Annotated in this window: 60 protein-coding genes, 1 tRNA gene and 1 pseudogene (1 of these 62 only partly in view); 38 read left to right on the top strand and 24 right to left on the bottom strand. The window is 67.7% G+C overall.

Translation table 11 applies throughout. The features are described 5' to 3' along the window. The 4 genes in view from GVN21_RS10520 to GVN21_RS10505 are tightly spaced (at most 39 nt apart) and all read right to left on the bottom strand, a layout consistent with a single transcriptional unit that may run on beyond the window. On the bottom strand, positions 1-8 hold the 5' portion of the coding sequence (locus GVN21_RS10520) for a DNA-deoxyinosine glycosylase (protein WP_166574743.1). 496 nt of this gene lie to the left of the window's left edge; only the first 8 of its 504 coding nucleotides appear in the window; it begins with the start codon at positions 6-8; its stop codon lies off the left edge, out of view. Continuing rightward, entirely contained in the window at positions 5-1,315 is a 1,311-nt protein-coding gene (gene purB, locus GVN21_RS10515) for an adenylosuccinate lyase (RefSeq protein ID WP_166574691.1), read from the bottom strand. Before purB ends, GVN21_RS10520 begins: the two co-directional genes overlap by 4 nt. 35 nt (positions 1,316-1,350) lie before the next feature. Next, entirely contained in the window at positions 1,351-2,733 is a 1,383-nt protein-coding gene (locus GVN21_RS10510; RefSeq protein ID WP_166574690.1) for an MFS transporter, read from the bottom strand. Positions 2,734-2,772: 39 nt separating this feature from the next. Then, on the bottom strand, positions 2,773-4,233 hold the full coding sequence (locus GVN21_RS10505; protein WP_166574689.1) for an MFS transporter: 1,461 nt from the start codon (positions 4,231-4,233) through the stop codon (positions 2,773-2,775). A gap of 99 nt (positions 4,234-4,332) precedes the next feature. Here GVN21_RS10505 and GVN21_RS10500 point away from each other — a divergent pair, with 99 nt between their 5' ends. Further along, the gene (locus GVN21_RS10500; protein WP_166574688.1) at positions 4,333-4,950 is read left to right on the top strand and encodes a glutathione S-transferase family protein; all 618 of its coding nucleotides are present in this window, start codon (positions 4,333-4,335) and stop codon (positions 4,948-4,950) included. A 26-nt stretch (positions 4,951-4,976) separates the two neighbouring features. Beyond that, positions 4,977-6,095: a zinc-binding dehydrogenase gene (locus GVN21_RS10495; protein ID WP_166574687.1), complete on the top strand. Its 1,119-nt coding sequence runs from the start codon at positions 4,977-4,979 to the stop codon at positions 6,093-6,095. A 1-nt stretch (position 6,096) separates the two neighbouring features. Here the strand turns inward: GVN21_RS10495 and GVN21_RS10490 are convergent, their stop codons facing one another. The 6 genes from GVN21_RS10490 to GVN21_RS10465 all read right to left on the bottom strand — a co-directional run bounded on the left by GVN21_RS10490 (position 6,097) and on the right by GVN21_RS10465 (position 11,147). Beyond that, on the bottom strand, positions 6,097-6,462 hold the full coding sequence (locus GVN21_RS10490; protein WP_166574635.1) for a hypothetical protein: 366 nt from the start codon (positions 6,460-6,462) through the stop codon (positions 6,097-6,099). Positions 6,463-6,530: 68 nt separating this feature from the next. After that, positions 6,531-7,259 carry a DNA repair protein RadC gene (gene radC / locus GVN21_RS10485; RefSeq protein ID WP_166574686.1) on the bottom strand — a complete coding sequence of 243 codons (729 nt, stop codon included), beginning with the start codon at positions 7,257-7,259 and terminating at the stop codon, positions 6,531-6,533. 42 nt (positions 7,260-7,301) lie between these two features. After that, entirely contained in the window at positions 7,302-8,006 is a 705-nt protein-coding gene (locus GVN21_RS10480) for a class I SAM-dependent methyltransferase (protein ID WP_240902860.1), read from the bottom strand. An 8-nt stretch (positions 8,007-8,014) separates the two neighbouring features. Continuing rightward, positions 8,015-8,836: a type I methionyl aminopeptidase gene (gene map / locus GVN21_RS10475; RefSeq protein WP_166574685.1), complete on the bottom strand. Its 822-nt coding sequence runs from the start codon at positions 8,834-8,836 to the stop codon at positions 8,015-8,017. 71 nt (positions 8,837-8,907) lie between these two features. After that, positions 8,908-9,432, bottom strand: a complete 525-nt coding sequence (locus GVN21_RS10470; RefSeq protein ID WP_166574684.1) for an RDD family protein — start codon at positions 9,430-9,432, stop codon at positions 8,908-8,910. A 110-nt stretch (positions 9,433-9,542) separates the two neighbouring features. Beyond that, positions 9,543-11,147 carry a lytic transglycosylase domain-containing protein gene (locus GVN21_RS10465; RefSeq protein WP_346764247.1) on the bottom strand — a complete coding sequence of 535 codons (1,605 nt, stop codon included), beginning with the start codon at positions 11,145-11,147 and terminating at the stop codon, positions 9,543-9,545. 199 nt (positions 11,148-11,346) lie between these two features. Here GVN21_RS10465 and GVN21_RS10460 point away from each other — a divergent pair, with 199 nt between their 5' ends. The 3 genes from GVN21_RS10460 to GVN21_RS10450 are packed head-to-tail and all read left to right on the top strand — an operon-like array spanning position 11,347 to position 12,834. Beyond that, positions 11,347-11,814 carry a MarR family transcriptional regulator gene (locus tag GVN21_RS10460; protein ID WP_166574682.1) on the top strand — a complete coding sequence of 156 codons (468 nt, stop codon included), beginning with the start codon at positions 11,347-11,349 and terminating at the stop codon, positions 11,812-11,814. 16 nt (positions 11,815-11,830) lie between these two features. Then, a complete protein-coding gene (locus GVN21_RS10455; RefSeq protein WP_166574681.1) occupies positions 11,831-12,478 on the top strand; it encodes a glutathione S-transferase family protein in 648 nt (215 codons plus the stop codon). 20 nt (positions 12,479-12,498) lie between these two features. Further along, positions 12,499-12,834, top strand: a complete 336-nt coding sequence (locus GVN21_RS10450; RefSeq protein ID WP_166574680.1) for a hypothetical protein — start codon at positions 12,499-12,501, stop codon at positions 12,832-12,834. Here the strand turns inward: GVN21_RS10450 and GVN21_RS10445 are convergent. Then, positions 12,831-13,361: a DUF2087 domain-containing protein gene (locus GVN21_RS10445; protein WP_166574679.1), complete on the bottom strand. Its 531-nt coding sequence runs from the start codon at positions 13,359-13,361 to the stop codon at positions 12,831-12,833. The two genes, GVN21_RS10450 and GVN21_RS10445, sit on opposite strands and share 4 nt — an antisense overlap. Positions 13,362-13,581: 220 nt before the next feature. Here GVN21_RS10445 and GVN21_RS10440 point away from each other — a divergent pair, with 220 nt between their 5' ends. From GVN21_RS10440 to GVN21_RS10430, 3 genes are read left to right on the top strand one after another with little or no spacing between them, the layout of a single operon-like run. Then, positions 13,582-13,920 carry a helix-turn-helix transcriptional regulator gene (locus GVN21_RS10440; RefSeq protein WP_166574678.1) on the top strand — a complete coding sequence of 113 codons (339 nt, stop codon included), beginning with the start codon at positions 13,582-13,584 and terminating at the stop codon, positions 13,918-13,920. Further along, on the top strand, positions 13,917-14,351 hold the full coding sequence (locus tag GVN21_RS10435; protein ID WP_166574677.1) for an SRPBCC domain-containing protein: 435 nt from the start codon (positions 13,917-13,919) through the stop codon (positions 14,349-14,351). Before GVN21_RS10440 ends, GVN21_RS10435 begins: the two co-directional genes overlap by 4 nt. Beyond that, on the top strand, positions 14,348-14,986 hold the full coding sequence (locus GVN21_RS10430) for a glutathione S-transferase family protein (protein WP_166574676.1): 639 nt from the start codon (positions 14,348-14,350) through the stop codon (positions 14,984-14,986). Before GVN21_RS10435 ends, GVN21_RS10430 begins: the two co-directional genes overlap by 4 nt. Here GVN21_RS10430 and sfsA read toward each other — a convergent pair. After that, the gene (gene sfsA / locus GVN21_RS10425; RefSeq protein ID WP_166574675.1) at positions 14,983-15,684 is read right to left on the bottom strand and encodes a DNA/RNA nuclease SfsA; all 702 of its coding nucleotides are present in this window, start codon (positions 15,682-15,684) and stop codon (positions 14,983-14,985) included. The two genes, GVN21_RS10430 and sfsA, sit on opposite strands and share 4 nt — an antisense overlap. Positions 15,685-15,733: 49 nt before the next feature. Between sfsA and GVN21_RS10420 the strand changes: the two genes are divergently transcribed. The 6 genes from GVN21_RS10420 (at position 15,734) to GVN21_RS10395 (ending at position 18,095) form a co-directional block, all read left to right on the top strand. Next, positions 15,734-16,501: a competence/damage-inducible protein A gene (locus tag GVN21_RS10420; RefSeq protein WP_166574674.1), complete on the top strand. Its 768-nt coding sequence runs from the start codon at positions 15,734-15,736 to the stop codon at positions 16,499-16,501. Between the two features lie 47 nt (positions 16,502-16,548). Continuing rightward, positions 16,549-16,842 carry a hypothetical protein gene (locus tag GVN21_RS10415; RefSeq protein ID WP_166574673.1) on the top strand — a complete coding sequence of 98 codons (294 nt, stop codon included), beginning with the start codon at positions 16,549-16,551 and terminating at the stop codon, positions 16,840-16,842. A gap of 63 nt (positions 16,843-16,905) precedes the next feature. Beyond that, positions 16,906-17,223, top strand: coding sequence for a hypothetical protein (locus GVN21_RS10410; protein ID WP_166574672.1), 318 nt, complete (start codon positions 16,906-16,908; stop codon positions 17,221-17,223). A gap of 77 nt (positions 17,224-17,300) precedes the next feature. After that, positions 17,301-17,600 carry a hypothetical protein gene (locus GVN21_RS10405; RefSeq protein WP_166574671.1) on the top strand — a complete coding sequence of 100 codons (300 nt, stop codon included), beginning with the start codon at positions 17,301-17,303 and terminating at the stop codon, positions 17,598-17,600. A gap of 49 nt (positions 17,601-17,649) precedes the next feature. Further along, positions 17,650-17,733, top strand: a tRNA-Leu gene (locus tag GVN21_RS10400). Between the two features lie 80 nt (positions 17,734-17,813). After that, positions 17,814-18,095: a hypothetical protein gene (locus tag GVN21_RS10395; RefSeq protein WP_166574670.1), complete on the top strand. Its 282-nt coding sequence runs from the start codon at positions 17,814-17,816 to the stop codon at positions 18,093-18,095. Positions 18,096-18,098: 3 nt separating this feature from the next. Here GVN21_RS10395 and GVN21_RS10390 read toward each other — a convergent pair whose 3' ends face one another. From GVN21_RS10390 to GVN21_RS10380, 3 genes are all read right to left on the bottom strand, one after another. Then, positions 18,099-19,280, bottom strand: a complete 1,182-nt coding sequence (locus GVN21_RS10390) for a cupin domain-containing protein (RefSeq protein WP_166574669.1) — start codon at positions 19,278-19,280, stop codon at positions 18,099-18,101. 85 nt (positions 19,281-19,365) lie between these two features. Beyond that, positions 19,366-20,058, bottom strand: coding sequence for a TorF family putative porin (locus GVN21_RS10385; RefSeq protein ID WP_166574668.1), 693 nt, complete (start codon positions 20,056-20,058; stop codon positions 19,366-19,368). Between the two features lie 274 nt (positions 20,059-20,332). Beyond that, positions 20,333-21,154 carry an SDR family oxidoreductase gene (locus GVN21_RS10380; RefSeq protein ID WP_166574667.1) on the bottom strand — a complete coding sequence of 274 codons (822 nt, stop codon included), beginning with the start codon at positions 21,152-21,154 and terminating at the stop codon, positions 20,333-20,335. Between the two features lie 67 nt (positions 21,155-21,221). On the opposite strand from GVN21_RS10380, the gene queF reads away from it, so the two are divergent. From queF to GVN21_RS21360, 6 genes and pseudogenes are all read left to right on the top strand, one after another. Beyond that, complete coding sequence (gene queF, locus GVN21_RS10375; RefSeq protein WP_166574666.1) at positions 21,222-21,677, top strand: preQ(1) synthase; 456 nt, start codon at positions 21,222-21,224, stop codon at positions 21,675-21,677. 11 nt (positions 21,678-21,688) lie between these two features. After that, complete coding sequence (locus tag GVN21_RS10370; protein WP_166574741.1) at positions 21,689-22,999, top strand: MFS transporter; 1,311 nt, start codon at positions 21,689-21,691, stop codon at positions 22,997-22,999. A gap of 113 nt (positions 23,000-23,112) precedes the next feature. Further along, positions 23,113-24,771, top strand: a complete 1,659-nt coding sequence (locus GVN21_RS10365) for a S8 family peptidase (protein WP_166574665.1) — start codon at positions 23,113-23,115, stop codon at positions 24,769-24,771. A 13-nt stretch (positions 24,772-24,784) separates the two neighbouring features. Further along, a complete protein-coding gene (locus GVN21_RS10360) occupies positions 24,785-26,077 on the top strand; it encodes a hypothetical protein (protein WP_166574664.1) in 1,293 nt (430 codons plus the stop codon). Then, positions 26,074-26,838, top strand: a pseudogene (locus tag GVN21_RS21365) (SIR2 family protein); the annotation flags it as partial. The gene GVN21_RS10360 and the pseudogene GVN21_RS21365, both read left to right, overlap by 4 nt. Before the next feature lie 24 nt (positions 26,839-26,862). Next, entirely contained in the window at positions 26,863-27,372 is a 510-nt protein-coding gene (locus tag GVN21_RS21360; RefSeq protein WP_346764246.1) for a pYEATS domain-containing protein, read from the top strand. Between the two features lie 26 nt (positions 27,373-27,398). On the opposite strand, the gene GVN21_RS10345 is transcribed toward GVN21_RS21360, so the two are convergent. The 3 genes from GVN21_RS10345 to GVN21_RS10335 form a co-directional block, all read right to left on the bottom strand. Beyond that, positions 27,399-28,160 (bottom strand): hypothetical protein, encoded by a 762-nt coding sequence (locus GVN21_RS10345; RefSeq protein ID WP_166574661.1) that lies wholly within the window; start codon positions 28,158-28,160, stop codon positions 27,399-27,401. Between the two features lie 84 nt (positions 28,161-28,244). Further along, positions 28,245-28,865 carry a nitroreductase gene (locus GVN21_RS10340; RefSeq protein WP_346764244.1) on the bottom strand — a complete coding sequence of 207 codons (621 nt, stop codon included), beginning with the start codon at positions 28,863-28,865 and terminating at the stop codon, positions 28,245-28,247. Between the two features lie 4 nt (positions 28,866-28,869). Then, positions 28,870-29,484 carry a hypothetical protein gene (locus tag GVN21_RS10335; RefSeq protein WP_166574659.1) on the bottom strand — a complete coding sequence of 205 codons (615 nt, stop codon included), beginning with the start codon at positions 29,482-29,484 and terminating at the stop codon, positions 28,870-28,872. A gap of 191 nt (positions 29,485-29,675) precedes the next feature. Between GVN21_RS10335 and cysE the strand changes: the two genes are divergently transcribed. The 4 genes from cysE (at position 29,676) to GVN21_RS10315 (ending at position 32,961) form a co-directional block, all read left to right on the top strand. Continuing rightward, positions 29,676-30,506: a serine O-acetyltransferase gene (gene cysE, locus GVN21_RS10330; RefSeq protein ID WP_166574658.1), complete on the top strand. Its 831-nt coding sequence runs from the start codon at positions 29,676-29,678 to the stop codon at positions 30,504-30,506. Positions 30,507-30,584: 78 nt separating this feature from the next. Beyond that, positions 30,585-30,788, top strand: a complete 204-nt coding sequence (locus GVN21_RS10325) for a DUF3126 family protein (RefSeq protein ID WP_166574657.1) — start codon at positions 30,585-30,587, stop codon at positions 30,786-30,788. 5 nt (positions 30,789-30,793) lie between these two features. Continuing rightward, the gene (locus GVN21_RS10320; protein WP_205690024.1) at positions 30,794-31,249 is read left to right on the top strand and encodes a DCC1-like thiol-disulfide oxidoreductase family protein; all 456 of its coding nucleotides are present in this window, start codon (positions 30,794-30,796) and stop codon (positions 31,247-31,249) included. A 5-nt stretch (positions 31,250-31,254) separates the two neighbouring features. Beyond that, positions 31,255-32,961: an SDR family oxidoreductase gene (locus GVN21_RS10315; RefSeq protein WP_166574656.1), complete on the top strand. Its 1,707-nt coding sequence runs from the start codon at positions 31,255-31,257 to the stop codon at positions 32,959-32,961. Here GVN21_RS10315 and GVN21_RS10310 read toward each other — a convergent pair. Both GVN21_RS10310 and GVN21_RS10305 read right to left on the bottom strand, forming a co-directional pair. Beyond that, positions 32,938-34,092 (bottom strand): amidohydrolase family protein, encoded by a 1,155-nt coding sequence (locus tag GVN21_RS10310; protein WP_166574655.1) that lies wholly within the window; start codon positions 34,090-34,092, stop codon positions 32,938-32,940. The two genes, GVN21_RS10315 and GVN21_RS10310, sit on opposite strands and share 24 nt — an antisense overlap. A 121-nt stretch (positions 34,093-34,213) precedes the next feature. Beyond that, positions 34,214-34,981, bottom strand: a complete 768-nt coding sequence (locus GVN21_RS10305; protein WP_166574654.1) for a PhoH family protein — start codon at positions 34,979-34,981, stop codon at positions 34,214-34,216. Between the two features lie 312 nt (positions 34,982-35,293). Between GVN21_RS10305 and GVN21_RS10300 the strand changes: the two genes are divergently transcribed. The 6 genes from GVN21_RS10300 (at position 35,294) to GVN21_RS10275 (ending at position 43,528) form a co-directional block, all read left to right on the top strand. After that, positions 35,294-35,824: a gamma carbonic anhydrase family protein gene (locus tag GVN21_RS10300; protein WP_166574653.1), complete on the top strand. Its 531-nt coding sequence runs from the start codon at positions 35,294-35,296 to the stop codon at positions 35,822-35,824. A gap of 48 nt (positions 35,825-35,872) precedes the next feature. Beyond that, positions 35,873-36,655, top strand: coding sequence for an enoyl-CoA hydratase-related protein (locus tag GVN21_RS10295; protein WP_166574652.1), 783 nt, complete (start codon positions 35,873-35,875; stop codon positions 36,653-36,655). A 263-nt stretch (positions 36,656-36,918) separates the two neighbouring features. Then, a complete protein-coding gene (locus GVN21_RS10290) occupies positions 36,919-37,812 on the top strand; it encodes an Hsp33 family molecular chaperone (protein ID WP_166574651.1) in 894 nt (297 codons plus the stop codon). Positions 37,813-37,932: 120 nt separating this feature from the next. Beyond that, entirely contained in the window at positions 37,933-41,523 is a 3,591-nt protein-coding gene (locus GVN21_RS10285) for an autotransporter outer membrane beta-barrel domain-containing protein (RefSeq protein WP_166574650.1), read from the top strand. Between the two features lie 56 nt (positions 41,524-41,579). Beyond that, a complete protein-coding gene (locus GVN21_RS10280) occupies positions 41,580-42,182 on the top strand; it encodes a GNAT family N-acetyltransferase (RefSeq protein ID WP_166574649.1) in 603 nt (200 codons plus the stop codon). Between the two features lie 110 nt (positions 42,183-42,292). Next, positions 42,293-43,528 (top strand): TonB family protein, encoded by a 1,236-nt coding sequence (locus tag GVN21_RS10275; RefSeq protein WP_166574648.1) that lies wholly within the window; start codon positions 42,293-42,295, stop codon positions 43,526-43,528. Positions 43,529-43,531: 3 nt separating this feature from the next. Here the strand turns inward: GVN21_RS10275 and apaG are convergent, their stop codons facing one another. Further along, complete coding sequence (gene apaG / locus GVN21_RS10270) at positions 43,532-43,963, bottom strand: Co2+/Mg2+ efflux protein ApaG (RefSeq protein WP_166574647.1); 432 nt, start codon at positions 43,961-43,963, stop codon at positions 43,532-43,534. Then, positions 43,960-45,144, bottom strand: a complete 1,185-nt coding sequence (metZ, locus tag GVN21_RS10265) for an O-succinylhomoserine sulfhydrylase (protein ID WP_166574646.1) — start codon at positions 45,142-45,144, stop codon at positions 43,960-43,962. The genes apaG and metZ overlap by 4 nt, the downstream gene beginning before the upstream one ends. A gap of 207 nt (positions 45,145-45,351) precedes the next feature. Here metZ and GVN21_RS10260 point away from each other — a divergent pair, with 207 nt between their 5' ends. The 8 genes from GVN21_RS10260 (at position 45,352) to GVN21_RS10225 (ending at position 50,279) form a co-directional block, all read left to right on the top strand. Next, positions 45,352-45,567, top strand: coding sequence for a hypothetical protein (locus GVN21_RS10260; protein WP_166574645.1), 216 nt, complete (start codon positions 45,352-45,354; stop codon positions 45,565-45,567). Positions 45,568-45,624: 57 nt separating this feature from the next. Then, on the top strand, positions 45,625-46,644 hold the full coding sequence (locus GVN21_RS10255; RefSeq protein WP_166574644.1) for a 2'-deoxycytidine 5'-triphosphate deaminase: 1,020 nt from the start codon (positions 45,625-45,627) through the stop codon (positions 46,642-46,644). Positions 46,645-46,736: 92 nt separating this feature from the next. Further along, positions 46,737-47,186, top strand: a complete 450-nt coding sequence (locus GVN21_RS10250; RefSeq protein ID WP_166574643.1) for a hypothetical protein — start codon at positions 46,737-46,739, stop codon at positions 47,184-47,186. 11 nt (positions 47,187-47,197) lie between these two features. Further along, the gene (locus GVN21_RS10245; RefSeq protein WP_166574642.1) at positions 47,198-47,605 is read left to right on the top strand and encodes a hypothetical protein; all 408 of its coding nucleotides are present in this window, start codon (positions 47,198-47,200) and stop codon (positions 47,603-47,605) included. Beyond that, a complete protein-coding gene (locus tag GVN21_RS10240) occupies positions 47,602-47,799 on the top strand; it encodes a helix-turn-helix transcriptional regulator (protein ID WP_166574641.1) in 198 nt (65 codons plus the stop codon). Before GVN21_RS10245 ends, GVN21_RS10240 begins: the two co-directional genes overlap by 4 nt. Continuing rightward, on the top strand, positions 47,799-48,479 hold the full coding sequence (locus tag GVN21_RS10235; RefSeq protein WP_166574640.1) for a hypothetical protein: 681 nt from the start codon (positions 47,799-47,801) through the stop codon (positions 48,477-48,479). The genes GVN21_RS10240 and GVN21_RS10235 overlap by 1 nt, the downstream gene beginning before the upstream one ends. A 37-nt stretch (positions 48,480-48,516) precedes the next feature. Then, positions 48,517-49,371, top strand: a complete 855-nt coding sequence (locus GVN21_RS10230) for an alpha/beta hydrolase (protein WP_166574639.1) — start codon at positions 48,517-48,519, stop codon at positions 49,369-49,371. Positions 49,372-49,406: 35 nt separating this feature from the next. After that, positions 49,407-50,279, top strand: a complete 873-nt coding sequence (locus GVN21_RS10225) for a TraB/GumN family protein (protein WP_166574638.1) — start codon at positions 49,407-49,409, stop codon at positions 50,277-50,279. Between the two features lie 214 nt (positions 50,280-50,493). On the opposite strand, the gene GVN21_RS10220 is transcribed toward GVN21_RS10225, so the two are convergent. After that, the gene (locus GVN21_RS10220) at positions 50,494-52,332 is read right to left on the bottom strand and encodes a LuxR C-terminal-related transcriptional regulator (RefSeq protein ID WP_166574637.1); all 1,839 of its coding nucleotides are present in this window, start codon (positions 52,330-52,332) and stop codon (positions 50,494-50,496) included. Between the two features lie 66 nt (positions 52,333-52,398). Then, complete coding sequence (locus GVN21_RS10215; protein WP_166574636.1) at positions 52,399-52,998, bottom strand: HD domain-containing protein; 600 nt, start codon at positions 52,996-52,998, stop codon at positions 52,399-52,401. Positions 52,999-53,076: the final 78 nt, after the last annotated feature.

The following is a 53,076-nucleotide window of genomic DNA, read 5'->3' as shown; positions in this document are numbered from 1 at the left end:
TTCCTCAGGCGTCGGCTCCGAACACCCGGGCGAAGATCGTATCGACGTGCTTGAAGTGGTAGCCGTTGTCGAACAGGGCCTCGAGCTCGGCGTCACTCATGTTGGCCGAGACGAAGGGGTCGGCCTTCAGGAAGTCGATGAACCGGCCCTCGCCGCGCCAGACCTTCATGGCGTTGGACTGCACGGCCGCATAGGCCTCTTCCCGCGACACATCCTTCTGGGTCAGGGCAAGCATGACCCGCTGGCTGTGGACTAGGCCGCCCAGGCGGTCGAGGTTCTTCAGCATGTTCTCGGGATAGATGACCAGTCGCTCAATCACCCCGGCCAGGCGGCGCAGGGCGAAGTCGAGGTGGATGGCGGCGTCCGGGCCGATGCCGCGCTCGACCGAAGAGTGGCTGATGTCGCGCTCGTGCCAGAGGGCGACGTTCTCCAGGGCCGGCACTACGGCCGAGCGAACCAGGCGAGCGAGGCCGGTCAGGTTCTCGGTCAGGATCGGGTTGCGCTTGTGGGGCATCGCCGAGCTGCCCTTCTGGCCGGGATCGAAGGGCTCTTCGGCTTCCAGCACCTCGGTGCGCTGCAGGTGGCGGATCTCGACGGCGAGGCGCTCGATGCTGCTGGCCACCACGGCCAGGGCGGCGAACCAGGCGGCATGGCGGTCGCGAGGGATGACCTGAGTCGAGACAGGCTCGACGGCCAGGCCCATCTGGGCGGCGACATGTTCTTCCACGCGCGGATCGACGTTGGCGAAGGTGCCGACCGCGCCGCTGATGGCGCAGGTGGCGATCTCCTCACGAGCGGTCTCCAGGCGTTTGCGGGCCCGTTGGAACTCGGCGTAGTGGCCGGCCAGCTTGAGGCCGAAGGTGGTCGGCTCGGCGTGGATGCCGTGGCTGCGGCCCGTGCAGGGGGTGAGCCTGTGTTCCAGCGCCCGGCGCTTGAGGGCGGCCAGAACCAGGTCGACGTCCTCCAGTAGCAGGTCGGTGGCGCGGGCCATCTGCACGGCCAGGCAGGTGTCCAGCACGTCGCTGCTGGTCATCCCCTGGTGCAGGAAGCGGGCTTCCGGCCCGACGATCTCGGCCACATGAGTCAGGAAGGCGATGACATCGTGCTTGGTGGTGCGCTCGATCTCGTCGATCCGGTCGCTATCCCAGACGGCGTCGCGGCCGCCGTCCCAGATCGCCTTGGCGGCTTGGGCCGGGATCACGCCCAGCTCCGCCATCTTGTCGGCGGCGTGGGCCTCGATCTCGAACCAGATCTGATAGCGGGTCTGCGGCGACCAGATGGCCGCCGCCTCGGGACGGGAATAGCGCGGGATCATGGGCGCCTAGTGGCTCCCATGCCCCGCGCTGTCAACTATCCCACCCAGTCCTTGCGCAGGGTCTTCCACGCGAACAGGAAGTGGACGGCCGCCCAGAGGTAGCCGAACAGGCCAATGAAGATCGACCAGCGCAGGCCGAACTCCGAGCCGACGGCGCAGGCGGCCTTGTTGGCGTCCAGGATGGTCTTGCCACAGTCGGCGACGGTCAAGCCCGCCGCCTGCAGGTTCATGCCGGCCAGAACGTCGCTCAAGGCGCCGATGGCCGGCGGGCCCAGGCCGTAGCCGAGCAGGTTGACGATGAACAGCAGCACCGCCGTGGCTGTTGCGCGAACGCGCGGCGCCACGATGCCCTGCACCGAGGCGTACATGCAGCCCAGGTAGAAGTAATGGGTCACCGCCCCGACGATCATGAACGGCACGCCGATCCACAGGTTCGGCGCCGCATAGCCGACGAGGTAGAAGGGCGTGGCGATGAAGAAGCCCAGGGCCGGCAGCCAGGCCAGGGCGTTGGGGTGGCGCTTGATCATCCGGTCGGCCAGCCAGCCGGCGAAGAAGGTGCCGAAGGCGGCGGCGATGCCGAGCACCACACCGGACAGCTGCGAGGCCTCCAGGCGGCTCAGCTCGTGCGTCCGGATCAGGTAGGAGTTCAGGTACTGACCAACACCGTAGCCGACGAAGGAGGCGACGGCCGAGCCGAGAGCGACGTGCCAGAAGGTCGGCTTCTTGGCGAGGATCTTGAACGCGGAGATGAAGCCGGGCGCCTCGACCTTGGCCGCGCCGACGCCGCCGCGCTCAGGCTCCTTGATCGTCAACTTGATGACGATCGCCAGCAAAAGTCCGGGCAGCCCGAGCACCAGGAAGGCTTCGCGCCAGCCGAAGTACTCCAGCATCAGGCCGCCGCCGATCGCCGCCAGCATCGAGCCCACTGGCACGCCGAGGGCGTAGATCGAGATGGCCGTGGCCCGACGATCCGCGGGGAAGTAGTCGCTGATCACCGACTGGGCAGGCGGGGTGCAGCCGGCCTCGCCGACGCTCACCCCGACCCGGGCCGCGAACAGGGTGGCGTAGGAAACCGCTACACCACACAGGGCGGTCATTCCGCTCCAGAGCGCCAGGCAGATGGCCAGAATGGTCATCCGGTTGTGCTTCTCGGCCAGGCGGGCGATCGGGATGCCGAGGAAGGTGTAGAGCACCGCGAAGGCAGGCCCGCCCAGAAGGCCCAGCTGCAGGTCGGTCAGGCCAAACTCCAGCTTGATGTCCTCCTGCAGGATGGCCACCACCACCCGGTCGATGAAGTTGAAGGTGTAGACGGTTAGCAGCGCCATCAGCACGTAGGCGCGATATCCCGGCGTGCCTTGGCCCGGATAGGGCGCCGGCGTCTCCGCCGCAGGTGCGGCGCCCTCGACAACTTCGGTCATTCTCGTTCCTTCCCTGGCGCGCCCCCGCGCCGTTTTGATCTAGCTGACCATCTCTTCGCGGATCGTCTTGCGAGCCAACCAGAAGAGGGCAAAGGCGAGCACGTTGAAGGCCATCGACACGATAAGGGCCCAGCGGAGTCCCTCGGCCTCGGCGACGCCGCAAGCGGCCGCATTAATGTCCAGCATGGCCTTGCCGCAGTCGGCGGCCACGAGGCCGGACTGCTGCAGGATGCCGCCGGCCCAGAGATCGCTGAGGATACCGACGAACAGCGGCCCAAGACCCAGCCCGACCAGGTTGATGATGAACAGCAGCACCGCCGCGCAGGTCGCCCGCATCTGCGGCTGCACGATGCTCTGGGCGGTGGCGTAGACCGGGCCGTACCAGAGCGAACCGATGATGGCCGGCAGAGCCAGAAGGAGCAGCGCCCCTGTGGCGCTGGGGATCGAGACCGCGGTGATGTAGATCGGGATAGTGATCAGCGAGGCGATGGCCGGGACGACCACATAGGCCCGCAGGTCCCTGGCGCCCAGCTTGTCGGCGATGACTCCGCCCAGCCAGACCCCCAGCACGCCCGCCGTCCCGCTGACCACGCTGAGCGCGACGCCCACCGTGCCGATCGGGCCGATGGAGAAGCCGGTAAGGCCGGTGATCCAGGCCGACAGCTCGGCGATCTGGTCCGCGTGACTGCGGAAGAAGAAGCTGGCGGTGAACGGCGCATGGCCGTAGCCGATGAAGGCCTTGATGGCGGCGGCGAAAGCGATCAGCCAGAAGGTCTTCTTGGAGACCAGAACCCGCATCGCCTCGCGCAGCGGCACGCTAGCCGTGGCCTTCGCGGCCATGATGGCGGACAGCTTCTTTCGCGGCTCGGGCAAGGTGAAGATGGTCAGCACGGCGAAGAACAGGCCCGGCGCGCCCGCCACCAGGAAAGCGGCCCGCCAGCCGTAGGCGTCGGCGATCAGCCCGCCCATGGCCATGCCGATCAGGCTGCCGAGGGGGGTGCCGATCGAGTAGAAGGCGATGGCCGAGGCCCGCTTCTCCCTGGGAACATAGTCCGTAATCAAGGAGTGGGCGGGCGGGGTGCAGCCGGCTTCGCCGACGCCGACGCCGATCCGGGCCAGCACAAGCTGCCAGAAGTTCTGGGCCAAGCCGCAGAGCATGGTGAAGCCGCTCCATACCGCCAGCGCGGTCCCGATGATGATCGGGCGATTGGACTTCTCCGCCTTGCGGGCAATGGGGATGCCGAGGACCGTATAGAACAGCGCGAAGGCCAGGCCGGTCATCATGCCCAGCTGCCAGTCTGCGAGGTGCAGGTCCTTCTTGATTGGCTCGGCCAGGATGTTGACGATCTGCCGATCCAGGAAGTTCAGCGTGTAGATGATCATCAGGGTCCAAAGCGCGTAGCGCCGGAACCCTTTGCTGAGTGGCTCAATGCCTGGACCGTCGTCGGCGCGATCGATCAATTTGGACTCAAGCGGCGCCGGGCCGGCGGCGTCGGTCATGGGCGATTTCCTCAAACGCTTGTTCTAAACCATTGGGGCCACTAGAGCCCGGATAAGGGACGGCGCCAATACCCGTCCTTCGAACGATGGGATGCAACGATGGAACTGGTGATCGGAACCAAGCGGTGGTCGACCTGGTCGATGCGGCCCTGGCTGGCGCTGAAGCGCACCGGCGCGCCGTTCGTCGAGACCCTGGTCCAGCTGCGGGAGGTGGAGACCTCGACGGTCGAGATTCGCCGGCATTCGCCGTCCGGCCTAGTCCCGGCCCTGAAGGACGCCGGTGTGGTGATCGGGGATTCTCTGGCGATCTGCGAGTACCTGGCCGAGCGATTCCCCGAGGCGGGCCTGTGGCCGGCTGACCCGGTCGACCGGGCGCTGGCCCGGGCGGCGGCGGCGGAGATGCACAGCGGATTCGGCGCGTTGCGCCGCGAGTGCCCGATGGACCTCGGCCAGCGGATCGAACTGACCCTGTCGGAGGATGCCGAGAAGGATGTCCGGCGAATCGTCGCGCTGTGGCTGGAATTGCTGGACCGCTCGGGCGGCCCCTTTCTGCTCGGCGGCTGGGGCAACGTCGACGCCTTCTTCACCCCGGTGGCGACGCGCTTCGAAACCTATGGCGTGGATTTGAAAAACTACGGGGACGACGGGCGCGGCGAGGCCTACTGGAAGGGCCTCTTGCAGAAGCCGGAATACCTGGCTTGGCTCGCCGAAGCCTGACGCAACCTCAAACAGGAGAGACCATCATGACCACGGGCCTTGAACTGCGCTCGAAGATTACCTCGAGCGGCAAGCTCGAACTGTCGTTGGAAGAGGTAGCGATTCCCGAGCCGGCGGCCGGGCAGGTCCTCATCCGCGTTGAGGGCTCGCCGATCAATCCGTCGGACCTCGGCCTGCTGACCGGGCCGGCGGATCTGTCCACCCTGGTCGCCGGCGGAACCGCCGACCGCCCGACTCTGACCGCCAACGTCGCGCCCGAGCGGCTGCCGATGGTGGCTGCCCGCTTCGACCAGTCGATGGCCGTGGGCAATGAGGGCGCCGGCACGGTGATCGCGGCCGGGGCTGGGGCCGAGTCCCTGCTGGGCAAGAAGGTCGCCACCCTGGGCGGCTCGATGTACGCCACCCACAAGCTCTCGCCGGCCGGCGCCTGCCTGCCGCTGCCCGATGACGCCACGGCGGCCGACGGCGCCTCCTGCTTCGTCAACCCACTGACGGCGCTGTCCTTCCCCGAGACTATGCGGGCCGAGGGCCACAAGGCCATGGTGCACACGGCGGCGGCCTCGAACCTCGGCCAGATGCTGGTGAAGATCTGCCAGGCCGACGGTATCCCGCTGGTCAACATCGTGCGCAGCGCCGAGCAGGTGAAGCTGCTCAAGGAGCTGGGCGCCAAGTACGTACTCGACAGCACGACTGCCACCTTCAAGGCCGACCTTGTGGACGCCCTCGCCGAGACCGGCGCCACCATCGGCTTCGACGCCATCGGCGGCGGGCCGCTGGCCGGCGACATCCTGGCCTGTATGGAGGTGGCCCTGAACCGCACCGCCGGCGCGTACAGCCGCTATGGCAGCAGCACGCACAAGCAGGTCTACATCTACGGCGCATTGGACCTGCGCCCGACCGAGATCGGGCGCAATGTCGGCCTGTCGTGGGGCACGGGCGGCTATCTGTTGACCTACTTCATGCAGAAGGCTGGTCCCGAGGTCATGAACCGCCTCCGCGCCCGCGTCGCCGCCGAGCTGAAGACCACCTTCGCCAGCCACTACACGGCCGAGATCTCCCTGGCTGAGGCCCTGAACCCCGACACCCTCAAGGCCTACAGCCGACGGGCGACGGGCGAGAAGTACCTGATCAACCCGGCCAAATAGTTCAGAGGCCGGCCCCGACCCGGAAGGCCTGGATCGCCTCGATGCGCTCCAGGTTGACCGGGTCGGCCGCGTACTTCTTCCGCAGGCCGGGCAGGCGCGCCTTGGCGCCATCGCAGTGCTTGCGGAACGCCGCCTCGATCTGACGCCGACGATCGGCGTCATAAGGCTCCTCGCCGGCGAAATGGATGCAGGTTTCGATGTCTTCCTGGAACCGCGTCACGTCGGCCGGGTAGACGCGAGGCTGCCCGGTCTTTGGATCGATCACCGGGCAGACCTGCAGGCTGGCGTCGCAGGGCATCGGCGCCGTGTCGGCGGCGCTTTCCGGGCTTGAGGACAGCAGGACGGCGGCAAGCAGGGCGAGGAACATCGACGATCGGCTCCGGTGATAAGGGGCGGCGCGCATGATGACCCGGTCGGGGTGGCTTGGCGAGCCGGCTACATCAATCCCAGCGCCTTGAAGCTGGCCACGCCCTCGCGTCCGACGACCAGATGGTCATGCACCTCGATCCTCAGGGCCCGGCCCGCCTCGACGATCTGGCGGGTCATGTCGATGTCAGCGCGGCTGGGAGTGGGATCGCCGCTGGGGTGATTGTGGACGAGGATGATATTGCTGGCCGACAGCTCCAGCGCCCGGCGCATCACTTCCCGCGGATAGACCGGGGCATGGTCGACGGTGCCGTGGTTCTGGACCTCGTCAGCGATCAGCTGGTTCTTCTTGTCGAGGAACAGCACTCGGAACTGCTCGCGCGGCTCATGGGCCAGGGCCAGTTTCACATAGGCCAGCAGCGCGCTCCAGGAGGAGATGACGGTGCGCTTGACCACCGGCTCCCGCCCGGCCCGCAAGGTCGCCTCATGGAGGGCGCAGAGGTCGAGGGCCACCGCCTTGCCCACTCCCTTGACCGTGCAGAGCGCCTCCGGCCCCGCGGCCATCACCGCGCTCAACGAGCCGAAGCGTTCGATCAGCCGCTTGGCCAACGGCTTGACGTCGCCTTGGGGAATGGAGCGGAACAGGAAAAGTTCGAGCAGCTCATAGTCGGGCAGGGCGCCAAGGCCGCCCTTAAGCGCCCGATCCCGCAAGCGCTCGCGATGGCCGACGTGGTGCGACGGCGGCGCGGGCTCAGACCAGAGCAGCGGTGCGGCGATGTCCTGGACAGCGGTGCGCATGAGGACAATGTTCCTCAAATGTTCGCGGCTGGCAAGGGGGCGTCAGCGACGCCATTCCATCAGTACGAACCAGGGCGCCCGGCGATGCCGGGCCGCCATGCCCGGATCGCCGCCCTGGGCTGCCGGCTCGGCGAAGTGGGTCAGGGAAAGCCCATTGGCAAGACACAGCGAGAGGTAGCGACTGAGCGGGCGATGCCAGTTGCGGATCCGGATGCCCCGCCAGGCCACCCACTCCGCCCGCTCGTCGAGATAACCGTCCAAGGCATAAGCCCTTCGGCCGTCGGCCAGGTCTGACCAGCCGAGGTTCATCCCGGCCGAGACGAAGCTGTTGAGGTTGGCGATCAGTAGCCGCCCGCCCGGCTTCAGCACCCGCGTCATCTCGCCGATCGCCGCCTCAGCGTCGGGAATGTCAATCAGGGTGAGGTAGCTGACGACCAGGTCGAAGCTGGCATCCGGGAAGTCGAGCGCTTCGGCTCGGCCAGGGCGGTAGTCACCTTCTGGATCAAGCCGGCGCGCGGTGTCGAGCAGGGCGGCGGTCGGGTCGATGCCGATGGCGTCAATGCCTTCGGCCCGAAGCATGCGGCAGAACCGTCCTTCGCCGCAGCCGACGTCCAGCGCGGTCGTCGGCTGGGCGGCGCGCACGCGCTCCATCATCGGCGCGTCGAGCACGAACTCTCGGCTCCAGTCGCCTTGCGAGCCCATGCTGGCGACCCAGGCGGCCGCCGAGTCGTCCCAGCCGTCGGTCAAGGGACGGCTCAGTCGGCCTGAATCGGCGGCTGAAACTGGCCAGTGGGCGAGGCTGTGAAGATTTCGATGCCGGTTTCGGTAACGCCGACCGAATGCTCGCACTGGGCCGACAGGGACTTGTCGCGAGTCACCGCCGTCCAGCCGTCGCTCAGGACCTTCACGTGTGGCTTGCCGATGTTCACCATCGGCTCGACGGTGAAGAACATGCCGGGCTTCAGCACCTCGCCCGTTCCGGCTCGGCCGAAGTGGACCACGTTGGGCTCATCGTGGAAAATCCGGCCCAGGCCATGCCCGCAGAAGTCGCGCACGACTGAGAAGCGGTTGCCCTCGACATGCTTCTGAATCGCATGGCCGATGTCACCGAAGGTAGCGCCCGGTTTCACCTCGGCCAGACCCAGTTCCAACGCCTGGTAGGTCACGTCCACCAGCCGCCGCGCGCGGGCGGAAACCGCGCCGACGCCGTACATCCGGCTGGTGTCGCCATGCCAGCCGTCGACGATCACGGTCACATCGATATTGACGATATCCCCTTCGCGAAGGGCCCAGTCGCCGGGAATGCCGTGGCAGACCACGTGGTTGCGCGAGATACAGACGGTGTGCCCATACCCCTTGTAGAACAGGCAGGCGGGCAGGGCGCCGTTGTCCAGCACGAACTCCCGAGCCAGCCGGTCGAGCTCCGCGGTCACCACGCCGGGCTTCACGTGGGGCGCCAGCATGTCCAGGCACTCGGCGGCCAGCCGGCCGGCCCGGCGCATGCCTTCGAAGCCCTCGGGGCCGTGCAGCTTGATCTCGCCCGTGCGGGTTTCGAAGGTGATGTCGTCGGTCGTCATGGCTTGGTCCGGGGCGGGCGGTTGCGCCCTATGTCGCAATCCTACCACGGAAGTTCAATGCGGCGGCGCGATCAGTCGAAGACCCCCTCGACGTTGTTTGGCTGCAGCGACTTCAGTTCGCTGACGGGAATCACATAGGTGCCGGCCGCCATGTCGCCCAGCCGCCGCCGCTCCGAACTGCACAGCAGCACGATGCCGGCCGGGATGCCGCCGAACAGGAAGGGGTTGACCTCGATCAACCGCAACAGGGTGCGAACGATGGCCCAGCCGATGCCGGGATAGGCCCCGTCAGCCCGCAGCACCACGGTGCCCGTCACCAGCTTGCCGAGCGAGCGACCCCAAAGTCCCTCGGTGATGGGGAAGTAGGCCAGGATGATCAGTCCGGCGACCCAGAAGACCGGCTCCGGCGTCGCCTCGCCGAAGAACAGGATGGGCAGGACGATGATGCCGCCCAGCAGCAGCAGGTCGATCCAGCACCCCGCCCAGCGCCGCAGCAACATTTCGCCGGCGCTGAGGCTGCCCGCGACGCTCTTCACCGTGCGTCTGCGCGGCGCATACGGGCTGAAGGCGGCCGGATCGAGGTTGTCGATGCTCATATGGATTTCCCCCCAGCCCTGTGTCGCGCGGCGGAGGGGCGCGTTGCAAGGCGATGGAGGGGGTGGGTCAGCGATCCCCAGGTCGGCGTGGGCTCCCGGACACAGTGACCCTAGGGCGCATCGGCGGCGACCGCCGCGTAGGGTTGGGGTCCCTCGGGCAGCAGCGGGGCGGGGACAACGCCGCGCCGCACGTCGCTGGACAGGGTGATGGGCGCCTGGCCCTTGTTCAGCCGGGCGCGATAGACCTGCACATTGGACATCACGTTCATCACATAGTTCCGCGTCTCGGCGAACGGGATGCATTCCAGGAAGTCGAGCGGATCATTGTTGGGGTCGCGCGGGTCACCGCAGAAGCCGATCCACTGCACCGGACGGCCTGGGCCGGCGTTGTAGCCCGCCGCCGCCATCACATAGCTGCCGCCGAAATTGTTGGTCATCTGGCCCAGGTACCGAGAGCCGATCCGCATGTTGTACTCCGGCTCGTACAGGCGGGAGGCGTCGAACGGCACGCCGATCCGGCGCGCCACGTCGCGGCCGGTGGGGGGGATGACCTGCATCATCCCGCGGGCGTCGGCATGGCTGCGCACACGGGGGTCGAACTGGCTCTCCTGGCGCACGATGGCCAGGACGAAGGCGGTCTCGGCCCCGCCATCCACATAGGGTGGGGTCATCAACGGATAGCCCCGCTCGTGCAGAATCAGCCCGCGCTGGGCGCCCCTGCGGTAGGCGATCAGCGAGACTTCCTGCTCATCGATGCTCTGCAGGGTATCGACCAGCATCGCCAGCTCGAGCGGCGATTCCACAGTCTCACCCAGGTAGAGGCCGAACACGCGGACCAGATTGCGCTCGCCGGCGGCGGCCAGCAGCCGCAGGGCGCGGGTCGTCTCCCGGGTCTCGAACTCGACGACATCGCCGGATGTCGGCTTGGGATCGGGGATGATCACCAGCGGCCGGCCGGCCTTCTCGGCGGCCAGCTGGCCATAGAAGGTGGTGGTGTGCTCCGCGCCGGCTTCATAGAAGGCGCGCGCGCGGGCGGTGTCGCCCATCGCCTCGGCCGCCCGGCCGCGCCAATAGGCAGCGCGCGCCTTGCTGACCGGGCTCCTCACGTTCTGCTCGAGCCGCTGGAAGTGGATGTCGGCCTGGCGCGGGTCGCGCAGCTTGTTCAGCGCCAGCCAGCCTGCATAGGATTCCGCCTCGGCGAAGTCGACGCTGCCCGGCGTGAGGTTGTGGTTGCTGATCGCCCGATAGGCTGCGGCCGAGTCACCCGTGCGCAGCGCGTCGTTCATCCGCAGGCGCAGGCTGGTCAGCCCGCCGCCGCCACTCGTCGTTCCCTTGACCGCATTGTAGGGCACCGGCCCGGGGGGCAAGGCGGCCGTCTTGGCGTCCTGCAGGGCCTGGAGCCGGCCCTCGGGGCGGGGCCAGCCGGCGAAATCGGTCACCGCGCGGGTCAGCTCGGCCTCGCCAAGGTCCTTGCCCATCACATCGATAATGGCCCAGTCGATAATCCGCCGGGCGACCGGATCAGTCAGGCCGGCCTGTAGCGAGCGGGCGGTGGTCAGGTCCCTGCGCCGCACGGCCTCCAGGGCGGAGCTCAACGTGCGGGTCGGGGAGGCGGCGGTCGCATAGGGGACGGGGGCCGTGGGTGTCGTATCGGCCCCGGGACTCGGCTCCTGGGCGACACCGACGGTGAGCGCCAACGCGATCGACAGCAACACTTGGATCAAGATCGACCCCTCCCGAAATCCTCACCATGACGGGCCGGCAAGTCGCCGGCGCGGCCATGCGTTTCCTGAACGCATGTCTCAATAGCCCGCAAATGCAGCAAGGAGTGGGCCAAGCACGAAAAGTTCAGAAAGGTGTCATCCGCCCGCAGGCGGATTGACTCATTACGTTGATATCAACTTAAATAGACATATGAGCGCGCCCGCGGCCATGACCTATGACGCCACCCACCACGTGCGGGACCACTGCCTGTGCCTGCATGCCCAGCGGGCGGCGCGGGTCCTGGCCCGGCGGTTCGATGAGGCGCTGCGACCGGTCGGCCTGACCAACAGCCAGTTCTCGCTGCTCAACGCCCTCAACCGCCCGGCGGCGGCGTCGATAGGGGATGTGGCCCGCCTTCTGGGCGCAGACCGCACCACCCTGACGGCGGCGCTCAAGCCGCTGGTCCGCGACGGCCTGGCCCTGATCAGCCCCGACACGGCGGATCGCCGCGCGCGCCGCCTGGCCCTGACGCCGGAGGGGCGGGAGCGGCTGGCCCAGGCCCTGCCGATCTGGACCGCCCTGCATGCCCAAGTTGAGGCCGAACTGGCGCCCGACCAACCCGAGACGCTGCGGCGAGGTCTGCGCGACCTGGCCGCGCCGGCCCCCGATCCCTGTTGAGTAAAGGAGCGTTGCGATGACCGTCGAAGTATCCGCCTACAAATGGGTGCCCGATTTCGCCCAGGGGTTCGTGCGAGACCTGCGCGTCCGCTGGGCGCTGGAGGAGGCCGGCGTGCCCTACAGGGCCGACCTCATCGATGTGATGAACAAGGGCGCCGCCTACAGCGACTGGCAGCCCTTCGCCCAGGTGCCGGCCTATCGCGACGGCGAGGTCGAGATGTTCGAGTCCGGAGCCATCGTCATCTACCTGGCCGGCAAGCACGAGGCCCTGGCCCCGCGCGACGGCGCGGGCCAGGCGCGGGTGATCACCTGGGTGCTGGCGGCCCTGAACTCGATCGAGATCCATGTCGCCCAGCTGGGCGCCATCGACGTTTTCCACGCTGGGGAAGCCTGGACCAAGGAGCGCCGGCCGCAGGTGATCGCCGACATCACCCAACGCCTGCAGCAGCTCAGCGACTGGCTCGGCGACAAACCCTACCTGGAAGGCCGTTTCACGGCCGGCGACCTGATGATGGCCACTGTGCTGCGCGAGCTCGACCGCACCGAACTGTTGTCGAAGTACGCCAACCTCGACGCCTATCTGGACCGGTGCACGGCTCGCCCGGCCTTCAAGCGCGCCATGGACGCGCAGCTGCAGCCGTTCCGCGAGAACGAACCCGCCTGACCTTGAACGAGGAGTTTCCCATGCAAGAGTACATCTGCCTTTACGTCGGCGAGCCCGGCGATGGTCCCGGCGACATGAGCCCCGAAGACATCGGCCGCGGCATGCAGGCCTGGGGCCAGTGGCACGAAGACCATGCCGATGCGATCGTCGTGAATGGCGGCCCGGCCGGTCGCACCAAGAGCGTCGCCAAGAATGGCGTCACCGACATCCGCAACACCGTCGCAGGCTTCGTCGTGGTAAAGGCCGAGAGCCATGAGGCCGCGGCCGCCATGTTCGAAAACCACCCCCACTTCTCCATCTTCCCCGGCACGGCCGTGGAGGTGATGCCGGTGATGCCGGTCCCGACGATGGACTAGCCCGCAGGGCCGGGGACCTGGCGGATCAGCGCCAGGGCCTCGACCGGCGGCGGCCGTTCGGTGCGCCGATAGACACTGCCGTCCCGGTTGCGGGTCAACAGGCCCATGTCGACCATGTCCCGCCGCAGCAGGGCATGGTCGCCGAACAGGTGGCCGGCCTTCAGCCGGTCGTTGACCTGGCGCTCTGTCAGGTCGGTCTCGGCCGGCAGCCGCGACCACAGCAGCCACAGGCACAGGCGCTGCTGGCTGACCTTGGCGGGCCAACTCGCCAGCCTTCCGGAGGCGTCGAAATACCGGGCCGTCCTTTCGACCAGCAGGTGGTCGACCGGCGGCGCCGGCGCGGCCAGTCGCCCGCCGGCGTCATGCTGGGCTTTCAGCGCCTGATAGTTCCGGTGACCGGCGGCGCGGGCCAGGATGTTCAGCATCTGGACGTGGCCGGGAGCGGTTTCGAGCGCACGGATTTCGCGGCTCAGGGTCTTGGCCAGCGCCGAAATGTCGGGCGCGGCGAAGGGCAGGGGGTCTCTCATCACTCATCCTCGTCGTGCCGAGGGCGATCCGGTGAGGATCGGTCGTGGTCGCTGACTTACGACTTCGGCACGGGACAAGCGGGTGACGAAGGGTTTCGAAGTGGCAGGTTTAGCTTCCCGGATGGGACAGCGACGCCTTGGTGAACTGCCGACCGAGGCTGGCGATAACACAGGCGGCCCCCGGTTGACAGAGTCGCGGCCGTGCTAAATAGTTCGCCATATGGTGAACTATCAATCCAACGCCATGGATCGCACCTTCTCGGCCCTGGCCGATCCGACGCGGCGCTATGTCCTCTCGCGGCTGATGGACGAGCCCGGCCTGTCGGTCAGCGAACTGGCCCGGCCGACGGCCCTGAAGCTGCCCGGCCTGATGAAGCATCTGGACGTGCTGTCCGACGCCGGCCTTATCACCCGCACCAAGACCGGCCGCACCGTCTCGGTCCAGCTCACCGCTGGGCCGATGCAGGAGGCCATGGCCTGGCTCGAGCGCTACGAACGATTCTGGACCGCCAGCCTCGATCGGCTGGCCGCCCTCGTCGAACAGGACCCGGACGCGTGAGTCCGCCCAGCGTGACCCTGGTCCGCCGTATCAAGGCCTCGCCCGCCCGCATCTGGGCGGCGATCACCCAGCCTGACCAGATGCTGCAATGGTGGGGTCCTGACGCCGGCCCGACGCTCAGCGCGGAGGCCGACTTGCGGCCTGGCGGTCGCTACAGCATCGTCTTCTGCCTGCTGGACGGCCATCAGGCCAACCCGACGGGCGTCTATCGCGAGGTGATCCCGGAGCGGAAGCTGACCTTCACCTGGGACCTGGACGACTGGCCCGATACCGAGACCCTCGTGACCTTCCTGCTCGAGCCGATCGAGGGCGGCACGGAACTGACCCTGACCCACGAGCACCTCCCCACCGCGCCCCTTCGCGACAGCCATCAGCACGGCTGGCTCGGCTGGCTGGGCCAACTCGCCACCTTCCTCGGAGACGCCCCATGAGCGACATCGTCCTTGTCACCTACGACTGGGTGCCGGAAATGCCTCGCGGCCATGTCCGCGACATCCGCGCCCGCTGGGCGCTGGAGGAGGCGGGCCTGGCCTATCGGGTGGAGAGCACGCCGTTCAGGGATCGCGGCGCGGAGCACCTGTCCCACCAGCCGTTCGGCCAGATCCCCTGGCTGGTCGATGGCGACCTGTCGATCTTCGAAAGCGGCGCGATGCTGCTGCACCTGGGCGAGAAGAGCGAGGTCCTGATGCCCGTCGACCGCAAGGCCCGCGCCGAGGTCAAGGAATGGCTGTTCGCCGCCCTCAATTCGGTCGAGGCGGCGACCCAGCACTGGACCCTGCTGAAGATGATGGGGCACGACGAAACCAACCCGGCCTGGGCGTTCATCGACAGCTTCGCCACCATCCGCCTGCAACGCTTGGAGCCGGTGCTGGCGGCCCGCGAGTGGCTGGCGGGTAGCTTTTCGGTCGCGGACATCCTGATGGCCGACGTGCTGCGTATCGTCGACCGCCTGGACGGCTTGGCCGCCTACCCGGCCGCCAAGGCCTACGTCGCCCGCGCCACGGCCCGACCGGCATTCAAGAAGGCCCACGCCGACCAGATGGCCCACTTCGCGGCGGCGGATTAGCGCCGCCAGGGGATCGGTCGTTCGATCTCTATTCGGTCTGTCCCCATCGCGCAGGCATAGATCAGCACCTCGACGCCTGCGTCCGCCGCATGGTCCAGCGCCGCCGCGAATACTGGGTCGAGATCATGGCAGGCGGCGAAGGCGTCACAGTCGGTCCGCTGAATCACGAACAGCACCACCGCCCGGTCCCCGACGCCGACCATGGCCTCCAACTCCCGCAGGTGCTTAGCCGACCTTGCGGCCACACAGTCGGGAAACTCGGCCAGCGCCCCCTCGCGGCGCAGGTGGACGTTCTTGACCTCCAGCCAGCAGGACGGCCGGTCCGGGTGGGTGAGCAGAAAGTCGATCCTGCTGGCCTCACCGTACTTCACCTCCGGCCGTACGCTGGCATAGCCGGCCAGCTCCGGAATCCGCCCGCCCGCCAGCGCCTCGGCGACCAGCCTGTTGGGCAGCATGGTGTTGACCCCGGCCAACCCGTCGCCCGTCTCCACCAGTTGCAGGGTGTGGGCCAACTTGCGCTTGGGATCGTTCGAGACCGATAGCCAAACCCCCATCCCCGGCTCCTTCAGCCCCAGCATGGCGCCGGGGTTGGGGCAGTGGGCGGTCACCACCCGGCCGTCATCCAGGATGACGTCGGCGAAGAAGCGCTTGTAGCGGCTGACGAGGCGGCCCCTCAGCAGGGGTTGAGGCAGGTCCATGAGCGCTCTAAGTCGGATGCAGCAGCGGATGTAGGCGAGGAGCGGGGCAATGGCGAGCCAGGAACGGGTGACGGCCGCCGTGCTGATCATCGGCGACGAGATCCTGTCGGGTCGCACCCAGGACACCAATCTCAACAGTATCGCCCGCTACATCGCCCAGTACGGCGTCGATCTGGCCGAGGCGCGGGTCGTCGGCGACATCGAGGAGGAGATCGTCACGGCGGTGAATCACCTGCGCGGCCGTTACGACTACCTGATCACCACCGGCGGCATCGGCCCGACCCACGACGACATCACCGCTGACTGCGTGGCCAAGGCGTTGGGCGTGCCCCTGCACGAGCATCCCGAGATTATCGCCATGATGTCCGCCCGCTGGGGCGATGAACTCAACGCCGCCCGTCGCCGCATGGCGCGGGTGCCCGAGGGCGGGACCCTGGTGAAGAACCCGGTGCAGGGGCCGCCGGGCTTCCAGATCGGCAACGTCTTCGTCCTTGCCGGGGTGCCCAGCATCATGCGCGGCATGCTCGAGGATGTGGGTCACCGGCTGCGGGTCGGGGCGGTCGTCATCTCCCAGACACTGCGGGTCGAAGGCTCGGGGGAGGGGGTGATGGCCGCGCCGCTGGAACGGGTGGCCCGCGCCTATCCCGACCTTTCGATGGGCAGCTATCCCTTCTTCTCGCCCGCCGGCTACGGCAGCCAACTGGTCATCCGGGGGCGGGACCTGGCCCTGGTCGAGGCGGCGCGCCGCGATCTTGAGCAAGCCCTTGTCGCGGAAGGCGTGGGAAACATTACTTTTCTTGACAGCGACGGCCGCTGACGCTCTCCTCGGAACCTGAGTTCACACGTCATCCGAGAGTTCTGTTTATGCGCATTGCTGTCATCGCCTTCGCCGCCGTGGCCCTCGCCACGCCCGTCCTGGCGCAATCGGGCGCCGGCGCGCCAGCTCCCGCGCCGGCGGCCACCCCGAAGAAGAAGATCGACGATCCTAACCGCATCGTCTGCAAGCGCGAGCATGTGGTCGGCTCCAACCGTCCCCAGAAGGTCTGCATGACCGTCGCTGACCGTGAACGGTTGAAGGACCAGACTGATCAGTTGACCGATCCGGGCCGCCGCTCCGCCGGCACGGCCGAAGACTTCAAGAACGGCCCAGCCCTCTGACGCGGGTTTCCGCGAACCGCTGATTGGCGTATCCTCCCTCGGCATTTGCTGAAGGGGGGCGCCATGACTCTTGTGGGTACCGCATTGTTCGCCGTCGTGCTGGCCGGTTCGGCCGTGGCCCAACCGACCGGCGTCAGCCCGGTTCAGGTCGCCAAGCCGGCCGCGCCCAAGCCGATCAAGCCGGCCAAGAAGAGCGGCCTGGACGATCCCGACCGGATCGTCTGCAAGCGCGAGCATGTGGTCGGCTCCAACCGGCCGCAGAAGGTCTGCATGACCGTGGCCGATCGCGAGCGCCTTAAGGACCAGGCCGATCAGCTGACTGATCCGGGCCGCCGCACCGCCGGCACGCCCAATGACTTCAGCGAAAACCCGCAACCCTGATGAGGCCGGCCTGAGCCGGCTTTTCGCAAACCATTGATTGGCGTATCCTCCGCGGGCATTCGCAATGGGAGGACGCCATGGTTCTCGTAGGTACTGCGTTGTTCGCCATCTTTCTGGCCGGCCCGACCGACATGTCGGCGACCAAGGTCAAGGCTGGGTCAGTCGCCCGGACCGACTTCGCCATCGGCACGCCGGGCAAGCTCGATCACGACCGCATCGTCTGCCGCAAGTCGACGATCGGCAGCCGCCGCGACCGCAAGGTCTGCCTGACGGCGCTGGAGTGGACCCGCATCGAGGACTCTGCCCAGCGCAATCTGGACACCACCCTCTATGGCCAGGGCGTCGAGCGTCAGCCTAAGCAGCCGAAGAACCCCTGATCGCCACCCTTGCCATCCCCGGCGTCGGCTCTAAACAGGTCGATCCTTCGGGGACGTGGCGGAATGGTAGACGCAGCGGACTTAAAATCCGCATCCGCAAGGAGTGTGGGTTCGAGTCCCACCGTCCCTACCAAGGCCGGCGGGCAGGCGCTGCCTTGACCTCGCCTTTCTGTGGTGGTCTGTCCGGCGGCTCGTAATCGACGAGTCCAAGCCATGTCCCTGCTTTTGCCCGCCCTGCTTCTCGCCTTGGCCGCCGAGCCGGCCAATGTGTCGCCGGTCGATGTCCGGAAGCCGGTGGGCCAGACCAGTGTTCGAATGCCGGTCGGCAAGATCGGCGTGAACGACCTCGACCGGATCAGCTGCAAGCGGGAAGCGGTGGTCGGCAGCCGGCGTCAGAGGAAGATCTGCGACACGACCGCCGGCTGGCAGCGTCGCGCCGACGAAGCGGCCATGGCCATGGATCCGGGCCGTCGCACGAGCGGCCGGGACAACTAGGCTTCAACGCCGCGGGGCGACCAGGCCCGCCCGGCCCATCCGTTCGACCAGGCCTCGCAACGCCGTCTCTTCCGCCTGGGGGAACCAGGCGGCCAGTTCCTGCAGGGTGAAGGCCGGTCGGCCGAGAATCCAGGCGGCGGGCTTGTGCAGGCCGTCCAGCGGCATCAGGCCGGCCTGGGTGCGCAGGACCCAGCCGTCGGCGTGGCGGACGACCTCGGCCGGTCGTGGCGCGACCTCGAAGGCCTCCAGCGGCCCGACGGCGGGCAGGGCGTATTCCGACAGCTCCCCGAAGATCGAACGCTGCAGGTCGGCGACCTCCCCCTGGAAGACGCGGGTGGTGGCGATGGCTTTCAGCCGATCGGCGAGATCGGCGAGGCGCTGGGCGAGCGCCGCGCCGCCGTCCTGGGCCGGGTTAGGTAGCCAGGCGCGGAAGGCGCTGTCGTTCATCGCCTCCTGCTCCAGCAGGCGGAACAGGATGCGGGCGGTGCGCGGCTCGACAGAGAAGGTGACGTGCAGCGAGGCCTGGGAGCTGGCCAGGGCGTCGTGGAACTGGCCGCGCGGGATGTAGAGCAGGTCTCCCGGCCGCATGGTCACCTCGCGCAGCAACCGGCCCTTCTGGCGGTCCAGCTGCTGCTGCACCTCGGGATGATCGGGCGGGCCGGCGATGGGGTTGTCGGCCCGGCCTTCATAGATCCGCCAGACCTTCTCGCCCTCGGTGTGGAAGGCGAAGACCTCGTGGCTGTCATAGTGGCTGTTGAAGGCCCGGCGACCGCCGAACGAGCAGTAGATGTTGGCGCTGGTCAGGCCGAGCAGGGCCTGTTCCAGGACGCCGGCGGTGCGGCGCAACTCGGGCGTCAGGGTCTCGACCGCATTGGCGACAAGGCTGGCGCCCATCGACAGGAAGGTTCGCACCTTGCGCGGGTTCACCCGCCGCATCTCGCCGTCCAGGGTGTTGACCGTGTCGCAATAGTGCTCGGGGCCGATGCGGCGGCCCTCGATGAACAGCTTCAGGCGCGGCTCGGTCCAGGCGGTGGAGACCGACAGGATCTCGTTCAGCCGGTCCCAGGTGAGCAGGCCCTGGCGCGTCCCGCCGGCGGCCGGGATGTGGAGGGGCGTCTTGCCGTAGTAGTCGGCGAAGAAGGTCTCGGAGGTAACGGGCGCCAGCAGGGCGGCGAAGTTGTCCATGCCCTTCGATAGCCGACCGTTCGGGCAGCGAAAAGGCCGCCGCGACGGATCGCGACGGCCCGATCGATCCTTGGAAGGTCCGGCCCTAGGGCAGGGTGGTCTTCAGGGTCAGGACGACCTTCGAGCCGCAGAGATCGCCGCACTTCAGGTCGCTGTCATGGTACCGCAGGTCCAGGGCCAGCTTGTCCAGCGGAGCCCAGCCAACGCCCAGGTTCCAGGTGGTATAGTCGCCGGCGAGCTCAGCGTCCTGAATGCCGACGGCGCCGCCGACCGACCACTTCTCGGCGAACGAGTAGCTGGCGTTGATTTCGCCGTACAGCGCCTCGTCTTCAATGCCGAAGAAGTCGGGTGAGTAGTACCAGGCGGTGCCCAGGGTCACCGGGCCGGCCGGGATCGAGGCCGCAACCTTGAACTCGCTGTAGGCATAGTCCGCGCCGCCCGGCTCACCGACGTAGCCGTAGTAGATGTAGGCGAGGTCGAGAGTCACCGGACCCAGCTCAGGCTTCACGCCGACGTAGAGGTCGATTTCCGCATCGGTGTCATCGCCGAAGTCGACGTTGGACACCCAGGCGCCGGCATAGATCGGGCCGTTGCTGAAATCGACGCCGCCGAACACCTGCGGGCCGTCCGTCTGGCTCACGCCGCGGAAGATGTAGTCCGACGCAATGCCGGCGTTGAAGCTGAACGACGCCGTGCTCTCTTCTTCCTGAGCGAAGGCGGCTCCACCAAGGGCCAGGGAGGCGGCAGCGCCCGCCAGGGCCAGTTTCCAGAATTTCATAGCTATCCCCTATTGATTGACGCCCGAGGGCGCCTGCGCGCCTGGAGCGTTGCCCGCCGTCTCTTCGATCGAGGGTCGCGCTCAGGATGGGCGAAGGGTTCCCGGCTCGCTAACCTCAGTCAGGTCGGGGCCGCAAAGCCGGCTCCGGCTGTTGGGAATCTGAGCGCGGCCGGAGCCCGTCGCCTATCTTTTAGGCAGCCGCCGTGTGCCACGACTCGACCGGGCCACGCCATGCCGGAAGGGAAGGCGCCGCATAAAGACGGTATGCGTGGCTTCAGCGCATCGCCATGGAGGCGAAGCCCAGGTGAGTCCCGGCATCAACCAGAAGGGTTTCGCCGGTGACATGGCGCGAGGCCGGGGCCGCGAGGAAGACGGCGGCGCCGGCGATGTCCTCGGCGGTCGAGGCGGCCTGCAGCGGCGTGGACCGGATGACGCCCTCGCGCATTCGGTTGACCGTGTCGTCGGCCATCGACTTGCCGAACCAGGGGGTGTCGATGAAGCCGGGACAGACGGCGTTGACCCGAATCTTGGGGGCCAGGCCCCTGGCGAGCGACAGGGTCATGGTGGTCATCGCCCCTTTTGAGGCGGCGTAGGCGACAGAGGAGCCGATGCCGGTCACCGCGGCGATGGAGCTGGTGTTGACCACCGCGCCTGGCTGCGGCGCGGCCTCGAGCAACGAGCGGGCGGCGCGGACCATCTGGAAGGCGCCGACCACATTGACCGAGTAGAGCCGCAGGAAGTCGTCGCTGGTCAGGGCGTCGAGATCCCCATGGTTTGGGGCGAACTTGGTCATGCCGGCGTTGTTGAACAGGGCGTCGATCTTGCCGAACGGCTCGGCCGCCGCGGCGATGGCGCGGCAGGCGGCATCATCGGAAACATCGCCCTGGGCCAGGACGCCTTGCGCGCCCTCGGCCTCGACGAGCCGGACGGTCTCGGCGGCCTCGTCCCTGCTGCTGGCGTAGTTGATGATCACCGCCTTGGCGCCGCGCTGGGCGGTCTCCACCGCGATCGCCCGGCCCAGGCCTGTCGAGCCGCCGGTCACCACAACTACGAAACCGCCGAAGTCCTTGCCCGCCATCTGGCCTCTCCCTTTCAATGTTGCGCCGGTCTTAGCGTGGCCCGGCGGCCTTGTCCCCCCTTCGGCGCGGGTCTAAATCGCGGCGATGGAAGAGACCCATCTCACTCAGCTCGGCCGCCAGACCGAGGCGCCCCAGCGCCCCGAGGACGCCATCCTTGAGCGCGTGCCCAACCCCCAGGCCGGGACCCTGTACCTGGCCCGGTTCGTCGCCCCGGAGTTCACCTCCCTCTGCCCGGTGACCGGCCAGCCGGACTTCGCCCACCTGGTCATCGACTATGCCCCGGCCGATTGGCTGATCGAGAGCAAGTCGCTGAAGCTGTTCCTCGGCGCCTTCCGGAACCACGGCGCCTTCCACGAGGACTGCACGGTGGCGGTCGGCAAGCGGATCTTTGATACCGCCGAGCCGAAATGGCTGCGCATCGGCGGCTACTGGTACCCGCGTGGCGGCATCCCGATCGACGTCTTCTGGCAGAGCGGCCCACCGCCGGAGGGGCTGTGGCTGCCCGACCAGGGGGTGGCGCCGTACCGGGGCCGGGGCTGACCGGCCTTCGGATGAAGCCGTTCCACCACCTGCTGGCCAACAACCTTGTGGCCAACGTGACCAACTTCACGGTTTGGTTCGCGATCACTTTCTGGGTCTACCTGGAGACCCGGTCGGTGTTCGCCACCGGGATGATCGCAGGGGTCTATCTGGTGCTGACGGCGGGCCTGGGCTTCTGGTTCGGCAGCCTGGTCGATCATAACCGCAAGACCGTAGCGATGCTGGGCTCCAGCGTGGCGTCGTTCGTGCTCTACGGCCTGTCGCTGGCGGTGCTGCTGGTCGCGCCCGAGGGGGCGATGAAGCAGCTGTCGGGTGTCTGGCTATGGCTTTTCATCGGGCTGGTAATGATGGGGGTGATCGCCGGCAACGTGCGCAGCATCGCCTTGCCGACCCTGGTGACCATCCTGGTTCCGGAGGATCGGCGCGACAAGGCCAACGGGCTGGTGGGGATGGTCAGCGGCGTCGGGTTTCTGACCACCTCGGTGATCAGCGGCTTCCTCGTGGCCTGGGGCGGCATGCTGCTGACCCTGGTGTTCGCCCTAGCCGCGACGGCGGTCGTGTACGTCCACCTGCTGTTCGTGCAGGTCGATGAGCCGAGGGCCACGCCGGGCGAAGGGGCAGAGCCTGGGCGGATGGACATTCGCGGCACCATCGCGGTGATCGCCGGCGTGCCGGGGCTGTTCGCCCTGATCCTGTTCGCCACCTTCAACAACTTCCTGGGCGGCATCTTCATGGCGCTGATGGACGCCTATGGCCTGTCGCTGGTGAAGGTGCAGACCTGGGGCCTGCTATGGGCCTTCATCGCCACGGCCTTCATCATCAGCGGGCTGGTCATCGCGCGGACCGGGCTGGGGTCAAACCCTCTGCGGACTCTGTTGCTGGCCAATCTGATCGCCTGGGTCGTCTGCATCTTCTTCACCCTACAGCCATCGATCTGGCTGCTGGTCGCCGGCTGCTACAGCTGGATGTTCCTGGGGCCATGGGCAGAGGCGGCAGAGCAGACCACATTGCAGAAGGTCGTGCCGTTCGAGCGTCAGGGCCGGGTGTTCGGCTTCGCCCAATCGGTTGAACAGGCCGCCTCGCCCCTGACCGCCTTCCTGATCAGCCCCCTGGCCCAGTTCGTCTTTATCCCCTTCATGACCGACGGGGCAGGGGCCGACGCCATCGGCGACTGGTTCGGCCGCGGCGAGAACCGCGGCATCGCCCTGGTGTTCACGGTCGCCGGGGTGGTGGGGACGGTGGTCACCCTGCTGGCCTTCTGGTCACGCTCCTATGGGCGACTGAGCGCCGTTTACGCTGACGGCTCAGGCGCTGGGTCGTAGAAAAGAACGACTGTGACCTGCGTCACGGCCGTTGGCCGCTGACCCGATATGGTCTCCGGACGTGAGATTGCATTTCGGCCACACCGCCTATTCAATCACACGCGGAGTGCGACATGACCGACGCGAACAACGACAGCAAGAAACCGAAGACCGCAAAGCGCGATCTCGACAGCCAGTACGCGCCCTATGTGGTCTCACCGCAGCTCCTGAACCGCTTCGGTGTCGAGACCGATGCCCCTGAAGCGGAAGTGCCGCCCGCCCCCAGACGGGACGACGTGTCGAAGCTGCTCGCGGCCATCGAGCCCGAGGAGGTGGAAGAGCCGGCGGCCCTGCCGATGGCCAGGACGATCATCGACCCGAACTTCGACTACTTCGGCGGCAAGCCGATGGCGCTCAAGGCAATTCGCGCCCTGGTCGAAGAGGTCGGTGGAGAGGTGCTCAGCCAGTCCACCCGCCAGCATGTGGTCGCCCTGCTGACCCTCAAGCAGATCACCAGCCTGCTCGATGGCGACGGCTCCGGCGCCAACCGGGCGATCTACAAGATCTGGCCGGACAATGAGCTCGACGTCCACCTTCACCGGTCCGTCCGGCTGGTGAAGGCCGAGGCCTGCGTCCGGGCCTTCGGCGCGGAGGGGGCGGGGATCACCTGGGCGGTGATCGACAGCGGCATCGACGGCTCCCATCCGCACTTCGCCATCTATGACAACCTGTCCCTGCAGCCCCCGGCGGCGGCCACCGAGGCCCAGGCCAGGCTGATCGACCGCGTTGAGCACATGAGCTTCCTCGACAAGGATTCCAATCCTCTGGTCGACCTCTATGGCCACGGAACTCATGTGGCCGGGATCATCGCCGGCGCCACGCCTTGCGACGCCGCCCAGGCGGGCCGCGGCGACAACCAGCCCAAGCCCAGGGATCCGGGCGCGGCGCGGTTGGTCCGTCGCCGCAACGACCGGGGCAAGGTCCGGCTGCATCACGAGGCCCTCGAGCATGGCCTGACCGGCGTCGCGCCTCGCTGCAAGCTGGTCAGCCTCAAGGTGCTGTCCGACGAGGGCAAGGGGCACGAGAGCGCCATTCTGGCCGCCCTGGACTATGTCGACCAGCTCAATGAGGACGGTGAGCGGATCCGCATCCACGGGGTCAACATCAGCATCGGCTACGGCTTCGACGCGGAGTGGTACGCCGCCGGCCACTCGCCGGTCTGCGCGGCCGTCAACCGCCTGGTGAAGAACGGCGTCGTGGTGGTGGTCTCGGCAGGGAACGACGGCTCGGTGATGCTTCAGCCGGAGGGGGCCGGGGCCCTGAAGCGGGTCGGGCTCGATCAGTCGATCGCCGATCCAGGCAATGCCGAACACGCCATCACCGTCGGGGCTACCCACCCGGAGAGCCCGGACAAGTACGGCGTCTCTTATTTCTCCTCCCGCGGGCCGACCGCCGATGGGCGACCCAAGCCGGACATCGTCGCCCCCGGCGAGCGGATCCTGTCATGCGCTTCCTGGAGCACGGTGCAGCAGGCGGCCAAGGACGACTTCCTTGAGGGGACCTTCGAGCCCGTGAAGGGCGTCGCCTACTATCGGGAGGAAAGTGGAACCAGCATGGCTGCTCCGCATGTCTCCGGCGCCTGCGCCGCCTTCCTGTCGATCCACGAGCGCTACATCGGCGACCCAATGGAGGTGAAGTCCGCCCTGATGGACAGCGCCACCGACCTGAAGCGCAAGCGCGACTTCCAAGGCGCCGGCATGCTCGACGCTTTCCGCGCCATCCAATCCCGCTAGAGGAGCCCGAGGAATGACCCAGATCGCCGGCCTGCCGTACAAACGGCTGAACTTCACCCTTGACGATGGCAAGGTGAAGTCCCCCCCAGCTCCGGCCCTTCCGGCCGGGATCACCGATCTGATTGTGGTGTCCCACGGCTGGCACATGGACGCGGACGCCTCCGAGGCCCTGTACCAGACGCTGATCGGCAACCTGGTGCAGGTCGACGCCGGTCGCTGGGACGCCAAGGCGCGCAACGTGGCCGTCTGGGGCGTCTTCTGGCCCTCAGACCGTTTCCGCGATGACCTGGGCGCCGAGACGCAACAGGTGGTCGGCGGCGCCGCGGCCTCGGCCGGCGGCGAACTGCACCGGGAGGTGCTGAAAGCCCAGGCCCGTCAGATTGCCGACTTCCTGGGGATCAAGGATCCCGAATTCGAGAAGCTGGTGGTCCGCGCCACTGCCAGCGAGCCGGACGCCGACGAACTGGCCGACGTCCTTCGCCAGGCGGTCGGCCTGAACGACGCCGATGAGCAGACCGCGCTGGACCACAAGGAACTGGCGGAGCCGGGCAGCCGGATCGTCGCCAACCTGTCCCGAGCCCTGACGCCCGCCTCGCCGGCGGCGTCCGCGGGCGGCGGCGGGGCGCCCGGCCAGGCGGCGGGCTTCTTCAGCGGCGCCAGCGCCGGCGTCGCCAAGATGCTCAACCAGTTCGCCTATTTCGAACTGAAGAAGCGGGCGGGCGCGGTGGGTGAAAGCCTGGGCGCGCTGCTCGACGCCGCCGCCGGCCTGGACATGGTGCGGATTCACCTGGTCGGCCACAGCTTCGGAGCCCGCCTGGTCACCGCGGCGGCGGCGAAGATGACCCGCAGTCCCCAGAGCATGACCCTGCTCCAGGGGGCCTTCTCGCACAATTCCTTCGCCGAGAAGATCAGCTACGGCCTGCTCTACAAGAACATCGTCGGCGGCTATCGCAAGGTGATCTCGGGCAAGAAGATCAACGGGCCCATCGCTATCAGCCACACCTGGAACGACGAGGCGGTGGGCCTGGCCTATCCGAGCGCCTCGCGGGTGTCCCAGACCGTGGCCAACGCCATCGTCAAGGTCAGCGCCAAATTCGGCGGAGCCAAGGACGTGTTCGGCGGCCTCGGCGCCAATGGCGCGCGCGGCCTGCCCAAGGCCGAGGGAACCGATATCGTCTACGACGGCGTCTCGGCCCTAACGCTCAAGCCGGGCCACGTCACCAACCTGCAGTGCGACTTCATCACCGGCCACAACGACGTCGGCCGGATCGAGGCGGCGCGGGTCCTCCACGCAGCGATGGAATGAGTACGGCGCCCTCGCAGGCCCATGACGCCCCCTTCGCGCCGTTCGAGCAGGATGACGCTTTCAAGGGCCTGCTGCGGCTGATGAAGAGTGATCGCCCGCCGATCGCCCTCGTCGGCGCCGGCGCCAGCGTCAACTCCGGCTACGTGACCTGGAAACAGCTGGTCGAGGAGATGGAAAAGCGCGCTGGCGACAGCGGCGGACGCTGGAAGACGATCCTCGCAGATCTGAACGACGCGCCATGGACAGCTCAGGTCCACCGCCTCTCTATGCGGGAAGCGGCCTTCCACGATCTGATCACCACCCTGTTCCAGTCGCGGGGCGCCCTGGCCGAGCCGCATATCAGCCTGGCGGAGATGCGCTTCCGGCATTTCCTGACCACCAATTACGATCCCTGCATCGAGGAGGCGCTGGCGCTGGCTGGACAGACGGCCTGGCGGGTCAACTGGACAGACCAGGCGGCGCTGTCGGAGTTCCTGATTTCGCTGAGCGAACCTCAGCCGCGCAAGGCGGTGGTCTATCTCCACGGTCGGTTCGACAACCCGGCCGACATCGTCCTGACCGAGCGGTCCTACGTCGAGCGCTAAATCTCCAGCGACGACGCCCGCCGCAAGCTGCTGGCGATCTTCATGACCCATCCGGTGGTGTTCGTCGGCTTCTCGATGACCGACCCGGACTTCGCCAACCTGATGCGGGAGGTCACCGCCCGGCTGAGGTCCAGCCCGCCGGCCCACTACGCCCTTCTCGGTTACAGCACGATCGAGGAACGCGAGGCCTACGCGCTCCGCATGACCGACAAGTTCGGCGTCCGGCCCGTTTTCTACAGCCTCAAGGTCGCGCCCGGCGAGGATCGGTACGCCAATCTGATGCTGTTGCTCGACGCCCTGGCCGAGAAAGATCGGCCGGTGCGGAAGCTGGCGACGGTCGAGCCTCCCGCCTCCGCGCCCGGCCCGGTGGACCCTAACGATCCCAACAAGCGGCAGTTTGGTGAGCAGGCCGAACGCAACGGCCGGCGGCTGACCGCTCGCCCCCTCAAGCAAGCCGGCGACTGGGTCAGGTTCGAACTGGTCGTCAAGGCCACGGACGAGCGCCCCATCCGGGGAAGGGTCGAGTTTCACCTCCACCCGACCTTCGACGAGCCGGTCGTACGCGTTACCGCGGACAATGGTTCGGCGAGCTTTGTGGGCATGTCCTATGGCGCCTTCACCGTCGGCGTGGCGCTGGACGGCGGCGAGACGCGACTGGAGCTCGACCTGGCCTTCCACCCCGATTTCCCAGTCGGGTGGCGGCAGCGATAGCTACGCGAGCCCTGTCGGCGAGGCCTCTACCTGACCTGAACCTGCCCCGGGAAGCAGCGCCCGGGCGGGCCCGCCGTATCGTCGTCCTGGAAGATCTCCTCGCGGCCCGGCGAGCAGGAGGTCTGGCGTTGCACGGCCACGGTCCAGGTGAAGCGGGCGCCTTCGGGGGAGGCGCCGTCGGCACGCTGCACCCGCGCCTTGGCCATGGCGTCGGCGGCCGCCTTGACGAACTTGGGGGCGTCCGGCGTGACCTCGGCCGTCGTGCAGGTCAGGCGTCCGCTGGCGCGGGCGACGCAGTCGAAGCGGGCGCTGAAGGTTTCGTGCTTGTCCTGGCCCTGCATGTTCCAGTTGGTCATGGTCGGGAAGCGCGACCAGGTCAGGCCGTTGCCCGGCTGGAACTTGGCCGGCAGCTCGGAGGCCGGCCAGGCGCCGAATTTCAGGCGAAAGCCGAAGGTGCGGCCGGCCGGGTCGGCGCCGTCGACGGCCTCGACCCGGGCGCGCTTCATCACAGCCAGGGCTGAGGCGCCGAAGCCGAGATTGCCTTCGGTTTCATCCACGACTTGACAGTCGAGGCGGCCGTCGGTCTTGGCGGTGCAGGAAACGTCGGCCATGCCGCGGCCGACCTGCTTGGCCTTCGCGCGCACAGGATAGTGGCGGGCCATGTCGATGACGTTCGGCGGGGTTCTCCACTTCAGCCCGACCTGGTCATAGGTCGGCAGCGGAGCGCCGGCGCTGGCTGGCAGGGCGGCGGCGGCGAGGAGGACGGTCGCGGCGGCGGCGAGACGCATGGGGAGCAATTCCTGGAAGAGAAACAGTTGGTTCGCAGCCTAGCCTAAACCGGGGCGTGTGGCCATCCGGCGGGCGAGGCGAAGCTAGGCGGGGGGCGGTGTCCAGCGCGTGGTGAGGGCGGTCTCGTCGGGGCGCACCCGCTCGGCCGGCGGCTCCGAGGCCGTGCCGATGAAGACGAAGCCCGCGACGCGCTCGCCTTCGGCCAGGCCGAGGACGGCCGTGGCTTCCGGGTCATAAGCGTACCAGTCGGTGATCCAGTTGGCGCCGTAGCCCATGGCGCCGGCTGCCTGGAGCAGCAGGGTGCAGACCGCGCCGGCCGACATCAGCTGTTCCCACTCGGGAATCTCGCCCGCTCTGGGGCTGGCGATCACCGCCACGGCCATCGGCGGGGCCTTCAGCTTGCCGAGCTTGGCGATAAGCTTGGCGGCATCCGGGCGGCCGGCGGCCAAGGCCTCCAGCCGGATGGCGAAGGCGGCCTTGTCCTCGCCATCGAGGATGACGAACCGCCAGGGCGCCAGCTTGCCGTGATCGGGCACGCGGGCGGCGATGCGGATGAGGTCGGCCAGCTGTCCCTCGCTCGGGGCCGGCGCGGTCAGGGTCAGGGCCGAGGCCGAGCGGCGGCGAGCCAGGAAGTCGAGCACCGGCTGGGACGGCGCGACCGGCAGGGGCTCGCCGAACAGCGGGGCGGGGGGCAGGGAACTCACGCGATCAGACGTCCAGGGGCTCGAGCTCGGGCCCTTCGTCAGGGCCGCGCAGGTGAATGGTGTCGCCCTTGTCGAGCACCCGGTAGTCGGCGTCGAGGGCGGGGTCGCGCTGGCCATCGACGGTGACGGTCGTGGTGATCTCGCCGGTGACGGTGTCGCGCTGATAGGTCTCGCAGATCGTCTTGCCGTTGAACTCTTCCAGCGAGGACTGCAGCATGATGGTCAGCGGCAGGGACTCCGACATCGGGGCCCGGTCCCCGTCGCGCAGCACCACCACGTCGATCTCGTCCCAGCGGAACACGGCGCACAGGGCGTCGCCCTCGAACTTCACCGTCTGGCGCATGGCGATTTCGTAGTCGTCGGAGAGCTTGAACCGATAGGTTTGGCGCACCTGGCCGTCGGCCAGCACCTCCATGAAGCCGATGTCCTCGCAGCTGTCGTCCTTGGGCCGCCATCCGCCGCACAAAGGCTGGCCGGTCCTGGCCAGCTCGACCAGGGCTGTGCGGCCGAGCGTGGGGCTGTTCGCGCCGGACCCGCCGGGCGAGGCGGCGTCGGCCGCGAACGCGCCGCCGGCCAGTGTCAGCGTTGCAATACCGGCGAGAAGGGGCGAGGACTTCATGCGGGGGCTTTCGATCACAAACGCGGCGAGGCTAAGGCGGCGTCCCTGGCGGCGCAACGGGGAGCGGCAAAAGGTCGTGCGTTAACGCTGGCATTGCCGCGATCCGCTACCATATGCGTTGAAAGGGCGAGGAACGGACAATCCGGCGCGGATGTGCTAGGAGCGCCGTCGTTCGGACAGGGAGGCCGCCGATGGCCAAGCATCTGGAAGTCGTTGAGCCGGCCGTCGCGCCGCCGGTCTGGGCCGCGTTGCGCAACGAGGCCGAGCGGGCGTCGCGGGACGAGCCGTCGCTGGCCAGCCTGCTGAACTCGGTGATCCTTTCGCACGACAGCCTGGCCGATGCGCTGAGCTATCAGATCGCCCGCAAGCTGGGCGACCAGGAGCTGCGGGCGATGAGCGCCCGCGAGTTCGCCGAAGAGGCCTTCGAGGCCGATCCCAGCATCATTGCCGCCGCCGAGGCCGACCTGAAGGCGGTGTTCGAGCGCGATCCGGCCTGCAAGGGCTATGTCCAGCCCTTCCTGTTCTTCAAGGGCTTCATGGCCCTGCAGACCCACCGGGTGGCCCACTGGATGTGGACCCATGGGCGAGACACCCTGTCCTTCTACCTGCAGAGCCGGATGAGCGAGATCTTCCAGGTCGACATCCACCCGGCCGCCAAGATCGGCGCCGGCGTGTTCATCGACCATGGCACCGGGATCGTGATCGGCGAGACGGCCGTGGTCGGAGACGATGTCTCCATGCTGCATGGGGTGACCCTGGGCGGCACCGGGGCCGAGCGCGGAGATCGGCACCCGAAGATCGGCAAGGGCGTGCTGCTGGGCGCCGGGGCTAAGGTGCTGGGCAACATCAAGATCGGCGACTACGCCAAGGTGGCCTCGGGCTCGGTGGTGCTGAAACCCGTGCCGGCCGGCTGCACCGCGGCCGGCGTTCCCGCCCGCCTGGTCAATTGCCCGACCTGCGAAGAGCCGGCGCGGACGATGGACCACACCCTGGCCGATATCGTCTACGACTACGTGATCTGACCTTTTGGGGTTGCGCGTCGCGCGCGCCTGACTAGGTTCCGCGCCAATTCCCCTGTTTGTTTTTTCCGGAGCGCTCCCGTGGACGACGTCGCTATCAAGAAGGTCGAAGCCCACCTGAAGCGGACCTTCGGCAACCCGCACGTGGCGGTGAAGGCCCGCAAGCAGAAGGACTCCGCCGAGGTCGAACTGAAGGGCGAGTTCATCGGCGTGATCTATGAGGACGAGGACGAGGCCGGGTCCTACATGTTCGAGATGGCCATCCTGGCGGAAGACCTCGAGTAGGTGAGATGATCCCGCGCGAAGCCTACAGCTATCGCCGGGACCCCGCCGTTCCATCGTTTCCAGACGACAAGGCCGTGATCGTCTTCGACGGTCATTGCGCATTCTGCAGCGCCGGCATGCGCAGCGTCCTGCGCCTGGACCGCCGGGGCGTGTTCCGCCTGCTGCCCGCCCAGACGCCGCTTGGCGAGGCGCTATACCGCCACTACGGGCTCGATCCCACGGACTATGAGAGCAACATCCTGATCGAGGATGGCGTGGCGCGGTTCAAGGCCGACGGCTCGATCCGCATGGCAGAACGGTTGGGCTGGCCGTGGAAACTGGCCGGCGTGGGTCGGTGGCTGCCGCGGCGGTGGGCCGACGCGCTGTATGAACTGGTGGCCCGCAACCGGATGAAGATCTTCGGGCGCAACGAGGTCTGCTGGCTGCCTGAACCTGGGCAGGCCGACCGAGTGCTGGGCTGACGGGCATGCGAATTTTGATCGTCGGCGGCTATGGGGTCTTTGGGGGGCGGCTGGCCCGGCTGCTGGCGGATGACCCCCGGCTGACCCTGCTCATCGCCGGGCGGTCGCTGGAGAAGGCGGCGGCGTTCCGGGCGGCCTGGGCCTTGCCCGGCGGCGCTGTGATGGAGCCGGCCCGGTTCGACCGGAACGGCGATGTGGCCGCCCAGCTGGCGGCGCTGGCGCCGGACCTGGTGGTCGACTGCAGCGGACCGTTCCAGGGGTATGGCGCGGCGCCGTATCGGCTGGTCGAGGCCTGTCTTGAGGCGGGCGTCGACTATCTGGACCTGGCCGATTCCACGGACTTCGTCCTGGGGATCGAGCGGTTCGACGCCGCGGCCAAGGCGAAGAACGTCTTTGCGCTCAGCGGGGTCAGCACCTGTCCGGCGCTGACGGCTGCGGCGGTCGCTGGCATCACCGATGGCTGGGCGCGGGTCGACGACATCGCCGCCGGGATCGCGCCGTCGCCCCATGCCGACGTCGGGGTCAGCGTTCTGGAGGCCATCCTCAGCTATGCGGGCCGGCCGGTGACCCGGCTGCGGGACGGGCGGACCGGTTCGGGCGTGGGGCTGGTCGAGGCACGACATGTCACCGTGGCGGCGCCCGGCCGCTTGCCGCTGCACAGCACCCGGTTCTCGCTGGTCGATGTGCCGGACCTGACGGCCCTTGCCGGCCTGTGGCCGGGAGTTCGTGAGATTTGGCTGGGGGCGGGGCCACGTCCCGAACTTCTGCACCGGATGCTGAACGCCCTGGCCTGGCTGGTCAGCGTCGGCCTTCCTATTCCGCTGGTGAAGCTGGCGGGGCTGTTCCACGCGGTGAAAACCCAGCTGAAGTGGGGCGAAGATCGCGGCGGGATGTTCGTGCGGGTGACCGGGCTCGACGCCGACGGCCGGCCGGCCGCGCGCAGCTGGAACCTGACGGCGGAGGGTGACCACGGCCCCTTCATCCCGGCCATGCCTGCGGCGGCCCTGATCGCCAAGCTGCTGGCGGGCGACCGGCCGGACAGCGGGGCGCGGACGGCGGCGGGCGCGGTTAGCCTGGACGACTACGCGCCCCTGTTCGCCGCCAGGCGGATCGAGACCGGTGTGCGGGACGAGCTTCAGCCGTCCGCGCCGGTCTATCGCCAGGTTTTGGCCGGGGCCTGGGAGGCGCTGCCGGCGCCGATCCGGGCGATGCACGACCTTCCCGAGGGCGGCAGGATGGCGGCGGAGGGCCGGTTCGACGTGGACCGGGGCGGCAATCTCCTGGCGCGCCTGGCCGCGGCGATCGTCGGCTTCCCCGGGGCCCAGAGGGATGGGCGGATCCGGGTGGAGTTCTCACGAAAGGACGGCGTGGAAACCTGGACCCGCCGATTTGGCGACCAGAGCTTTTCCAGCCGCCAGTGGGCGGGGCGGGACAGGGCGGCGCATCTGGCGGTCGAGGGGTTCGGGCCGATGGCCTGTGGCATGGCGCCGGTGCTGGACGGCGGGCGGCTACGGCTGATCGCGCGTCGCTGGACGCTGTTCGGGGTCGGTCTCCCTGCCTGGCTGTTTCCGCGCGTCGAGGCCTGGGAGGAGGTCGACGGGGAGGGGCGGTTCCGCTTCCACGTCGACCTGTCGCACCCGCTGACCGGGCCCATCGTAGTCTATCGGGGATGGTTGCTGCCGGCGCCTTCAGGCAATCCGGAAGAGGTCTAGCGCCGTCTTCCCAAGGATCATCTGCGCCGTCTCAATGTCGGTTGCCGCGAACACCGCATCGATGGCGCTGCGGGTGTAGCCGAAGGTGCTCTCCTGGTGGGGGTAGTCGGACGACCACATCACCGTTTCCGGCCCGATGCGGTGGAGCATCTCCAGCCCGACCGGGTCGGTCATGAAGGTGGCGTAGCAGTGGTTTCGCCAGTACCAGCTGGGCGGGTGGGCCAGCTTCGGCGAGATCGAGGTCGGGAAGCTGTTGTAGATCATGTCGGCGTCGTGGAGCATGCCGGGGATCCAGCTCAGGCCCCCCTCGACGAACACGCAAAGCAGGCCCGGGAAGCGGTCGAACACCCCGCCGAACACCAACTGGCCCCAGTTGTGCCGGAAGCCCTGCATCTGGGTCAGCACCGACACACCGACGGCGCCCGGCTCGGCCGTCGGGATGGCCTCGCCGATGTGGAAGGCCAGGGGCAGGCCGCTGGCCTCGATGGCGGCCCACAGGGGGTCCATGACCGGGTGGTTGTAGTGGATGGTGCGGCCGTTCTCGAACTTGCCGGGCTTGATCGGGATCATCAGGCAGGCGGCGCCCAACTCTACACAGCGCTGAATAGAGGCGGAGGCGCTCTCCGGATCCCAATAGCTGGGGATCATCACCGGATAGAGCCGCCCGCCCGACTTGGCGCAGACTTCGCCGATGTGTTCGTTGTAGGCCCCGAATACGAGTTCGCGATTGGTCAATTCGCCGAACATCAGCAGGCCGAACAGGCGCTGGGGGAAGATCAGCTCCTTCTCGACGCCCTCGATGTCGAGATCACGGAAGCGGGTCTCTTGGTCGGTCAGGCCGGGGTAGCATTCCATCTGCTCGCACAGAGAGGCGGCGACCTCCGGCGGAGTCATCGACTTGCCGGCGATTGAGAGGTCCCAGCCGCCGTCCTTGAACACCATGCGCGGCGCCTGGTCCTTCAGGTGCTCGGGGAAGCGGTCGATCCAGCAATCGGTCTCCAGCATGTGGCTGTCGGCCGAGACGATAACCGTGCCTTCGGGCCAGCTCTGAGCGCCAGCCTGCGGCTGCCGCTGGCGGGCAACAGGGATGCCGACCTGCTTGTCGATCTCCAGGATGAAGCCGTCCGCCATGACGTGTCTCCCGTGGCTCTGATGGCCGTTGACGGAAGTAAGCGCCCCGTTCCTGGGGGTGGCAAGGCAGACGCAAGGGAAGCCCCGGGCCTCAATTCGACCCGGGGCACCCTGTCTTCGGTCAGATGACGCCCAACATTTCCGCCACCAGCGGGTGGCGGACGATGTCGCGGTCCTCCAGGCGCACGACCGAGATGTTGCCGACGGCCTCCAGCTTTTGCGAAATCTCGGCCAGGCCCGAGAGGGTGGGCAACAGGTCCGACTGGGCCGGGTCGCCGGTGACCACCATGGTCGAGTGCCAGCCCAGGCGGGTCAGCAGCATCTTGAGCTGCACATAGGTGCAGTTCTGGGCCTCATCGATGACCACGAAGGCGTTGTTGAGGGTGCGGCCGCGCATGTAGCCGACGGGGGCGATCTCGATGAGGCCCTCGGCCATCAAGGCCTTGACCCGCTTCATCGACAGGCGATCCGACAGGGCGTCGTAGAGAGGGCGCAGGTAGGGGGCCAGCTTGTCCTCCATGTCGCCGGGCAGGTAGCCGATCGATTCCCCGGCTTCGACGGCGGGCCTGCTGAGCACGATGCGGCCGACCTTGCCGGCCTCCAGCGCCTCGACGGCCTTGGCGATGGCCAGGTAGGTCTTGCCGGTGCCGGCCGGGCCCAGCGCCATGATCAGGTTCTTGCTGTCGATCGCCTCGATCAGCGCCTTCTGGCCCTCGGACTTGGGTTTTATTGTCTTGAGATACCCCTGGTCCCGATCCTCCTGTCCATGACCTCCCAGCGGGGACCAGCCGGCGCCGACGGGCAGACGGCGTACCTTGCCGTCCTCCGCGAACTGACCGGCATCAAAGGCGCCTTCGCGGGCAACGCGCTTCAGGGCTCGCTTGGTCATCTAGACAGCCTCCACAGGGGCAAGAAAAAAGGGCGTCGCCACAACGGCGCGCCCTCGGGTCGGGACAACGGTGATGGGAGGGCGTGCGCGGCCCGGAGGTCCGCCTTCGCTCGGTGCATGGGGCGGTGGATACCGCCCGGACTCAAAACGCGACACCCAGGTCTCCGTCGTCAGGAGTTCGCGACCGAAAAGCCGGCCGCGACGGGATCGGAGAGGTTTTGATGGCCCCTTCGAATCGCCCGACTACAATGATGCTAACTTGGTTTATGGGCGGTTAAGCAAGGGCCGTCCGACAATATACGGGGTGCACGGATGACTGCTTATGCTTTGGGCGATCGGCGCCCCACGTTGCCCCCGGCGGGTGAATACTGGATTGCGCCCAGTGCATCCGTGATGGGCAGCGTGGTTTTCAAGAAAAATGCCAGCATCTGGTGGGGCGCCACCGCGCGAGGCGACACCGATACCATCACCATCGGCGAGAACAGCAACGTCCAGGATGGTTCTGTGCTTCATGCCGACTATGGCGTGCCGTTGAACATCGGGGCCAACTGCACCATCGGCCATCTGGTGATGCTGCACGGCTGCACCATCGGCGACGGGTCGCTGATCGGCATCGGCTCAATCATCCTCAATGGCGCGAAGATTGGTCGCAACTGCCTGATCGGCGCCAACTGCCTGATCACCGAGGGCAAGGAGATTCCCGACAACAGCGTGGTGATGGGCGCCCCGGGCAAGATCGTCCGTGAGGTCAGCCCCGAGCAGGCGCGCGTGCTGGAGGCCTCGGCGGCTCACTACGTCGAGAACTGGAAACGGTATGCGCGGGAGCTGACCGTCATCGATTGACGGACGCGGGGTAAGCTCTCCCTGATGGCGGCAACAAGGGAGCACGCCATGGCCTACGAGTTCATCACGGTCGACCGAGAAGGGCCGGTCACCATCTTCACCCTCAACCGGCCGGAGGTGATGAACGCCCTCCATTCGCCGATGCATTTCGAGCTGGACGAGGCCTTCAACGCCTTCGCCGCCGATCCGGAACAGTGGGTGGGCATCGTCACCGGCGCGGGGGAGAAGGCCTTTTCAGCCGGCAATGACCTCAAGCACCAGGCCGGCGGCGGCAAGATGGGCAGCCCGCCCTCGGGCTTCGCGGGGCTGACCAGCCGGTTCGACCTCAACAAGCCGCTGATCGCGGCGGTGAACGGCGTGGCCATGGGCGGTGGGTTCGAGATCGCCCTGGCCTGCGACATCATCATTGCGTCGGACAAGGCGGTGTTCGCCCTGCCGGAACCGAAAGTCGGCCTGGCGGCCCTGGCCGGCGGTCTGCACCGGCTGCCGCGGCAGATCGGGCTGAAGCGGGCGATGGGGATGATCCTGACCGCGCGGCGGGTGTCGGCGGCCGAGGGGGAGGCCCTTGGCTTCGTCAACGCCGTTGTCCCGCCCGAGCAGCTCATGGCTGAAGCGAAGAAATGGGCCGGGCTGATCAGCGAATGCAGCCCGATGTCGATTCGCGCGTCGAAGGAGGCGGTGATGCAGGGCCTCGACGCCGCGTCGCTGGAAGCGGCGATCAAGGACCAGTTCAAGCACCCCGCCGTGGCGGCGCTGTTCAAGTCCGAGGACTTTGTCGAGGGTCCGATGGCCTTCGCCCAGAAGCGCGCGCCCCAGTGGAAGGGGCGGTAGCAGCGTAGCAGGACGCTCGGCGGTTTCGCTCTCCGCCCCCGAGAGGGGGCGGAGGACGGTTGGGAGCGTGAGCGACGGACCAGGAGGCGGGGCAGCGCCGACGTCAGGGGTTGGCGGTCCACCGGCGGTGGGGACCCCCTCGGTTTGGCTCGCTTGCAGCGCTCGCCAAAGGTTGGTTCCCCCATTGCATGGGGGAGAGCGAGGCCCAGCGCGTGAGAGCACCCCCTCGCATTTCCGGCGTGGTCGCCTATCTAGACCCCCTCATGACCCAATCTCCCCCCACCGACGACCTCGTCGCCGCCTTCCAGATCGAGGGCTGGCCGGTGCGCGGCCGCATCGCGCGGCTCGGCGACTCCATCCATGAGGTGCTGACCCGCCACGACTACCCCGAGCCCGTCGCCAACCTGCTGGGCGAGGCCTGCGCCCTGGCGGCGCTGGTTGGGTCCAGCCTGAAGTTCGAGGGGCGGCTGATCGTCCAGGCGCAAGGCGATGGTCCGGTGCGGTACGTGGTCTGCGACTACGACACCTCAGGCCAGTTTCGCGGCTATTGCCGTTTCGACGCCGACGCGGTGGCCGCTGTCAGCCAGGGCTTCGCGCGGCCCGGCGCCCGCACCCTGCTGGGCGATGGGCTGTTCATCATGACCGTCGACCAGGGCGGCGACATGGACCGCTATCAGGGCATCACCAAGATCGAGGGCGAGACCCTGGCCCTGTGCGCCGAGCAGTATTTCGACCAGTCGGAACAGACCCCGACTCGCATCCGCCTGGCCGTCGGCCAGGTCGATTCCGGCCAGGGCCCGACCTGGCGCGCCGGCGGCATCATGATCCAGAACATCGCCTCCGACGACGCCCGCGGCTCGACCGAGGACGCCTGGTTCCGCGCCCAGGCCCTGTTCCAGACGACCGGCGAGGACGAGCTGGTCGATCCGACCATCCCGGCCGACACCCTGCTGTGGCGGCTGTTCAACGAGGACGGGGTGAGGGTGTTCGAGCCGCTGGCTCTGAAGGCCTTCTGTCGCTGCTCGTCCGAGCGGATCGCCACCGTGATCGAGAGTTTCTCCGAGGAGGAGAAGGCCGACATGGTCGAGGACGACGGCAAGATCCGGGTCACCTGCGAATACTGCAGCCGCACCTACGCGCTCGATCCCACGGCCTGAGTTTCGGCCGTGTGACGGCCGGCGCCCGCTCTGTGTCAGACTGAAATTTCCGTGACCCACTAACGCCGGAGCGGCCCGGCACGAACCGGGGATCGTATCTCCAGTTCCAGGGTCGCCCGCATGCTCCGTCGTCACCTGGCCGCCTCCGTGGCGGCCGCGCCCCTGCTGCTGTTCGCCAGCGGCGCCTTCGCCCAGACGGTGATCGAAGATGACGAGGGCGTGCCGGTCGCCACCTCGACCGCCGGCGACGTGACTGTCGAGGACGAGGGCGAGATCGAGCTGACCGCCCCCGGCGCCGCCATCACGGTCGACAGCAACAACACCGTCGTCCACGACGGCTTCATCATGGCCGACGATGTGGACGGGGTGACGGGCATCCTGGTCAACGGCGGGCTTACGACCAACGTCACCAACAACGGCTCCATCCGGCTATCGGATGACGACTACGATCCCAACGACAGTGACAACGATACGGACAATGATGGTGATCTGGACGGCCGGTTCGCCGTTGGCGAAGACCGCTACGGAATTCGTGTCATCGGCCCCGGAACGGTGACCGGGACCATCCTCAGCGACTACGGCTCGGGCATCACCATCGAGGGCAACAACTCCTTCGGCATGAGCCTGGAGACCGGCCTGACCGGCGACTTCATCGCCCGCGGCACGATCACCGTGACGGGCGACAACAGCATGGGGCTGAAGATCGCGGCGCCGGTGACCGGCAATGTGGAGGTCAGTGGCGGTGTCACCGTGCAGGGCGACCAGGCGGTCGGCGCGGCGATCGACGCCGATGTCTCCGGGTCGCTGCATATCCAGGGCGCGGTGACCGCCACCGGCTATCGCTACACCACCCGGCCCAACGTGGAGGCGCGCGAGCTGCTCGACGCGGATGACCTGCTGCAGGGCGGGCCGGCGGTGCGGGTCACGGCCAGCGTCGCGGGCGGCATCCTGCTCGACACCACCGCCGATACCGATTCCGACCTGGACAATGACGGCATCTTCGATTCCGCCGATGAGGATGCGGACGGCGACGGCATCCTCGACGAAGACGACACCGACCTCGACGGCGACGGCATCACCGATGACGATTTCGACAATGACGGCATCGAGAACGACGAAGACGAGGATGCGGACAATGATGGCGTCGCCGACTATGACGAAGACGACAACCTGGTCGACCTCGACCGCAACGGGGACGGCATCCCGGACGCCGACCTCGACCAGGATGGCCGCGACGATACCGCCGAGGGGGCGGCGAACCTGCTGGTCTATGGCGGCTCACCGGCGCTGTTGATCGGGTCGCGGACCCAGGACGTCACCATCGGAAAGGTCGGGACCGGCGAGGAGGCCTACGGCCTGGTGGTGCGCGGCACGGTGTCCGCCGACGGGGTTTATGACGATATCGACGCCACCGGCATCCGCATCGGCGGGGAGGGCGGCTTCTCGACCCTCATCCAAGGCGGGGTGCGGAACGAGGGCTACGTCTCGGCCATGGCCTACGACGCCGAGGCGCGGGGCCTGGACATCGCCGCCGGGGCGGACGTGCAGGCGCTGGTCAATACCGGGACCATCTATGCCAGCGCAGCGGCAACCTCGGCGCCCCTGGCGGAGGAGGCGGAGACCCACGCCATCGCGGTCAGGATCGACGCCCAGGCCAGCGTTTCCACCTTCACCAACAGCGGCACGCTGAGCGCCCTGGTGACCGGCGAGGCAGCCAACGCCACCGCCCTGATCGACCGCAGCGGTGGGCTGGCCTCCATCGAGAACACCGGCTCCATCGTCGCCCGGATCTATCTCGATGACGATGAAGATGACACGGACGATGAAAACGAGGACTCGAGCGACGAGGAGGTCACCGGCCGCGCCGTGGCCATCGACGTCAGCGCCTCGACCACCGGCGTCAGGATCGTGCAGTACGCGGAAACCAACAACGACCGGGACGGTGACGGCATCCCGGACGATCAGGACGCGGACAGGGACGGCGACGGCGTTGTCGATGATGAGGACGATGACTTCGACCTCGACGGCATCGCTGACGACGACCCGGAGGACGACGAGGACGACCTGGATGCGGACGGCGACGGCCTGGTCGACAGCCAGGAGCCGTTGATCGAGGGGGATATCCTTCTGGGGTCCGGGGATGATGTCATCGAGCTGCGCAACGGGGCGGTTGTCGGCGACATCGCGTTCGGGGACGGCGCCGACAGCCTGACCGTGGGCTCTGCCGAGGGCTTTGCCCATGTGGTGGGGGACTTGAGCGACAGTGACGGCCGGCTGGATATCGACCTGGCCAACGGCCAGATGACGGTCACCAATGCTGAAACAATCCTGGCGACCAGCCTGACGGTCAGCGGGTCCAGCTCTCTGATCGTCACCGCCGATCCCGGAGAGGGAGGCGTGACCAGCTTCCAGGTCTCCTCGGCCAGTTTCACGGACGGCGCCACGCTTGGCCTGCGTATGCTGGACCTGATCGATGAGCCGACCCGGTATATCATCGTCCACACTGACACGCCCGGCGGCCTGATCGTCTCAGGGATCGACACCAACCTGGACGAGGATTCCCCCTACCTGTTCGTCGTCACGGCCGGGGCCGACACGACGGCGGGCGAGGTCTATCTCGACGTTCGCCGGCGCACGGCCGGCGAGATGGGCCTGACCGGCAGCAAGGCGCTGGCGTTCGATGCCGTCTATGCGGCGCTCGCCGGCGATGAGGACGTGCGCGACTCTTTCCTGGGAGCGCAGACGCAGGAAGATTTCCTCGACCTCTATGAACAGATGATGCCGGACCAGGGGGAGGGGCTGTTCTCGGCGCTGGATCTGCTGACCCGCAGCGTCACCCGCCTGACCGCCACCCGGCCGAACCTGGGCGACACCTATGGGCCGGACAGCTTCTGGGTCCAGGAGATCAACCTGGGCATCAACCGCGAGGGCGGCATCACCGCCGGGTCGGAGACCAAGGCCTTCGGCTTCGTGGCCGGCTACGAGAGCATGCCCAGCGACGGCGGGGCGCTCGGCGCCACCCTGTCGTTCATGAACGCCGAGGAGAAGGACGAGGTCGCCCAGGCGGGGGAGGAGACCTCCATCTCCCTGGCCGAGGCGGGCGTCTATTGGCGTCGCTCGATCGGCGGCCTGACCTTCCACGCGCGCGGGGCGGGCGGCTTTGCCTGGCTCGACGGGGACCGTCTGTTCGTCGATCCTGAGACCGGCCTGGTGGTGCAGGCCGATTCAAGCTGGACCGGCTACCTGGGCGTCGCCAGCCTCGGGGCCAACTACGAGGCTCGGATCGGCCGCTACTACGTTCGGCCCACGGTCAGCATCGACTACCTCTACTTCCATGAGGGTGAGCGCGTGGAAACCCGCGGCGGCGACGCCTTCAACCAGACGGTCCAGGCCCGCGAGAGCAGCCGCCTGTCCGCCCTGGCCGAACTGACCTTCGGCGCCACCTACGGCCGCGACAGCTGGTGGCGGCCGGAAGTGCGCATCGGCTATCGCCAGCATCTGGCCGGGGAGGTGGGCGACACCACCTTCCGTTTCACCGACGGCGCCTGGGTGACCCTGCCATCCAGCGAGCCGGGCGATGGCGCCGTGCTGGTCGGCTTCTCGCTGCAGGCCGGGACATCGATGTCCTACCTGGCGGTCGAGGGTGACTATGAAGCGACGGACGGCGAGGACCGCTACAGCCTGCGGATGGCGGGGCGGATGATGTTCTAAGGGCGCCCCGCAAATGGGGATACCGCTGGGCGCTTCGACAGCCCAAAACCGGCGGCATGAGTTTCTCCGCCTTGCCGCCGGGCTTCCGAATGATCGCCGCGCCGGACACGGCGGCCATGGAGCAAATCTACCGACTAAGGGTCAGGGCTTGGCGTGCGCGCAACGCCAGCTTTCCCGACTTGGAAAGGTGGGCCGACGCGGAGGACGAGGATAGCCTCCACTGGTGCATTGTCGATGGGCGCGACGCCGTGGTGGCGGCGGCCCGACTGTCTCTTCATCCTCGGTTCGACGAGATCCCGGACGCCGAAATCTACCCCCGGACCTTGGCCGCCCTGACCGGCCCCTTCGGCTCGATCAACCGGTTGGTCGTCTGTCCTGACCATGGCGGTGCAGGTTTCTCTCGCGCCCTCGACGAGGCCCGGATTGCCGCCGCTTCGACAGCCGGATGCCGGTTTGTGGTCGGCGCCACCCGCGCCGGCGCCAGTCGCTCGAAGTCGCTTGAAAAGCTGGGGTTCCGGGCGCTCGGTCACGCGCTCCAGCAGCGCTCAGGACCTCTGGCCCTTGCGAACGGAGCAGCTTCCGTTTTTCTTCTCGAACTCGAGGGGGGCGGCATGACGGACTTCGTCGCACCCGGTTTGCTAGGGGGGCGCAGTCAATGAGTGGATTCCAAAAAGGCGCGAATGGGAACCGGCGCCTGGGGATGAAGGCCCTGCTGGCGGGGATGCTGCTTCTTTTGGGGGGCGCTGTGATATCCGCACCGGGGGGGACCATGGCCCAGGTGTCTGACCTCAACGCAGACAGCTGTATCCGGACCACCGCCAACGCCGGCTACATGACCGTGACCAACACCTGTTCGGAGCCGGTGAAGGTCAAATACTGCAAGCGGCCTCTAAGCGGGCAGGGCTGTGCCTCAGCAAATCTGTTTGCCGAGACCAGCGTTGCGCCAGGCAGCTATTTCAATGTCAGCGACCCGAACGGCTTTTACCTGCGCTGGTTCGCCTGCAAGACAGGCGCGGATTTCTACGAACGGCCATACGATCCCTTCTTCGACAACGAGCGGCAGGTCCGATACCTCTGTACGCCCAGCGCGGCGACGATCGCTGCTCGGCAAGCCGCCGATGAGGAATACGGACCCCTGCACGCCGACGTCTGGTCCGTCCGAGAGGTCAGCGCCGTGACACCCAGCGGCAAACGCACCTGCAAGATGGCGATGAACCACGGCGCTTTCGGCCTCGATCCCGCCGGCAGCCAGTTCACCAAAAGGCGGTACCCTGAACCGGGGCCCTTCCAGCTATACTGGCGCGGCGCCTGTGATCACGCAGGGTGGATCGACGGGCCCGGCAAACTCGGCCTGCAGTCCATCGACGACTATGAGGGCGAGGTTGCGCGCCATATCTATTCGGGCAGGGCGGTGCGAGGCCGGCTGACGGGGCCGACGAGCTACACCCGGATTTACAGCTACTGCGATTACGGGGAAGCCTGTGATCCCTTCACGCCGACCAATGACGACGAACTGGGGATCAAGCTCAATCTGACGTTCGTCGATGGCTGCAACAACTGGAAGCGGAGCGCGCCGTCGCGATGCGTCGCCGCCCGAGGTCTGGCCCTGGTCGGTTCCGCGCCGACGGCCCCACCGGCCAAGCCGACAGTCGGAACGCCGGCGTCGGTTCCCTCCGTCGCCTCCACGACGCCCAAACCGCCCCGCGCCCATCCGGCCGCCGAGTTCGCGCGGCCGACGGTGTCGATCAACGGCCTGTTCGGCACGGTGGGCTATCCCGAGCTGGCCAAGGCGCGGCAGGAGCAGGGGCAAACCAACTACAGCCTGACGGTCAACGGCGCCGGCTTGCCGACTCGATGCGACATCACCCGCTCAAGCGGGTCGGCCGTTCTGGATGAGCGGACCTGCCAGGTCGTCATGCAGGGGGCGCGCTTCGCGCCGGATCCGGCCGGCCCGTCAGCAATTCTGCGCCGATACGACGGCGGGGTGTCCTGGAAGCTGCCCTGAGCCTCAGTTCAGCTTCTTCGACGCGCCCGGAAGGTGCAGCGAGAACTCGGGGATCTCCGCCTCGAACGCCTCGCCATCGTCGGTGAGCATCTGGTAGGCGCCGCGCATCAGGCCCGACGGTGTATCCAGCGGGCAGCCGGAGACATAGCGGAAAGCCTCGCGGCCGCGCAGGATCGGCTGTTCGCCGACCACGCCCTGGCCTCGCACTTCTTCGCGCTTGTTATGGGCGTCGGTGATCTCCCAGCGGCGGGAGACCAACTGCACCGTCTCCTGGCCGTGGTTCTCGATCTCGACGGTATAGTTCCAGAAATAGCGGCTCTCGACCGGGTCCGACTGGGCCGGGGCGTAGATAGCCTTTACCCGCACCACGACGTCGCGCGTACGGGCTTCGTAGACCGGGCTGTCGGTGGTGCCACGCTTGTAGATGGGTCTCATGCGTCGTCCAGGGCCCCCGTCACGTCCCGACTCAGGTCGGCGATGTCCTCCAGCCCCACGCTCATGCGCACGAAACCTTCGGTCAGCCCGATCTCCAGCCGCTTTTCCTCGGGCATGGCCCGGTGAGTCGTGGTGGAGGGATGAGTCGCCATGGACTTGGCGTCGCCCAGATTGTTGCTGATGTCGACGAGGTTCAACCGGTCGAGGAATCGCCATGCCGCCTCACGCGAACCGAGGTCGAAGGCGATCAGGTTGCCGAACCCGCTCATCTGGGCCCGAGCAACCTCAGATTGAGGATGATCGGCCCGGCCCGGATAGCGGACGGACTTCACCTTCGGATGGTCGCCGATCAGGTCGGCCAGCACCGCGGCGGTCTCGGTCTGGCGGCGGACGCGCAGGTCGAGCGTCTCCAGCCCCTTGAGCAGCACCCAGGCGTTGAACGGGCTGATCGCCGGGCCGGTGTGACGCAGGATGTCGCGGTAGGACTCCTCCATCAGATCCTTGGCGCCAAGGATGGCGCCGCCCAGCACCCGGCCCTGGCCATCGATATGCTTGGTGGCGGAATAGACGACGATATCGGCGCCGAGGACCAGCGGCTGCTGGAAGATGGGGGTGGCGAAGACGTTGTCGACCACCACCTTGGCGCCGGCGGCGTGAGCGATCTTACACACCGCCGCGATGTCGGTGACCTCCAGCAGCGGATTGGCCGGGCTTTCAAGCAGCACCACCTTGGTGTTGGGCCGCATGGCCGCTTCCCAAGCCTTCAGGCCCGTCGCGTCGACGAAGGTGGTCTCCACCCCGAACCGGGGCAGCCACTGGCTGACGATCCAGTTGCAGCTGCCGAACAGCGCCCGGCCGGCAACCAGATGGTCGCCGGCCTTCAGCAGGCCGGTGAGGGCGACGTGCACCGCCGCCATGCCGCTGGCGACCGCGCGGCAGTATTCAGCGCCCTCCAGCAGCGCCAGCCGCTCCTCGAACATCTGGGTCGTCGGGTTGGCGTAGCGGCTGTAGACGAAGCCCGGATCCTCTCCGGAGAACCGCCGGTCGGCGGCGGCGGCGCTCTCGTAGACGAAGCTCTGGGTCAGATAGATCGGCTCGGCCGTCTCCCCAAAGCCGCTGCGCATCGCCCCGCCCCGGATCAGCTTGGTCGCGGGTTTCCAGTCTTTCGGATCTTGGGCCATGGCGCGCCTCCTCTTGTGCGGCGCCGCATGAACCGCAAGGCCGGGTCCCTGGTCAAGCCGGGGTTTACCGAAGGAGGTTTCAGCCCGCCTGGAAGCGCAGCCATGCCAAGCGTCGAGTGCCCGACACTTTCCGGGGGAACCGCGTTCTCCGACGCGAGTTCAACGTTAACCTGGCGCTAGCCACTGCCTGACTGGGGAGTTCAAGCCTTGCTACTGACGACGATCTTCCGCGTGTTCGCGGCCATCCTGGCGCTCTTCGGCATCGTCAACTTCGTGCTGCTGATCCTGGCTGATCCGATCGGACGGTTCTCGCCGGTGGCGGTGGGCGCCACCACCAGCCTGACGGACGCCATCCTGCTGTTCGGCGTCGGGGCGGGGGTCTGGGTCATCGGCCACGGCGGCGGGCATAAATCCCACCATTAGGGGATTTGGCGGGAATCTCTTGCCAGACGCACGCGTCGCGGCGAAGGTGCGCCGACGATGAATGACACACCGTCCGCGGGCATCCTGCCCTGCCAATCGATCGAGGACCTGGTCGCGCAAGGCGCCATCACCTCGCTTACCCCTTTCGACCATGACCAGGTGCAGCCGGCCAGCCTGGACCTGCGGCTGGGCGAGCGCGTCTGGCGCGTCCGGGCCAGCTTCCTGCCCGGCCTGAAGCGCAAGGTTCGCGACCGGCTGGCCGACGTGGAGATGCACGAGCTCGACCTGACCAAGGGCGCGGTGCTCGAGCGCGGCTGCGTCTATATCGCCGAGATCCAGGAGCGGCTGGCCCTGCCGCCGGGTGTCTCGGCGCGTGGCAACCCCAAGAGCTCGTCCGGCCGAGTCGACGTCTTCGTGCGACTGCTGACCGACCATGGCCCGGCCTTCGACGACGTCACCGAGGGCTACACCGGCCCGCTCTATCTGGAGATCGCACCCCAGACCTTCTCGGTCCTAGTCCGCACCGGCACCCGGCTGAACCAGTTGCGGCTCAAGCGCGGCCGCCCGCCGATCCTCGAGACCCGCAGCGTCGGCGTTGACCTGTCCAGCGGCGTCGCCGGCTTCCGCGGTCGTCGCCACGCCGGCATCGTCGATCTCGACAAGGAGGACGGCCACGATCCGCGCGACTTCTGGGAGCCTCTGGAGCCGCGCCGGGGCGAACTGCTGCTCGATCCCAATGAGTTCTATATCCTGGCCTCCAAGGACGACATCGAGATCCCCGTCCTCCAGGCCGCCGAGATGACCCCCATCGACCCGGCGGTCGGCGAATTCCGCGTCCATTACGCCGGCTTCTTCGACCCCGGCTTCGGCACCGCCGAGACTGACTCGGTCGGCTCCAAGGGCGTGCTGGAGGTCCGCAGCCACGAGACCCCCTTCCTGCTGGAGGACGGCCAGACCGTCGCCCGGCTGGTCTATGAGCCGCTGACCGCCCGCCCGACCCGTCTCTATGGCGAGGACGGTTCCCACTACCTGCGCCAGGGGCTGAAGCTCTCCAAGCACTTCAAGGTCTGGAAGTAGTCAGGCGTCCGCGACATTGTGTCAGGGACGCTTGACATGCTTCGCGAGTCCGTGTGACAAGCATCCTTGTCATAACGACAAGGGTGGCAGACATGATCAAGGCGCTGGACAAACAGCCGCGACAGCGGCGCAACCGGATCATGCTGGCCATCGCGCTTATCGGCGCCATTGCCGGCGTGGTGGTCGCCTTCATCTCGCTGCGCATCGAAAACAGCTTGCTCGGCCTTCCCATTGCCTTCGCCGCTCTGGGCCTGTCGCTGCTATCGCTGCACGCCACCCGGCGCTGGTGGGGCGATGTCGACGAGGCGGTGCGCGAGGCGCACAAGACCGGCTGGTACTGGGGCGGGTCGGTTGGCCTGGGTGTCGCCGGGGGCATCGCCGCCTTGTTGTTCACCCTGGAGCCGACCGTTTCGCTACGCCAGTTCGCGGTGTTTCCCGGTGATGCCGGCCTGATCGCCACCGGCATCCTGCTGGCCACCGTGCTCGCCTTCATCGGCTACGGCGTCTGCTGGGCCGGCTGGTGGCTGAAACACGGCCGATAGGGGAGGGGAGCATGACCAACAAGGAAAAGCTCAGTCCCGCCATGCGGCGCTACATGAGCCGCTTCATGCCGACCATGGCGGCCTACATCGCGGTGCTGCTCGCCTGCGTCTTCGCCATCGACCAATTTTCGCCGACGGGCCCGCTGCTCTGGCTGCTGGCCGTGGCGCCGGCCCTGCCGATGATCGGCATCATCGTGGTCATGGGCCTCTACCTGATCGAGGAGACCGACGAGTTCCAGCGCAACATCCTGGTCCAGTCCCTGCTCTGGGGCATCGGCGTCACCCTGGGCGCCGCCAGCATCTGGGGCTTCCTGGAGAACGAGCGCCTCGTCCCCCATGTCCCGTCCTTCCTCTGGTTCCCCTTCTTCTGCGGGGCAATGGGCCTGGCCCAGCCCTTCGTCCGGTGGAGGTATCGGTGAAGAACCGGCTGAAGGTCCTCCGCGCCGAGCGGGACTGGAGCCAGGCGGATCTCGCTGACCGGCTGGAGGTCTCGCGCCAGACCATCAACGCCATCGAGACCGGCAAGTACGACCCCAGCCTGCCGCTGGCCTTCAAGATCGGCCGCCTGTTCGGCCAGCCCATCGAAACCATCTTTGACGACGAGACCGCGTGATGAGCACCGGAGACGACATCATGACCGCGACCCCCAAGCTCTCCCGAACCAACCGCACCCGCCTTATCCTCATGGCGGCCGGCCTGGTGGTCGGCGGCGTCCTCGGCGCGGTGATCGCCCGCGTCGAGCATCTGGACGCCCTGGTCCAAAGCCTCGCCTGGTCGGACCATCTGGCCGCCTTCCTGGCCTTCTGTTTCCTCAGCCTGGCTCTGATCATGACGATCGCCAGCTTCAGCCCCAAGCTCGCCGCCCGCATGGTCGATCCGGAAGCCACCGGCCCGGCCAAGCCGGCGCAGGCCTCCTTCCTGCGTATCCAGGCCGCCGTCCTGGCTCTGGCCGGGGTGATGATGGCCGTCCCGGTGATCGCCTTCGTCGCCTACCGGGGCCAGACGCCGGTTGTGATGGGGTCGGTGGCCATGATGGGCATCGTCGCGGCCCTGCTGGCCCAGACGGCCGGCAACCTCGCCCTCTGGCGCCAATCGGACGAGCTGCTGCGCAAGTCGATGGCCGAGACCGGCTCCATCTGCTTCTGGATCCTGCAGGGCCTGCTGTTCCTGTGGGCCGCCGCCGAGAAGCTCAGCCTTGTTCCCGCCCTGTCGTCCTGGGACATGATGACCCTGTTGATGGCCTTCTACCTGGTCGTCTCCTCGCTGGTGGCCATGCGCCGGGGCCTCGCCTGACATGCCGTTGAAGGAAATCCACCCCATGTTGAAGGCTATGCGCCTCCTGACCCTGATCCTCGCCTTCTTCGCCCCGGCCCTAGCCGTCCAGGCGCAGGACCGCTTCACCGTCGAGGTGCGCGGCAAGGGGCCGGATGTCATCCTGATCCCGGGCCTGACCTCCAGCCGCGCCGTCTGGGAGACCACGGCCAAGGCCCTGGAGGGCCGCTACCGCCTCCACATCGTCCAGGTGAACGGCTTTGCCGGCGCCCCGGCCGGTTCCAACGCGGAAGGCCCGGTGGTCGGCCCCCTGGTCGAGGACATCGCCGCCTACATCGCCGCGAAGAAACTGAAGCAACCGGCGGTTATCGGCCATTCGATGGGCGGCTTCACGGGGCTCAAGCTGGCCGTGGACCATCCGGACCTGGTCGGCCGGGTGATGGTGGTCGACGCCCTGCCGTTCTTCAGCGTGCTCATCAACCCCGGCGCCACGGCTCAGTCCATCGAGCCTCAGGCGGCCAAGACCCGCGACAACTTCATCAGCATGAGCGACGCCGACCTCGCCAAGGTTCAGGCCCAGACCATGCAGCGGCTGGTCAAGGGCGAGGCCGACCGCAAGACCGCCGTCGACTGGTCGCTGGCCAGCGACCGTCGCGTGGCCGGCCAGGCGACCTATGACATCATGACCAGCGACCTGCGCGGCCAACTGGCCGGCATCAAGGCCCCGGTCACCGTGCTCTACGCCAAGGACGACAGCATGGGCTTCGTCGCCGCCTATGTGGATGGCTTCTACAAGACCAACTACCAGACCCTTCCGGGGGTGAAGCTTGTCCGCGTCGACGGCGCCCTGCACTTCATCATGCTGGACCAGCCGGAAAAGTTCCTGGCCGAGGTCGAGGCCTTCCTCAAATAGTCCCAACAATCCAAGTGTTTCACCAGGAGTACTTCATGTTCAGACCGCTCAAGGCCCTTGCGGCCCTCGTCCTGGGGCTTGCCGTCATGGCCGGCTCGCCCGCCCTGGCCCAGCCGGCCATGTGGGTGATCAAGGACCACGACTCGACCATCTACCTGTTCGGCACCGTCCATCTGCTCAAGCCGGAGACCAAGTGGCGGACGCCCAAGTACGACGAGGCCTTCAAGGCGTCGGAGGAGATCTGGCTGGAGATCAATGACAGCGACGACATGGCCGCCATGCAGAGCCTGATCATGCAGATCGGCATGGATCCCTCGAACCCGCTGTCCAAGAAGCTGACGGCCGAGGAGTACAAGCGCCTCTCGGACGCCTCGGGCAAGGTTGGCCTGCCGGTCACCGCCATCGATCCGATGAAGCCCTGGATGGCCGGGATCATGCTGTCGGCCATGCCGATGCTGAAGGCCGGCTATGACCCGAACTCGGGCGTCGAAAGCGTGATCAAGGGCGACAGCAAGGTCGGCTCCAAGCCGGTCCGCGCCTTCGAGACCAGCGAGCAGCAGCTGCGCTTCTTCGACTCCCTGCCGGTTCCCCTGCAGGTCGAGTTCCTGATGAGCGCGGTCGATGACCTCGACGAAGGCCCGACCGTTCTCGACAAGCTGGTGGCCGACTGGGCCAAGGGCGACCTGAAGGCGCTGGAGGACGACATGGTCACCCCGATGCGCGAGGAGTACCCGGCGCTCTACAAGGTGCTGCTGGTCGACCGCAACGCCGCCTGGGCCGTGGCCCTGGAAGAGCGGCTGAAGGGCAAGGGGGTCAGTTTCGTCGCTGTCGGCTCGGCCCACCTGATCGGCCCGGACAGCGTCCAGTCGCTGCTGGCCAAGCGGGGGATCAAGGCTGAGCGGTTCTAGGCCAACTCGGCAACCCTAACCCTTCCGTGTCATCCTTCGGCCGCCGCAGGGTGGACCGGAGGACCCACGGTGGGGGCGGGATCGCCTGGATTCGGCAAGCCCTCGTCCACGGCCGCACCGTTCTTTGGGCGTCATGCGCCAATCTTTGAAGTGGGTACTCCGGTCCGCTACGCGGCCGAAGGATGACAGCGGTGGGTAGACGGGGGAGGGGCGCTTACCCCGCCACCAACGCCGCCAGCTCCTCCGGATGCGAGTAGAACGGATACAGCCCGCCCTCGGCGAAGGCGCTGAACCGCACGCCCGGCAGTCCCGCATAGGCCTCCTCCAGCCCCTCCAGCGGCATCTCGGTGAACTCCACCACCCGCCAGGGCGCGGTTCCCAGGTCCGCCGGGATCGTCCAGCCCTTCACGTACAGGCTCTGCTCCTGGGCGAACCCCCGGATCGACCGGGCTGAAATCGCCTGGATGTCGCGGACGATGGAGGTCAGCACCATCGGCTCGGCGACGATCGCCGCGTCGGCCGCCACATTGGCGGCCGCCCGCAGGGTGACTTCCTTCAACAGGTCGGTGTGGTTCTGCCGGCGCATGGTCTCGGCGATCAACCCCACCAGGTCCGGCTGGCTGACGAACAGGCGCTTGACCGCCCCGGTCACCGTCCCCGCCGCCCGCACCCGGCTGCCCGGCGCATGGGGCCGCAGCAGCAGCCCGTCGGTCAGCCGGCCCGCAAACCGCGCCGCGAACTCCAGCGCCGCCGCCGCCCCGGCGTCCCGAGCCACGATCCGCACCTTGTCGAGCCGCAGGGCGTCCAGCACCACGGCCATGTCGTTGGCGCAGGCTTCCAGATAGTCGCCCTTGGCCGGATCGGTCAGCCCGAACCCCGGCCGCTGCGGCACGATCGGCCGCCAACCCCTGGCATGCATGGCGGACACGAAGGCCGGCGGCAGGGTTCGCCCGGTGATCGCCCCATGCATCACCAGGATCGGCCGCGAGCCCCGCGGGCCATAATCCCAATAGGCCACCTGCCGGCTGTCCGGCGCCTGGGCCACTCGCAGCATGCCGGTCAGGCTGTCGGGCTGCAGGGCGGTCTCCGCCCCCCGGGTCATCGAGGCCATCGCCCCGGCTTCGGTGACGATCCGTACCAGGTCGCGGCCCCGGCCGACGCCGGCCTTGGCGTAGAGCGCCTTCAGCTGGCCACGCACCGTGGCTTCCTTGACCCCCAGCCGGTTGGCGATCTCGCCCGCGCTCAGCCCCTCGGCCACCAGGGCGCCGACCCGCGCCTCGGCCGGGGTGGCGCCCAGCGCCCGCACCATCACGGGCTTCAGGTCCGGCTCCAGGAAGATGTCGCCGCACATCAGGGTCATCAGCTTGCGGACCACGTCGGAGGTGCGCCGCACCCCCAGCCGCTTCTGGATCTTGCCCAGCGCCTCGCGGGCGGTCTCATAGCCGACCCCGATGCGCTCGGCGGCCAGCTGCACCGTCGGCGCATCCAGCAACGCTTCGGCCAGCCGGGCCTCCAGCGGGGTCAAGCCCAGGATCTGCGCCGCCCGCAGGGCCAGCGACGGATCGCGCGAGGGTGCGAAGGCGATCAGCACCGTCCGCCCGCTGCCGCCCGCCAGCGCCTCCAGCACCGGGCCGGGCAGGGGCCAGCCGGCCGCAGCTTGCGCTCCGGCCGCACAGGCGGCGACGGCCGCGCCGTCGTTGGCGTCGACCAGGCCGGACGCCTGGCCCTGTCGCACCGCCAGCTGGGTCAGCCGCCGAAAGCCGGGATGTCCGGTAGGGTCGCCGAACCAGTCCTCGAACCGCGCGTCGCAATAGTGCCGCCGCCGGTCCAGCCCGACCACGGCGATGCCCAGGGCCGAAGCGGGCACCAGGCTGACGAAATCGTCGACCTTGGCCTCGACCCCCATCCGCAGCGCCTCGGCCAGCGCCTCAGGCTCCCGCTCGCACGTCGTTTCCAGGAACCGCCAGTGGTCCAGCACCGCACGGCTGGCGTGACCGTCGGCCAGGCGGCCGAGCAGGGTTTCGGAAGGCGACGCTTCGAGACCGTCAAACACGCGACTGTAACGCTCCCCCGCGAAGGCTGCGGATGGAGCTATCCCTAACATGGGTATGCGGCTTCGTCAGTCGGCGTTTTGCCGGAGGTAGATCGACCGCTTCGGAACCGCCAGCACCCGCTGCAGCATCGGCGTGAACGCCTCCAGCGGCATCGACTTGAAGTTGGGATCGAACGCCTCCTGGTCGAACAGGTGGCAGAACTGGGCGGTGTATTCGAAGTCAGGATGCCCCCGGAACTGGTCCCGCATGTTCCGGTCCAGGCCCAGGTGGTGGAAGAAGTAGTAGCCCTGGAAGATGGCGTGGTTGGCCACCATCCAGTGGTTCCGCTCCGAAACGTACGGCTGGACGATGGCCGCCGCCACGTCGGCATGGTTCCGCGGACCCAGGGTGTCGCCGATGTCGTGCAGCAGGGCGCAGACGACATACTCCTCGTCCATCCCCGCTTGGTGCGCCCGCGTCGCCGTCTGCAGGCTGTGCTCCAGCCGATCCACCGCGAACCCGCCGCAGTCGCCTTCGAGCAGCTTCAGATGGGCGATGATCCGATCGGGAAGTCCGCGCCCGAACTCGGCGGCGGCGCGCGAAATGACCATCCACTCTTCCTGAGTGCCGTCGATCATCGCATGGAACTTCGCCCGCGCTTCGGGCCCGTGCTCGCCATCCGCCATGATCCGCTCCTCCAAACGGTTGTTTGGAGCATGGTGAGGGAGGGGAGGGCGGGGGTCAACCATCGAGGAAGACTGGAG

It is taken from the genome of Caulobacter sp. SLTY (assembly GCF_009905535.1).
Lineage (GTDB): Bacteria > Pseudomonadota > Alphaproteobacteria > Caulobacterales > Caulobacteraceae > Caulobacter.
The sequence above is the reverse complement of the archived record's forward strand: the minus strand, read 5'-3'. Positions and strand labels throughout refer to the sequence as shown.

Bases quoted from the DNA above. Each gene is read 5' to 3' on its own strand.
- GVN21_RS10370 (WP_166574741.1), top strand. From the start codon at position 21,689: ATGAAGCCGTTCCACCACCTGCTGGCCAACAACCTTGTGGCCAACGTG.
- GVN21_RS10225 (WP_166574638.1), top strand. From the start codon at position 49,407: ATGTTCAGACCGCTCAAGGCCCTTGCGGCCCTCGTCCTGGGGCTTGCC.
- GVN21_RS10360 (WP_166574664.1), top strand. From the start codon at position 24,785: ATGACCCAGATCGCCGGCCTGCCGTACAAACGGCTGAACTTCACCCTT.
- GVN21_RS10445 (WP_166574679.1), bottom strand. From the start codon at position 13,361: ATGAGAGACCCCCTGCCCTTCGCCGCGCCCGACATTTCGGCGCTGGCC.
- GVN21_RS10310 (WP_166574655.1), bottom strand. From the start codon at position 34,092: ATGGCGGACGGCTTCATCCTGGAGATCGACAAGCAGGTCGGCATCCCT.
- GVN21_RS10405 (WP_166574671.1), top strand. From the start codon at position 17,301: ATGGTTCTCGTAGGTACTGCGTTGTTCGCCATCTTTCTGGCCGGCCCG.
- GVN21_RS10275 (WP_166574648.1), top strand. From the start codon at position 42,293: ATGGCCCAGGTGTCTGACCTCAACGCAGACAGCTGTATCCGGACCACC.
- GVN21_RS10215 (WP_166574636.1), bottom strand. From the start codon at position 52,998: ATGGCGGATGGCGAGCACGGGCCCGAAGCGCGGGCGAAGTTCCATGCG.
- GVN21_RS10295 (WP_166574652.1), top strand. From the start codon at position 35,873: ATGGCCTACGAGTTCATCACGGTCGACCGAGAAGGGCCGGTCACCATC.
- GVN21_RS10510 (WP_166574690.1), bottom strand. From the start codon at position 2,733: ATGACCGAAGTTGTCGAGGGCGCCGCACCTGCGGCGGAGACGCCGGCG.
- GVN21_RS10230 (WP_166574639.1), top strand. From the start codon at position 48,517: ATGCGCCTCCTGACCCTGATCCTCGCCTTCTTCGCCCCGGCCCTAGCC.
- GVN21_RS10245 (WP_166574642.1), top strand. From the start codon at position 47,198: ATGACCAACAAGGAAAAGCTCAGTCCCGCCATGCGGCGCTACATGAGC.
- GVN21_RS10345 (WP_166574661.1), bottom strand. From the start codon at position 28,160: ATGCGTCTCGCCGCCGCCGCGACCGTCCTCCTCGCCGCCGCCGCCCTG.
- GVN21_RS10235 (WP_166574640.1), top strand. From the start codon at position 47,799: ATGAGCACCGGAGACGACATCATGACCGCGACCCCCAAGCTCTCCCGA.
- GVN21_RS10495 (WP_166574687.1), top strand. From the start codon at position 4,977: ATGACCACGGGCCTTGAACTGCGCTCGAAGATTACCTCGAGCGGCAAG.
- GVN21_RS10460 (WP_166574682.1), top strand. From the start codon at position 11,347: ATGAGCGCGCCCGCGGCCATGACCTATGACGCCACCCACCACGTGCGG.
- apaG (WP_166574647.1), bottom strand. From the start codon at position 43,963: ATGAGACCCATCTACAAGCGTGGCACCACCGACAGCCCGGTCTACGAA.
- GVN21_RS10430 (WP_166574676.1), top strand. From the start codon at position 14,348: ATGAGCGACATCGTCCTTGTCACCTACGACTGGGTGCCGGAAATGCCT.
- GVN21_RS10440 (WP_166574678.1), top strand. From the start codon at position 13,582: ATGGTGAACTATCAATCCAACGCCATGGATCGCACCTTCTCGGCCCTG.
- cysE (WP_166574658.1), top strand. From the start codon at position 29,676: ATGGCCAAGCATCTGGAAGTCGTTGAGCCGGCCGTCGCGCCGCCGGTC.
- GVN21_RS10250 (WP_166574643.1), top strand. From the start codon at position 46,737: ATGATCAAGGCGCTGGACAAACAGCCGCGACAGCGGCGCAACCGGATC.
- GVN21_RS10315 (WP_166574656.1), top strand. From the start codon at position 31,255: ATGCGAATTTTGATCGTCGGCGGCTATGGGGTCTTTGGGGGGCGGCTG.
- GVN21_RS10300 (WP_166574653.1), top strand. From the start codon at position 35,294: ATGACTGCTTATGCTTTGGGCGATCGGCGCCCCACGTTGCCCCCGGCG.
- GVN21_RS10455 (WP_166574681.1), top strand. From the start codon at position 11,831: ATGACCGTCGAAGTATCCGCCTACAAATGGGTGCCCGATTTCGCCCAG.
- GVN21_RS10305 (WP_166574654.1), bottom strand. From the start codon at position 34,981: ATGACCAAGCGAGCCCTGAAGCGCGTTGCCCGCGAAGGCGCCTTTGAT.
- GVN21_RS10395 (WP_166574670.1), top strand. From the start codon at position 17,814: ATGTCCCTGCTTTTGCCCGCCCTGCTTCTCGCCTTGGCCGCCGAGCCG.
- GVN21_RS10280 (WP_166574649.1), top strand. From the start codon at position 41,580: ATGAGTTTCTCCGCCTTGCCGCCGGGCTTCCGAATGATCGCCGCGCCG.
- GVN21_RS21360 (WP_346764246.1), top strand. From the start codon at position 26,863: ATGACCGACAAGTTCGGCGTCCGGCCCGTTTTCTACAGCCTCAAGGTC.
- sfsA (WP_166574675.1), bottom strand. From the start codon at position 15,684: ATGGACCTGCCTCAACCCCTGCTGAGGGGCCGCCTCGTCAGCCGCTAC.
- GVN21_RS10415 (WP_166574673.1), top strand. From the start codon at position 16,549: ATGCGCATTGCTGTCATCGCCTTCGCCGCCGTGGCCCTCGCCACGCCC.
- metZ (WP_166574646.1), bottom strand. From the start codon at position 45,144: ATGGCCCAAGATCCGAAAGACTGGAAACCCGCGACCAAGCTGATCCGG.
- GVN21_RS10365 (WP_166574665.1), top strand. From the start codon at position 23,113: ATGACCGACGCGAACAACGACAGCAAGAAACCGAAGACCGCAAAGCGC.
- GVN21_RS10420 (WP_166574674.1), top strand. From the start codon at position 15,734: ATGGCGAGCCAGGAACGGGTGACGGCCGCCGTGCTGATCATCGGCGAC.
- GVN21_RS10490 (WP_166574635.1), bottom strand. From the start codon at position 6,462: ATGTTCCTCGCCCTGCTTGCCGCCGTCCTGCTGTCCTCAAGCCCGGAA.
- GVN21_RS10470 (WP_166574684.1), bottom strand. From the start codon at position 9,432: ATGAGCATCGACAACCTCGATCCGGCCGCCTTCAGCCCGTATGCGCCG.
- GVN21_RS10335 (WP_166574659.1), bottom strand. From the start codon at position 29,484: ATGAAGTCCTCGCCCCTTCTCGCCGGTATTGCAACGCTGACACTGGCC.
- GVN21_RS10290 (WP_166574651.1), top strand. From the start codon at position 36,919: ATGACCCAATCTCCCCCCACCGACGACCTCGTCGCCGCCTTCCAGATC.
- GVN21_RS10500 (WP_166574688.1), top strand. From the start codon at position 4,333: ATGGAACTGGTGATCGGAACCAAGCGGTGGTCGACCTGGTCGATGCGG.
- queF (WP_166574666.1), top strand. From the start codon at position 21,222: ATGGAAGAGACCCATCTCACTCAGCTCGGCCGCCAGACCGAGGCGCCC.
- GVN21_RS10390 (WP_166574669.1), bottom strand. From the start codon at position 19,280: ATGGACAACTTCGCCGCCCTGCTGGCGCCCGTTACCTCCGAGACCTTC.
- map (WP_166574685.1), bottom strand. From the start codon at position 8,836: ATGACGACCGACGACATCACCTTCGAAACCCGCACGGGCGAGATCAAG.
- GVN21_RS10320 (WP_205690024.1), top strand. From the start codon at position 30,794: ATGATCCCGCGCGAAGCCTACAGCTATCGCCGGGACCCCGCCGTTCCA.
- GVN21_RS10450 (WP_166574680.1), top strand. From the start codon at position 12,499: ATGCAAGAGTACATCTGCCTTTACGTCGGCGAGCCCGGCGATGGTCCC.
- GVN21_RS10285 (WP_166574650.1), top strand. From the start codon at position 37,933: ATGCTCCGTCGTCACCTGGCCGCCTCCGTGGCGGCCGCGCCCCTGCTG.
- radC (WP_166574686.1), bottom strand. From the start codon at position 7,259: ATGCGCACCGCTGTCCAGGACATCGCCGCACCGCTGCTCTGGTCTGAG.
- GVN21_RS10505 (WP_166574689.1), bottom strand. From the start codon at position 4,233: ATGACCGACGCCGCCGGCCCGGCGCCGCTTGAGTCCAAATTGATCGAT.
- GVN21_RS10410 (WP_166574672.1), top strand. From the start codon at position 16,906: ATGACTCTTGTGGGTACCGCATTGTTCGCCGTCGTGCTGGCCGGTTCG.
- GVN21_RS10385 (WP_166574668.1), bottom strand. From the start codon at position 20,058: ATGAAATTCTGGAAACTGGCCCTGGCGGGCGCTGCCGCCTCCCTGGCC.
- GVN21_RS10255 (WP_166574644.1), top strand. From the start codon at position 45,625: ATGAATGACACACCGTCCGCGGGCATCCTGCCCTGCCAATCGATCGAG.
- purB (WP_166574691.1), bottom strand. From the start codon at position 1,315: ATGATCCCGCGCTATTCCCGTCCCGAGGCGGCGGCCATCTGGTCGCCG.